At 59.4% G+C, this 47,733-nt stretch carries 44 protein-coding genes (1 of these 44 cut by a window edge); 13 read left to right on the top strand and 31 right to left on the bottom strand.

Features of this window, described 5'->3' with window-relative positions; all coding sequences use genetic code 11:
* The first annotated feature begins 189 nt into the window (after nt 1-189).
* Nucleotides 190-2,322, top strand: a complete 2,133-nt coding sequence (locus RGM2987_RS24465; protein ID WP_245145430.1) for an LTA synthase family protein — start codon at nt 190-192, stop codon at nt 2,320-2,322.
* Nucleotides 2,323-2,349: 27 nt separating this feature from the next.
* On the opposite strand, the gene nudK is transcribed toward RGM2987_RS24465, so the two are convergent.
* From nudK to RGM2987_RS24445, 4 genes are read right to left on the bottom strand one after another with little or no spacing between them, the layout of a single operon-like run.
* Nucleotides 2,350-2,946, bottom strand: a complete 597-nt coding sequence (nudK, locus tag RGM2987_RS24460; RefSeq protein WP_245145427.1) for a GDP-mannose pyrophosphatase NudK — start codon at nt 2,944-2,946, stop codon at nt 2,350-2,352.
* 28 nt (nt 2,947-2,974) lie between these two features.
* Nucleotides 2,975-3,805: an ammonia-dependent NAD(+) synthetase gene (gene nadE, locus RGM2987_RS24455; RefSeq protein WP_245145426.1), complete on the bottom strand. Its 831-nt coding sequence runs from the start codon at nt 3,803-3,805 to the stop codon at nt 2,975-2,977.
* Between the two features lies 1 nt (nt 3,806).
* On the bottom strand, nt 3,807-5,036 hold the full coding sequence (pncB, locus tag RGM2987_RS24450; protein ID WP_245145425.1) for a nicotinate phosphoribosyltransferase: 1,230 nt from the start codon (nt 5,034-5,036) through the stop codon (nt 3,807-3,809).
* Nucleotides 5,037-5,045: 9 nt separating this feature from the next.
* Nucleotides 5,046-5,693: a nicotinamidase gene (locus RGM2987_RS24445; protein ID WP_245145424.1), complete on the bottom strand. Its 648-nt coding sequence runs from the start codon at nt 5,691-5,693 to the stop codon at nt 5,046-5,048.
* A gap of 183 nt (nt 5,694-5,876) precedes the next feature.
* On the opposite strand from RGM2987_RS24445, the gene RGM2987_RS24440 reads away from it, so the two are divergent.
* Both RGM2987_RS24440 and RGM2987_RS24435 read left to right on the top strand, forming a co-directional pair.
* Nucleotides 5,877-6,422, top strand: coding sequence for an adenylyltransferase/cytidyltransferase family protein (locus RGM2987_RS24440; RefSeq protein WP_245145423.1), 546 nt, complete (start codon nt 5,877-5,879; stop codon nt 6,420-6,422).
* A gap of 1 nt (nt 6,423) precedes the next feature.
* Nucleotides 6,424-7,131: an NUDIX hydrolase gene (locus tag RGM2987_RS24435; RefSeq protein WP_245145422.1), complete on the top strand. Its 708-nt coding sequence runs from the start codon at nt 6,424-6,426 to the stop codon at nt 7,129-7,131.
* A gap of 60 nt (nt 7,132-7,191) precedes the next feature.
* Here the strand turns inward: RGM2987_RS24435 and RGM2987_RS24430 are convergent, their stop codons facing one another.
* The 22 genes from RGM2987_RS24430 to rpmH all read right to left on the bottom strand — a co-directional run bounded on the left by RGM2987_RS24430 (nt 7,192) and on the right by rpmH (nt 28,757).
* Nucleotides 7,192-8,349: an ATP-binding protein gene (locus RGM2987_RS24430; RefSeq protein WP_245145421.1), complete on the bottom strand. Its 1,158-nt coding sequence runs from the start codon at nt 8,347-8,349 to the stop codon at nt 7,192-7,194.
* 140 nt (nt 8,350-8,489) lie between these two features.
* A complete protein-coding gene (gene glmS, locus RGM2987_RS24425) occupies nt 8,490-10,322 on the bottom strand; it encodes a glutamine--fructose-6-phosphate transaminase (isomerizing) (RefSeq protein ID WP_245145420.1) in 1,833 nt (610 codons plus the stop codon).
* A 1-nt stretch (nt 10,323) separates the two neighbouring features.
* Nucleotides 10,324-11,100 (bottom strand): DeoR family transcriptional regulator, encoded by a 777-nt coding sequence (locus RGM2987_RS24420; protein ID WP_245145419.1) that lies wholly within the window; start codon nt 11,098-11,100, stop codon nt 10,324-10,326.
* A 210-nt stretch (nt 11,101-11,310) separates the two neighbouring features.
* Nucleotides 11,311-12,678 (bottom strand): bifunctional UDP-N-acetylglucosamine diphosphorylase/glucosamine-1-phosphate N-acetyltransferase GlmU, encoded by a 1,368-nt coding sequence (gene glmU, locus RGM2987_RS24415; RefSeq protein WP_245145418.1) that lies wholly within the window; start codon nt 12,676-12,678, stop codon nt 11,311-11,313.
* Between the two features lie 115 nt (nt 12,679-12,793).
* Nucleotides 12,794-13,219, bottom strand: coding sequence for a F0F1 ATP synthase subunit epsilon (locus RGM2987_RS24410; RefSeq protein ID WP_024777790.1), 426 nt, complete (start codon nt 13,217-13,219; stop codon nt 12,794-12,796).
* 45 nt (nt 13,220-13,264) lie between these two features.
* Complete coding sequence (gene atpD, locus RGM2987_RS24405) at nt 13,265-14,641, bottom strand: F0F1 ATP synthase subunit beta (protein ID WP_215000580.1); 1,377 nt, start codon at nt 14,639-14,641, stop codon at nt 13,265-13,267.
* 27 nt (nt 14,642-14,668) lie between these two features.
* The gene (gene atpG, locus RGM2987_RS24400) at nt 14,669-15,529 is read right to left on the bottom strand and encodes a F0F1 ATP synthase subunit gamma (RefSeq protein ID WP_030139034.1); all 861 of its coding nucleotides are present in this window, start codon (nt 15,527-15,529) and stop codon (nt 14,669-14,671) included.
* Nucleotides 15,530-15,579: 50 nt separating this feature from the next.
* Nucleotides 15,580-17,124: a F0F1 ATP synthase subunit alpha gene (gene atpA / locus RGM2987_RS24395; RefSeq protein ID WP_024777788.1), complete on the bottom strand. Its 1,545-nt coding sequence runs from the start codon at nt 17,122-17,124 to the stop codon at nt 15,580-15,582.
* Between the two features lie 21 nt (nt 17,125-17,145).
* Nucleotides 17,146-17,682 carry a F0F1 ATP synthase subunit delta gene (locus RGM2987_RS24390; protein WP_003187192.1) on the bottom strand — a complete coding sequence of 179 codons (537 nt, stop codon included), beginning with the start codon at nt 17,680-17,682 and terminating at the stop codon, nt 17,146-17,148.
* A gap of 12 nt (nt 17,683-17,694) precedes the next feature.
* Nucleotides 17,695-18,165, bottom strand: coding sequence for a F0F1 ATP synthase subunit B (locus tag RGM2987_RS24385; protein WP_030139033.1), 471 nt, complete (start codon nt 18,163-18,165; stop codon nt 17,695-17,697).
* A gap of 59 nt (nt 18,166-18,224) precedes the next feature.
* Nucleotides 18,225-18,482, bottom strand: coding sequence for a F0F1 ATP synthase subunit C (gene atpE, locus RGM2987_RS24380; protein WP_003097235.1), 258 nt, complete (start codon nt 18,480-18,482; stop codon nt 18,225-18,227).
* A gap of 132 nt (nt 18,483-18,614) precedes the next feature.
* Entirely contained in the window at nt 18,615-19,484 is an 870-nt protein-coding gene (gene atpB / locus RGM2987_RS24375) for a F0F1 ATP synthase subunit A (RefSeq protein ID WP_024777786.1), read from the bottom strand.
* 16 nt (nt 19,485-19,500) lie between these two features.
* Complete coding sequence (locus tag RGM2987_RS24370) at nt 19,501-19,908, bottom strand: F0F1 ATP synthase subunit I (RefSeq protein WP_245145417.1); 408 nt, start codon at nt 19,906-19,908, stop codon at nt 19,501-19,503.
* A gap of 148 nt (nt 19,909-20,056) precedes the next feature.
* Nucleotides 20,057-20,929 carry a ParB/RepB/Spo0J family partition protein gene (locus tag RGM2987_RS24365; RefSeq protein WP_245145416.1) on the bottom strand — a complete coding sequence of 291 codons (873 nt, stop codon included), beginning with the start codon at nt 20,927-20,929 and terminating at the stop codon, nt 20,057-20,059.
* A 9-nt stretch (nt 20,930-20,938) separates the two neighbouring features.
* A complete protein-coding gene (locus tag RGM2987_RS24360) occupies nt 20,939-21,736 on the bottom strand; it encodes a ParA family protein (RefSeq protein ID WP_245145415.1) in 798 nt (265 codons plus the stop codon).
* Between the two features lie 18 nt (nt 21,737-21,754).
* The gene (rsmG, locus tag RGM2987_RS24355; RefSeq protein WP_245145429.1) at nt 21,755-22,390 is read right to left on the bottom strand and encodes a 16S rRNA (guanine(527)-N(7))-methyltransferase RsmG; all 636 of its coding nucleotides are present in this window, start codon (nt 22,388-22,390) and stop codon (nt 21,755-21,757) included.
* A gap of 5 nt (nt 22,391-22,395) precedes the next feature.
* Complete coding sequence (gene mnmG, locus RGM2987_RS24350; RefSeq protein ID WP_245145414.1) at nt 22,396-24,288, bottom strand: tRNA uridine-5-carboxymethylaminomethyl(34) synthesis enzyme MnmG; 1,893 nt, start codon at nt 24,286-24,288, stop codon at nt 22,396-22,398.
* Nucleotides 24,289-24,831: 543 nt separating this feature from the next.
* Nucleotides 24,832-26,202, bottom strand: a complete 1,371-nt coding sequence (gene mnmE / locus RGM2987_RS24345; RefSeq protein ID WP_245145413.1) for a tRNA uridine-5-carboxymethylaminomethyl(34) synthesis GTPase MnmE — start codon at nt 26,200-26,202, stop codon at nt 24,832-24,834.
* A gap of 79 nt (nt 26,203-26,281) precedes the next feature.
* Nucleotides 26,282-27,964, bottom strand: a complete 1,683-nt coding sequence (gene yidC / locus RGM2987_RS24340) for a membrane protein insertase YidC (RefSeq protein ID WP_245145412.1) — start codon at nt 27,962-27,964, stop codon at nt 26,282-26,284.
* A gap of 2 nt (nt 27,965-27,966) precedes the next feature.
* Nucleotides 27,967-28,212: a membrane protein insertion efficiency factor YidD gene (yidD, locus tag RGM2987_RS24335; RefSeq protein ID WP_010465488.1), complete on the bottom strand. Its 246-nt coding sequence runs from the start codon at nt 28,210-28,212 to the stop codon at nt 27,967-27,969.
* Complete coding sequence (rnpA, locus tag RGM2987_RS24330) at nt 28,205-28,606, bottom strand: ribonuclease P protein component (protein WP_245145428.1); 402 nt, start codon at nt 28,604-28,606, stop codon at nt 28,205-28,207. Before rnpA ends, yidD begins: the two co-directional genes overlap by 8 nt.
* Before the next feature lie 16 nt (nt 28,607-28,622).
* Nucleotides 28,623-28,757, bottom strand: coding sequence for a 50S ribosomal protein L34 (rpmH, locus tag RGM2987_RS24325; protein WP_003213577.1), 135 nt, complete (start codon nt 28,755-28,757; stop codon nt 28,623-28,625).
* A 564-nt stretch (nt 28,758-29,321) separates the two neighbouring features.
* Here rpmH and dnaA point away from each other — a divergent pair.
* The 5 genes from dnaA to gabP all read left to right on the top strand — a co-directional run bounded on the left by dnaA (nt 29,322) and on the right by gabP (nt 37,233).
* Nucleotides 29,322-30,845 (top strand): chromosomal replication initiator protein DnaA, encoded by a 1,524-nt coding sequence (gene dnaA, locus RGM2987_RS24320; RefSeq protein ID WP_245145411.1) that lies wholly within the window; start codon nt 29,322-29,324, stop codon nt 30,843-30,845.
* A 39-nt stretch (nt 30,846-30,884) separates the two neighbouring features.
* A complete protein-coding gene (dnaN, locus tag RGM2987_RS24315; protein ID WP_245145410.1) occupies nt 30,885-31,988 on the top strand; it encodes a DNA polymerase III subunit beta in 1,104 nt (367 codons plus the stop codon).
* A 20-nt stretch (nt 31,989-32,008) separates the two neighbouring features.
* Nucleotides 32,009-33,112, top strand: coding sequence for a DNA replication/repair protein RecF (gene recF / locus RGM2987_RS24310; protein ID WP_245145409.1), 1,104 nt, complete (start codon nt 32,009-32,011; stop codon nt 33,110-33,112).
* Nucleotides 33,113-33,117: 5 nt separating this feature from the next.
* Nucleotides 33,118-35,535 (top strand): DNA topoisomerase (ATP-hydrolyzing) subunit B, encoded by a 2,418-nt coding sequence (gene gyrB / locus RGM2987_RS24305; RefSeq protein ID WP_245145408.1) that lies wholly within the window; start codon nt 33,118-33,120, stop codon nt 35,533-35,535.
* Between the two features lie 303 nt (nt 35,536-35,838).
* Nucleotides 35,839-37,233 (top strand): GABA permease, encoded by a 1,395-nt coding sequence (gene gabP, locus RGM2987_RS24300; RefSeq protein ID WP_245145407.1) that lies wholly within the window; start codon nt 35,839-35,841, stop codon nt 37,231-37,233.
* A gap of 132 nt (nt 37,234-37,365) precedes the next feature.
* Here gabP and RGM2987_RS24295 read toward each other — a convergent pair whose 3' ends face one another.
* A complete protein-coding gene (locus RGM2987_RS24295; RefSeq protein ID WP_245145406.1) occupies nt 37,366-38,100 on the bottom strand; it encodes a response regulator transcription factor in 735 nt (244 codons plus the stop codon).
* Nucleotides 38,101-38,297: 197 nt separating this feature from the next.
* On the opposite strand from RGM2987_RS24295, the gene RGM2987_RS24290 reads away from it, so the two are divergent.
* Nucleotides 38,298-39,812 carry a HAMP domain-containing sensor histidine kinase gene (locus RGM2987_RS24290; protein ID WP_245145405.1) on the top strand — a complete coding sequence of 505 codons (1,515 nt, stop codon included), beginning with the start codon at nt 38,298-38,300 and terminating at the stop codon, nt 39,810-39,812.
* Nucleotides 39,813-39,976: 164 nt separating this feature from the next.
* On the opposite strand, the gene RGM2987_RS24285 is transcribed toward RGM2987_RS24290, so the two are convergent.
* The 4 genes from RGM2987_RS24285 to glyQ form a co-directional block, all read right to left on the bottom strand.
* Nucleotides 39,977-40,756 (bottom strand): lysophospholipid acyltransferase family protein, encoded by a 780-nt coding sequence (locus tag RGM2987_RS24285; RefSeq protein WP_245145404.1) that lies wholly within the window; start codon nt 40,754-40,756, stop codon nt 39,977-39,979.
* An 81-nt stretch (nt 40,757-40,837) separates the two neighbouring features.
* Nucleotides 40,838-41,371, bottom strand: a complete 534-nt coding sequence (gmhB, locus tag RGM2987_RS24280; RefSeq protein WP_245145403.1) for a D-glycero-beta-D-manno-heptose 1,7-bisphosphate 7-phosphatase — start codon at nt 41,369-41,371, stop codon at nt 40,838-40,840.
* A gap of 3 nt (nt 41,372-41,374) precedes the next feature.
* On the bottom strand, nt 41,375-43,429 hold the full coding sequence (glyS, locus tag RGM2987_RS24275) for a glycine--tRNA ligase subunit beta (RefSeq protein ID WP_245145402.1): 2,055 nt from the start codon (nt 43,427-43,429) through the stop codon (nt 41,375-41,377).
* Nucleotides 43,426-44,379 carry a glycine--tRNA ligase subunit alpha gene (glyQ, locus tag RGM2987_RS24270; protein WP_022641565.1) on the bottom strand — a complete coding sequence of 318 codons (954 nt, stop codon included), beginning with the start codon at nt 44,377-44,379 and terminating at the stop codon, nt 43,426-43,428. The genes glyS and glyQ overlap by 4 nt, the downstream gene beginning before the upstream one ends.
* Nucleotides 44,380-44,460: 81 nt before the next feature.
* Between glyQ and RGM2987_RS24265 the strand changes: the two genes are divergently transcribed.
* The 4 genes from RGM2987_RS24265 to RGM2987_RS24250 form a co-directional block, all read left to right on the top strand.
* Nucleotides 44,461-45,018, top strand: a complete 558-nt coding sequence (locus RGM2987_RS24265; RefSeq protein ID WP_245145401.1) for a DNA-3-methyladenine glycosylase I — start codon at nt 44,461-44,463, stop codon at nt 45,016-45,018.
* A 42-nt stretch (nt 45,019-45,060) separates the two neighbouring features.
* Nucleotides 45,061-45,948 (top strand): lysophospholipid acyltransferase, encoded by an 888-nt coding sequence (locus RGM2987_RS24260; RefSeq protein WP_245145400.1) that lies wholly within the window; start codon nt 45,061-45,063, stop codon nt 45,946-45,948.
* Between the two features lie 529 nt (nt 45,949-46,477).
* On the top strand, nt 46,478-46,837 hold the full coding sequence (locus RGM2987_RS24255; protein WP_245145399.1) for a transposase: 360 nt from the start codon (nt 46,478-46,480) through the stop codon (nt 46,835-46,837).
* A gap of 262 nt (nt 46,838-47,099) precedes the next feature.
* Nucleotides 47,100-47,733, top strand: the 5' portion of a protein-coding gene (locus RGM2987_RS24250; RefSeq protein WP_245145398.1) for an SDR family oxidoreductase. The gene runs 155 nt beyond the window's last position; 634 of the gene's 789 nt are visible here — the first part of the coding sequence; it begins with the start codon at nt 47,100-47,102; its stop codon lies off the right edge, out of view.

Genomic DNA, 47,733 nt, shown 5'->3' with positions numbered 1-47,733 from the left:
GTGTATCAGCAAACGATGATGTTGACTGGCACACCGCTTTCGCGAGCAAGCCCGCTCCCACAGGTTCGTATGCTGTCCAATGGATTGGCTCCAATCGAAGGCCCGCTTTTTGTGAACGCTTTATACCGCCGTTTAGCCCACCGCCTCACGCCCCTCATCGCCCTGGCCGCCTGCGTACTGCTGGCCCCCATGACCCTACGCCTGGCCCTCGGTTGGTCCGACCCCTTGGGCTACCTCTCGGACCTGGGCATCGGTGGTTTGCTGGTCGTATTGCTCCACCGCCGTCCCTGGTGGCTGGCACTGCCAGTGTTGCTGGCCTGGAGTGCCTTGACGCTAGCGAGCATCGAGTTGGTCAGCGCCGTGGGGCGGATGCCCAATCCTTCGGACCTGCACTACCTGATCGACCCGCAGTTCGTCGAGAATTCCACCAGCGGCGGTTTCGCTCATCCCTGGCTGGCGGCGATCCAGTTGGCAGCGCTGGTGTTCTGGCTAGTGGTCCGATGGGCCAGTCAATCGCAGCAGCAACCCCGCTTGCCACGCCTCGCCTGGGCATTGCCGGCAGCGCTGTTGCTGGTCCACAGCGCCGTGCAATCCTGGCGGCCAAGCGAGGCGGACCAGTGGAACGTATTCAACCTGCCACACCAACTGGTCACTGCGGGCATCGTCGCCGGGCAGGAACGGGCCCAGCAATGGCTCGACGGCGATGCGGTGGATCCTGCCCCGCCTACGCAGGGGCTGACCCGATTGGACCTGGATGGGGAAAAACTGCTCGCCGCACCCGGGGGCGCCCGCAACGTGCTGATCATCGCCTTGGAAGGCATACCCGGCGCCTATGTGAAGGCCAACCGGCAGGCCTTGAACAGCAACTATCAGGAACACCTGATGCCGCACCTCAGTGCCTGGGCCGAGCGTGGTATGAACACCCCCGATTACGTCCTGCACAGCCATCAGACCATTCGCGGCCTGTACGCGATGCTGTGTGGCGACTACGACAAGCTCGACGACGGCACGCCCAAAGGCGTCGAAATGCTCAACCAGACCCAGCGCAACCAGGCCTGCCTGCCGGCCCAGTTGCGCCAGAACGGCTTCTCTACCCACTTCCTCCAAGGTGCGGGCCTGCGGTTCATGGCCAAGGACCGGATCATGCCCCACATCGGCTTCGACACGACCCTGGGCCTGGACTGGTTCACCCGACCGGCCTACCTGGAATTCCCGTGGGGCGTGGATGACAAGACGTTCTTCGAGGGCGCACTGGACTACGTCGGACAACTGCAACAGGCGGACAAACCCTGGATGCTCACCCTGCTGACCGTGGGCACCCACCAGCCGTACTCCGCGCCGGATGACTATCTGCAACGCTACGACACCGCCAAGCAGGCCGCCGTCGGTTACCTGGACGACGCGCTGGACAGCTTCCTGGCCGGCCTGGAACGCCAGGGCATCCTGGAAAACACCCTGGTGGTCGTCACCTCGGACGAATCCCATGGCATCGACGACGTGCGCCTGGCCTCGTCCTGGGGCTTCAACCTGACCCTGGCCCCCGAGCCATTGCCCAGGATCAAGGCCGGCGTCTACGGCCATGTCGACCTGAGCGCCTCGATCCTCGATTACTTTGGTTTTGCAGTGCCCCGCTCGTTGTCCGGTCGCTCGATGTTCCGGGACTACGGGACAGGTCGGGAAATCATGTCATTCACCAACGGCAAGCTGCGCTATCACGACGGCAAGGGCAGGTTCACCGAGTGCGATTTCCAGCAACATTGCCGTGACTACACCAGCGAAGGCTTTATCGCCGATCACGCCAGTTACGCCGGACAATACAGCGGCCAGCGCGCCAGGCTGATCGACGCCCGCGCCGCGGCGCTGGGCCAGACCCTGTCGCCTACCCCGCTGAAGCAGCATTACCAGTTTGGCAGCGCGGACAAGATCGCGCTGCCGGCCCAGGTCACCAACGACTGGACCGACAACCTGATCGGCGCTCAATACCTGGAAATGCCCAAGGGTTCGCAGACGCGTGTCAGCCTGACCATCCGCGCCCTGGACGCCGACCATGCCGCCTACATTTCCCTCAAGGCCAAGGAGTTCGAGCGCGATGTGCCGATGGACCTGCCGACCGACGTAGCGGTCACGCCCGAGCAACCGCTGGTGATGAACATCAGCTTCAACAACCCGCAGCCGCGCAAGGCGTTTTCCTTTCACCTGCTCGGCCACGGCGTAGGTGCGATCGAAATCAGCGATTTCAGCGTGGTGACCGAGCTGCTCGATCAGACGGACCAGCCGCAGTACCTGGACGACATGCAGGATGAGGGCGTCCAGTCCAGTTGAGCCGACGCCAGGACCCCCGCGCGAGGGTCAGCCCAGCAAGCGATGCAGCTTGGCGTACTGCAACAGCATGATGGTCTTGCCGTCGCAGATCTCGCCGGTTTCGATCATGCCCAGGGCTTGGTCGAGGGGCATTTCCAGCACCTCGATCTCTTCGCCTTCCTCTTCGAGGCCGCCGCCCTCGTGCTTGCGGTCCTCGTCGAAATATTCGCCGACGAAAAAGTGCACCCGTTCCGTCACCGAGCCCGGGCTCATGAAGGCTTCGAACACCTTGCGTACGTCCTGGATGATGTAGCCGGTCTCTTCCTGGGTTTCCTTGCGGATGCAGGTGTGTGGATCGTCGTTGTCCAGCAGCCCGGCGCAGGTTTCAATCAACAAGTCATCGTAGCCGTTGACGAAGGCCGGGAAGCGGAATTGCCGGGTCAGGACCACGGTCTGCTTGGCCTTGCTGTACAACAGGATTGTCGCGCCGTTGCCACGGTCGTAGGTCTCGCGGGTCAGCTCGCGCCATTGGCCGTTGCGGCCCAGGTAGTCATAGGTGGTCTTGCGCAGCACGTACCAGTTGTCCGAGAGGACTTCGACGTGCTTGATGCGTACGCGGTCTTTGGTGCTGATTGCCTGTGTCATCCAGCCACTCCATCCAAGGGTTATTCGTTCAAAATGCCGGTACCCGCGGCAACGCGCGTTTGTGGGCGGTCTTGAGGTAGGCGCGTTCGATGATCTGTTGCGCTTGGGGCGAAACCTGCTCGCCCATCAGGTACCCATCGATTTCCTCGTAACTGCAGCCGTATGCCGCCTCATCCAATTTACCCGGTGCCAAGTCTTCCAGATCAGCGGTCGGGGCCTTGCGCACCAGCTGCGCGGGGGCACCCAGAGCGTCAGCCAACAGCCGCACCTGGGTCTTCGTCAATCCGGACAGCGGGGCCAGGTCGCACGCGCCGTCGCCGTACTTGGTGAAGAAACCCATCACCGCCTCTGCCCCATGATCGGTGCCGACCACCAGGCCATTGCTGAAATTGGCGATGGCATATTGCGCCAGCATCCGCGCCCGGGCCTTGACGTTGCCTTTGGCAAAGTCGGTGAGTTCGGCCGAAGGCTGCAAGCCGTCAATGGCGATACTGCTCATCAGCCCGTCGACACAAGCGGCGATGTTGCTGGTGGTGATCAGATCCGGCCGAATGAAATCCAGCGAGGCCTGGGCGTCTTGCTCATCGGCCTGGGTCTTGTACGGCAGGCGGACGGCGATGAAACGCGCCTCATGCTCTTCCCCCCGCAATCGCTCTACGGCCAGTTGGCAAAGACGCCCAGCAGTGAGCGAGTCGACGCCACCGCTGATGCCCAATACCAGGGATTTGCATCCCGACTCGCGCAACACCTGTTTTATAAACCCGACGCGGCGGGTGATTGCAGCCTGTTCACCGCCCTGTTTGAGTTGACGATCGATGCCCAGTTCCCGGGCAATGCTTTCTTGCAGAGACGAAGTCATATCAGGCTCCCAGCTGTGGATTGACAAGGGCGACGTTGAACACCTGAGCGGCGTAGCGCAGGAACGAGGCGTCTTCGCAGACATTCTTGATTGGATCATCGGAGAACTTCACCACAGGTTCGCCGTGGACCCGCACCAGCTTCATGACGATGCTCAGCGGCTCGACGCCCTCGACATCGCAGGCCAGGCTGGTGCCCATGCCGAACCCGAACCGGGCCTTGCCACGAACATGACGCAGAATCGGCAGGCATTTTTCGAAATTCAGGCCGTCGGAGAACATCAGGTCCTTGGTGCGTGGATCGACGCCCAGTTCGTGGTAGCGCCGCAGCACTTTGTCAGCCCAGACGATGGGGTCACCGGAATCCTGGCGCAGGCCGTCATAGAGCTTGGCAAAGTACAGATCGAAGTCCTTGAGGAAGAAGTCGGTGCTGATGCAGTCCGTCAGCGCGATACCGAGCCGGCCACGGTACTCGCGCACCCAGTTTTCCAATGCTGCGTTCTGACTCTCGCGCAGCCTCCCCAGTTGCTGGTGCACCATCAGCCATTGGTGGGCCATGGTGCCGATCAGCGGGAGATCGAACTCATAGGCCAGGTGCGCGTTACTGGTGCCGACAAACACCCCGGGGAAATCGCTGCGCATCACATTCACCACTTCCCGCTGGGCCCTGAACGACAACCGCCGGCGGGTGGAGAAATCCGAAACACGAAACTCGGCGAGCTCTTCCCGACTGGCGTTTTTCTCCAGCCATTCAAACTTCTGGTACAGCTTGCGGGTCACGTCGGCCAGCTCGACTTCGGGGTACTTTTCACGGTTGCGCAGTTCGCTGACCATCGCCAACACCGGCTGCTCGAACATGATGCAGTGCAGCATCGGGCCACGGACGCGGATGTGCAGTTGGCCGTCGACTTGCGAAACGTGGATGTAGCGCAGATTGAAGCGAAACAGGCCGAGAAACTGTTCGAAATCCGGTGTCAGGTACTCACGGAAACGCTTGTTGAACAGAAACCGCTGTTCCCCCTCGCGCAGCTGCAAACCGGCAAGCTTTTCCAGTTCCACGCGAATGTCTGGAATCAGGTGACCGAGCCGTTCCTTGGAACGTACGATGAACTGATATTCCACCTCCACGTTCGGGTGCTGGTGCAAGACCGCCTGCATCATGGTGAAGGTGTAGTAATCGGTATCCAGGAGACTCTGGATGACGCCGCTGCTTGAATCGAATGCACTGTCCATGTTCGCTCCTTACTCGCTTGCCAGGCGGATAGTTACTTCGCGGGTCGCGGCAACCTGGACCCCTGCTTGCTGCAAGTCTTGAATGGCTTGGGTGGCGCCCTCCTCGCTGATGGCCCGGCAGGCCGGCAGGTGAATGATCACCTTGAAGCCGCCAGCGGCCAGTTGCAGGGCGGTGGTCTTGACGCAGAAATCCAGTGCCAGCCCGCCGACAATCACCTGCTCCACGGCCTGGCCTTTCAGGTACTCGATCACCCCTGTGGACAATTTGCCGTGCAGGTCGTGGTAGCAGGCGCCGTACGGATGCAGGTCCGGCTCGACACCTTTCCAGACGAAATAGTCGTAGTCGTAGGGGGTCGGCAATTCGTCCAGCAGGGTGAAACCCTCAGTGCCGGGGACACAGTGGCTGACCCAGGTGATGTCGGCGTGCTCAAGCCCGGTCGGCACGAGCATCTGTGAGTGTTCGGCAACCACCCACGGGGCCAGGGGCGTGTGGGCGTCCTTGCTGCCGATGCGCAGGCTGGCCAGCGACGCCATGAAATTCAGCTCGCCGCCGATCTGATCGCCACCGGGCACTGGCAGCTCATCAGGGCAAAGCGGCGTGAAGCTCTTTTGTGCGTCGACATCGAAGGAAGCGGTTATGCGGGTCAGGCTGTTCATGCTGGGTCTCTCCTCTTCATGGACACAAAAGTACATGATGTGTACTTTCATAACAAGCCACCTGAACAAAATATTTCCGCCGTTAACCTATTTGTCTATCTTATCCGTGTCAGCAGGCGAAAATTGTCGCAGGGGGATATTTTGCTGATAAAGTACACGTCATGTACCAAATGGAGATGAGCCATGTTTGAAATCGCTCTTTATGGCGGGGCCTTCAACCCCCCTCACGCCGGTCACGCCCAGGTGATGATCGAGGCGTCGCTCCAAGCCAGGCGGGTGGTGGTGGCCCCCAGCTTCAGGCATCCCTACGGCAAGCGGATGGTCGACTATGAGGTTCGCTTGAATTGGCTGGAATCGATCGTCGAGAGCGTCCAACCGCTGTGCCGCGCCGAAGTGCGTGCCAGCCGGGTGGAACAGGTCGTGGCGCGTGGTGTTGAAGGCGCGATCTACAGCTACACCCTGCTCGCCCACCTCGCCGACAGCCTGGCCCTGGACGGCAAACGGATAGCCTTGGTCGTGGGTGAGGATGTGGCGGATCTGCTGCCGACCTTCTATCGCGGCCAAGAGCTGCTGGAGCGCTTTTCCATCCTCTGCGTGGCGGAAAAGATCCCTGTGCACAGCACGGCGCTTCGTGAACGACTGGCCTTGGGCATGTCGCTGCCAATGCACTGGATGGCACCCGGCATGAACCCGTTAAACTACGACCTTTATGCTGCCCACGGAACCTGACATGCCCAATCCCACAGCCCCCACGCGCGATTACTTGCACACCATCGACCTGTGTGTGCTGCGCTTGTGCCGGGAAACCCAGGCGCTGAAAATCCTCCTGAACCGGCGCGAAGCCGAGCCGTTCGCCGGCCATTGGGCGCTGCCGGGGATCGTGGTCAATGGCGGAGTCGAAGATCTCACCCTGAACGACGCTGTAGAGCGCCTGCGTAACTCCAGCAAAGTAGGCATGCCGCTGGCCTGGATCGAACAGGTCGGCACCGTCGGCGACGCCTTCCGCGATCCGCGCTGCTGGTCATCGTCGACGTTCTACCTGGCGATTGTCAGCGATGCAGTCCAGCTGGGCGAACACCAGGAATTTTTCCCACTCATAGGCGTCGCTGACGGCTCGATAAAACTGCCTTTCGACCACAACAGCCTGGTGGCGGCTGTCCACGAGCGCCTGGTATCCAAAGCCCTCTACAGCAGCCTGCCGCTCATGTTCCTGGGCCCTGAATTCAGCGCGCCGCAAGCCGTGAGTATTTTCTCCCTGGTGCTCAACCGTCCGGTGCTCAAGACCAGCATCCGCCAGCGTTTGCTGAAAATGACCGAGGCGCGATACCTGCGGGAAACCGGCCGCAAGATAAGCGGCGACGGCGGCCGCCCGCAGAGCACTGTGGAAAACCTCAAGCCGGGCAGCGTTTATCTTTTTGATCGTTGTTTTATGGAGTGATGCTCAGCATAGAGCCTGGCTTTGAGGCTCCTCCAAACGGTTTCAGATTAAGGGAAGCGTTCAGGAAAGTCCTTCGAGCAGACCTGCGTCTCGTAGCAGCTCCACGATCACCTGCTCATCCACCGCATAGACGCCACGGGAAGCTTTCCAAACCAGCTTCTTCTCCTGAAGGGCAAGGAGCGCTTGCTGAACGCCGGGCACTTCAACTTTTATGTCGCTCTCGGCGATACCGGCTTGCGCCAGCGCTTTCGCGTACAGGTTCATCGTAGGGGCCTCGAACGGTGCATAGCTTTCGCCTTTGGCGCTCATGACCCGGATCACTGCAGATTGGATAGGAGTCAGGCTATGAATCACCTTCCGCAGATCCGCGTTGATTTCCTCAGCTTGCGCCCGAACCAGCAAAGCGAATCGGTGCGGGACCATTTCCGGGTCCAACGCAAAATCGAACCGAATTTCGTCTGCGGCAGCACCCAGCAATTCAGGCCGGTAACCACTCTCCTTGAACAACTCAAACACGTTGGAGGGATCGAGCGAATGGGGAAGGTCAACGTTGGCGCAGAACCAGTTGATGAAGTCTTGATCCAGGGTTGGAAACTGCACCATGGACGCCCCGAAAAACGCTTGATCCTTGCTGTTGCGCAACATGGCCAGCTTGTCCCGGTTCGATCCGGTACACACTATGCGCAAGCCATGATGCTTTGAACTGTTGAGCTCGTCCCTCGCCGCTTTCAATGCGAACAAGGCCGCTACCCCTTGATCGGTGGTGATCGCATGCTGGGCTTCGTCGATGATCAGGACAATGATCTTTTTCGACTCATCCGAAAGAGCTGCAAGCGCAGTGGTCAAATCAATGTCATTACCGAGTCCGATCCTGTCCAGACTGAAGCTCAGACCACCAACGGTCACTTTCTCCATGCCAGCACCCTTCGCCAGACGCGTCACGAATCCTTCGCTGCGCCCGACAGCCTCCCGGACCGCTTGCACGATGACCAGACCGGGATCTTTCGTCTGGTCTTTCCAGAGATCGGCGTACAAGACAATCGCCCCCGCATCCTCTAATGCAGGTCGCAGATCCTCTCGTGCGAAAGTTGACTTACCGGTACGTCGGGGGGCTGCCAGGAAGACACCTGAGCTGGCAGCGCTACCGATGGCGACCTGCAGGATCAGTTTGGAAAGACGGAAAGCCAAAGCGGGACGATGGTAAAAAATTTCAGCCATTGGAGGCCTCTCTATAGAGAACTATAGAGCGACTATAGACCAATTATTCTCTGCACACCTGTCCGTGGAAACAAATTTATAGGGAATTATTGAGCGACTATAGACCGATTATAGTCGCTCTCCGTCGACAGGTGCGAACCTCACTCCACCGTCACAGACTTCGCCAAGTTCCGCGGCTGGTCCACGTCAGTGCCCTTGAGCACCGCCACGTAGTACGACAGCAGTTGCAGCGGAATGGTGTAGAGGATCGGCGAAAGGATGTCGTGGATGTGCGGCATGTGCACCACGTGGGTGCCTTCGCCATTGGTCATGCCGGCTTTTTCGTCGGCGAAGACGATCAACTGGCCGCCACGGGCGCGTACTTCCTGCAGGTTGGACTTGAGCTTTTCCAGCAGCTCGTTGTTCGGCGCCACGGTGACCACCGGCATGTCATTGTCCACCAGGGCCAACGGGCCGTGCTTGAGTTCACCGGCCGGGTAGGCTTCGGCGTGGATGTAAGAGATTTCCTTGAGCTTCAAGGCCCCTTCCATCGCCACTGGGAACTGTGCGCCACGACCGAGGAACAGCGTGTGGTTCTTCTCGGCGAATAGTCCGGCGATTTTTTCCACAGTGCTGTCCATCGCCAGCGCCTCGCCCAGGCGGGTTGGCAGGCGACGCAGCTCTTCCACCAGTTTGGCTTCGACGCCTTCGCCCAGCGTACCGCGTACCTGGCCCAGGGACAGGGTCAGCAGCAGCAGGCCCACCAGTTGGGTGGTGAAAGCCTTGGTCGAGGCGACGCCAATCTCGCGACCGGCCTGGGTCAGCAGGGTCAGGTCGGACTCGCGCACCAGGGAGCTGATGCCGACGTTACAGATCGCCAGGCTGGCGAGGAAACCCAGCTCCTTGGCATTGCGCAGGGCTGCCAGGGTATCGGCGGTTTCGCCGGACTGGGAAATGGTGACAAATAACGAGTCGGGCTGCACCACCACCTTGCGGTAGCGGAACTCACTGGCGACTTCGACCTGGCACGGGATCCCTGCCAGTTCCTCCAGCCAGTAACGAGCGACCATGCCGGCATGATAGCTGGTGCCACAGGCGACAATCTGCACGTTGCGGACCTTGGCGAACAGCTCGGCCGCCTGTGGACCAAAGGCCTGGACCAGCACCTGATTCTGGCTCATGCGACCTTCCAGGGTGCGTTGTACCACGGCCGGTTGTTCGTGGATTTCCTTGAGCATGAAATGGCGGAACTCGCCCTTGTCGGCAGCTTCGGCCCCGTCGCGGTACTGCACGGTTTCGCGCTCCACGGCGTTGCCGTCGATGTCCCAGATCTGCACGCTGTCACGACGGATGTCGGCGATATCGCCTTCTTCCAGGTACATGAAGCGGTCGGTGACCTGACGCAGCGCCAACTGGTCGGAAGCCAGGAAGTTCTCACCCAGGCCCAGGCCAATTACCAACGGGCTGCCGCTGCGGGCCGCCACTACGCGATCCGGCTGTTTCGCGCTGATCACCGCCAGGCCATAGGCGCCGTGGAGTTCCTTGACCGTGGCCTTGAGCGCTACGGTCAGGTCCGCCAGGTCCTTGAGCTTGTGATTGAGCAGGTGGGCGATGACTTCGGTATCCGTGTCCGAGGTGAACACATAGCCGAGGGCCTTGAGTTGTTCGCGCAGGGCTTCGTGGTTCTCGATGATGCCGTTGTGCACCACCGCCAGGCCTTCGGAGAACATCGGGTGTGCGTTGCGCTCACACGGCGCGCCATGGGTGGCCCAGCGGGTGTGGGCGATACCCAGGCGACCGATCAACGGCTCGGCGTCCAGGGCTTGCTCCAGCTCGCTGACCTTGCCGGGACGACGCATGCGCTCAAGCGTCTGATCATTGGTGTATACCGCCACGCCGGCACTGTCGTAGCCGCGGTATTCCAGGCGCTTGAGGCCTTCTAGCAAGATTGCTGTGATGTTGCGTTCAGCAACGGCGCCGACAATTCCACACATGTTATTTCTCCTGGCTGACAGACGCGCAGATCACATTGATGCCGCGGGCCTGAATCTGATCGCGGGCCTCTACGGGCAGGCGATCATCGGTAATGAGGGTATGGACGCTGCTCCACGGCAGTTCCAGGTTGGGAATCTTGCGGCCGATCTTGTCGGCCTCCACCATCACGATCACTTCGCGGGCAACCTCAGCCATCACACGGCTCAGGCCCAGCAGTTCGTTGAAGGTGGTGGTACCACGGACCAGATCGATGCCGTCGGCGCCGATGAACAGCTGGTCGAAGTCATAGGAACGCAGGACCTGCTCGGCCACTTGGCCCTGGAACGATTCGGAATGAGGATCCCAAGTGCCACCGGTCATCAACAGCACCGGTTCGTGCTCCAGTTCGTTCAAGGCACTGGCGACGTGCAGAGAGTTGGTCATGACCACCAGCCCCGGTTGTTGACCGAGTTGCGGAATCATCGCCGCCGTGGTGCTACCGCTGTCGATGATGATGCGCGCATGTTCGCGGATCCGCTTCACGGCGGCCCGGGCAATGGCTTGCTTATAGCTGGAGACAGTCTGCTCGCTGTCGGCCACCAACTCCTGCGGCATCGGTATCGCGCCACCGTAACGGCGCAGCAGCAAGCCATTGCTTTCCAAAGCGGCGAGATCCTTGCGAATCGTAACTTCCGAGGTTTCGAAGCGCTTGGCCAGTTCATCCACACTGACTCCGCCCTGCTCTTGGAGCAAAGCCAGGATGTTATGGCGGCGTTGTGGAGTATTGCGCTTTGACATGGCAGCTTAAGTTTCGATTCGAAAGATAACGTAAGCAATCAAAACCTATTGCGGCGGGATCGTCAAGGCGGGGAGGGAAAAATTCAGAAAGGTTCAGTGATCAAATGTGGGAGCGGCCTTGCTCGCGAAAGCGCTAGATCAGTCAAATAACAATCGACTGAAATGACGCTTTCGCGAGCAAGCCCGCTCCCACAAAGAATTGTGGATAACTTACGGCTTCTTGATTTTCTCCGGGCGCTTCCAGTTATCGATATTGCGCTGGCGCGCGCGGGCCACCGCCAGCTGGGACTTATCCACATTCTGGTTGATTGTCGACCCAGCCGCCGTGGTGGCGCCATCAGAGATATCCACAGGCGCGACCAACGAGTTATTGGAGCCGATAAACACATCCTCGCCCAGCACGGTCTTCCACTTGTTCGCGCCGTCGTAATTGCAGGTGATGGTGCCGGCGCCAACGTTGGTGCGGGCACCCACTTCAGCATCACCCAGATACGTCAGGTGGCCGGCCTTGGCGTCTTCGCCCAGATGAGCATTCTTCAGCTCGACAAAGTTACCCACATGGGCGCGGGCTTCCAGCACCGAACCGGGACGCAGGCGGGCGAACGGGCCGGCATCGCTGCCTTCGCCCATGACCGCACCGTCGAGATGACTGTTGGCCTTGATGACCACGCCTTTGCGCAGGGTGCTGTCCTTGATCACACAGTTCGGGCCAATAACCACATCATCTTCAATAACGACCTTGCCTTCGAGGATGACGTTGATGTCGATGACCACATCGCGACCCACGCTGACTTCACCGCGCACGTCGAAACGGGCCGGGTCGCGCAGCGTCACGCCTTGGGCCATTAGGCGGCGGGCGGCGCGCAATTGATAGTGGCGCTCCAGTTCGGCCAATTGCCGGCGATCATTGGCGCCCTGCACTTCCATCGCGTCCAACGGCTGCTCGGTGGCAACCACCAGCCCGTCGGCGACCGCCATGGCAATCACATCGGTCAAGTAGTACTCGCCCTGAGCGTTGTTGTTCGACAGGCGGCTCATCCAGTCACCCAGGCGTGCGGCCGGTACGGCAAGAATCCCGGTGTTGCCCTCGGTGATGGCCCGTTGGGCTTCGCTGGCATCCTTCTGCTCGACAATGGCGGCTACCTCGCCCTGGGCGTTGCGCACGATGCGGCCGTAACCGGTGGGGTCGTCCAGCTCGACGGTCAACAGCCCCAACTGCTCGGGCGCGACATGCTTGAGCAGACGCTGCAAGGTATCGACCTCAATCAGCGGCACGTCGCCGTAGAGGATAAGCACCGTGTCGGCGGTGATGAACGGCACGGCCTGGGCGACCGCATGACCTGTACCGAGCTGCTTGTCCTGCAGGACGAAGTTCAGGTCATCGGCAGCCAGGCGCTCGCGTACCGCATCGGCACCATGCCCGATCACCACGTGAATGCGCTGTGGATCAAGTTGCCGGGCGCTGTGGATAACATGGCCGAGCATGGAATTACCGGCTACCGGGTGCAATACCTTGGGCAGCGCGGAGCGCATGCGGGTGCCTTGACCGGCCGCGAGAATAACGATTTCGAGAGACATGACTGGCTACCAATCCTGGGTGGTCAGCGGCTGTGACCAGATGATGAGTGTCGGGGAAAGAAAAAAGGGTAGCCGAGGCTACCCTTTTTAATCAATCGCACAGAAAGCAGACGGCTTAGCCGCCGAACTTCTTGCGGATCTGCTGGACGGTCCGCAGCTGGGCTGCGGCCTCGGCCAGACGTGCAGCAGCAGAACCGTAGTCGAAGTCTGCGCCTTTTTCGTGCAGTGCCTTCTCGGCAGCCTTGACGGCTTCCTGAGCGGAGGCTTCGTCCAGGTCGGCAGCACGTTGCACGGTGTCGGCAAGGACCTTGACCATGTTCGGCTGAACCTCGAGGAAACCACCAGAGATGTAGAACACCTCTTTTTCCCCGCCCTGCTTGGTCAGACTGATCGGACCTGGCTTCAAGCTGGTGATCAGCGGTGCGTGACCCAGGGCGATACCAAGATCACCCAGCTCACCGTGCGCAACCACAAACTCGACCAGACCGGAGAAGATTTCCCCTTCCGCACTGACGATATCGCAATGGACTGTCATAGCCATCTGATTGCCTCAACCTAAATTAGCGCCCGTTGCCGGGCGCCGGGATTACAGTTTCTTGGCTTTCTCGATCGCTTCTTCGATGCCGCCGACCATGTAGAACGCTTGTTCTGGCAGGTGGTCGTAGTCACCGTTGAGGATGCCTTTGAAGCCAGCAATGGTGTCTTTCAGGGAAACGTATTTACCCGAGGCACCGGTGAAGACTTCAGCCACGAAGAACGGCTGCGACAAGAAACGCTGGATCTTACGAGCACGGTTTACCAACTGCTTGTCGGCTTCCGACAGCTCGTCCATACCCAGGATCGCGATGATGTCCTTCAGTTCCTTGTAACGCTGCAACACGTACTGAACGCCGCGAGCGGTGTCGTAGTGCTCCTGGCCGATCACGTTCGGATCCAGCTGACGCGAAGTCGAGTCCAGTGGGTCTACCGCTGGGTAGATACCCAGGGAAGCGATGTCACGGGACAGTACGACGGTGGCGTCCAAGTGGGCGAAGGTGGTCGCTGGCGACGGGTCGGTCAAGTCGTCCGCCGGTACGTATACCGCCTGGATCGAGGTGATCGAGCCTTGCTTGGTCGAAGTGATGCGCTCTTGCAGCACGCCCATCTCTTCAGCCAGGGTCGGCTGGTAGCCTACTGCCGAAGGCATACGGCCCAACAGTGCGGATACTTCGGTACCGGCCAGGGTGTAACGGTAGATGTTGTCGACGAACAGCAGAACGTCGTTACCTTCGTCACGGAACTTCTCGGCCATGGTCAGGCCGGTCAGGGCTACGCGCAGACGGTTTCCCGGCGGCTCGTTCATCTGGCCGTAGACCAGTGCCACTTTGTCCAGAACGTTGGAATCCTTCATCTCGTGGTAGAAGTCGTTACCCTCACGAGTACGCTCACCCACACCGGCGAACACGGAATAACCGCTGTGCTCGATGGCGATGTTACGGATCAGTTCCATCATGTTTACGGTCTTGCCGACACCGGCACCACCGAACAGACCGACTTTACCGCCCTTGGCGAACGGGCAGACCAGGTCGATAACCTTGATGCCGGTTTCCAGCAGCTCGTTGCCACCAGCCTGTTCAGCGAAGGACGGCGCAGGACGGTGAATGCCCCAGCGTTCTTCGGTGTCGATCGGGCCAGCTTCGTCGATCGGGTTGCCCAGTACGTCCATGATCCGGCCCAGGGTCGCTTTACCGACCGGTACGGAGATGGCTGCGCCAGTGTTGTTGACGTCCAGACCGCGCTTCAAGCCTTCGGTGGAGCCCATCGCAATGGTACGAACCACGCCGTCGCCCAGCTGTTGCTGGACTTCCAGAGTGGTTTCGGCGCCTTGAACCTTCAAGGCGTCGTAGATGCTCGGTACGCTGTCGCGTGGGAATTCCACGTCGATAACGGCGCCGATGATTTGAACGATACGTCCGCTACTCATAGCTGGATCCTCTGAATATTTGAACCGTTAAACCGCGGCAGCGCCGCCGACGATTTCCGAGATCTCTTGGGTGATCGCAGCCTGACGCGCCTTGTTGTAGATCAGCTGCAAATCGCTGATCAAATCACCGGCGTTGTCGGTAGCGTTCTTCATCGCGATCATCCGCGCCGCTTGTTCAGCTGCGTTGTTCTCGACCACCGCCTGGTAGACCTGCGACTCCACGTAGCGGACCATCAAGCCGTCGAGCAGCTCCTTGGCATCCGGTTCGTAGAGATAGTCCCAGTGGTGCTTGAGTTCCTGTTCCGGGGTCGCCACCAGTGGAATCAACTGCTCCACGGTAGGTTGCTGCGTCATGGTGTTGATGAACTTGTTGGATACCACGGACAGGCGGTCGATCCGGCCTTCCAGATAAGCATCCAGCATCACCTTGACGCTGCCGATCAGGTCATTGATCGACGGCTCTTCACCCAGGTGGCTGATAGCGGCGACGACGTTACCGCCGAAGTTACGGAAGAAAGCCGCACCCTTGCTACCGACCACGCACAGATCGATCTCGACGCCTTGTTCGCGGTTTACCGCCATGTCCTTGACCAGGGCCTTGAACAGGTTGGTGTTCAAGCCACCGCACAGACCACGGTCACTGCTCACCACGACGTAACCGACGCGCTTGACGGCGCGGTCGATCATGAACGGGTGGCGGTATTCCGGGTTGGCGTTGGCCAGATGACCAATCACCTGGCGGATGCGCTCCGCATAAGGACGGCTAGCAGCCATGCGCATTTGTGCCTTGCGCATTTTGCTGACCGCCACTTTCTCCATGGCGCTGGTAATCTTTTGCGTGCTTTTGATGCTCGCAATCTTACTGCGAATCTCTTTTGCGCCTGCCATGTAACACCTATCAGGTTAGCAAGCGGGAGCCTTGCGGCTCCCGCTGCGGCTTACCAGGTTTGGGTGGCCTTGAACTTCTCGATACCAGCCTTGAGGCCAGCGTCGATTTCGTCATTGAAGTCACCCTTCACGTTGATCTTGGCCATCAAATCGGCGTGATCGCGGTTGAAGAAAGCAATCAGCGCTTGTTCGAAGCTGCCGATCTTGGCGATTTCAATGTCAGTCAGGAACCCACGCTCAGCGGCATACAGCGACAGCGCCATGTCAGCGATCGACATCGGTGCGTATTGCTTCTGCTTCATCAGCTCGGTAACGCGCTGACCATGCTCAAGTTGCTTGCGGGTCGCTTCGTCCAGGTCAGAAGCGAACTGGGCGAATGCCGCCAGCTCACGGTACTGGGCCAGGGCGGTACGGATACCACCGGACAGCTTCTTGATGATCTTGGTCTGAGCGGCACCACCTACACGGGATACCGAAACACCGGCGTTCACAGCAGGACGGATGCCCGAGTTGAACATGGCCGATTCCAGGAAGATCTGACCGTCGGTGATGGAAATCACGTTGGTCGGAACGAACGCGGAAACGTCGCCAGCCTGGGTTTCGATGATCGGCAGGGCAGTCAGGGAACCGGTCTTGCCAGTCACTGCGCCGTTGGTGAACTTCTCGACGTACTCTTCCGAAACGCGGGATGCGCGTTCCAGCAGACGGGAGTGGAGATAGAACACGTCGCCTGGGTAGGCTTCACGGCCTGGTGGACGGCGCAGCAGCAGGGAAATCTGGCGGTAGGCCACTGCTTGCTTGGACAGATCGTCATAGACGATCAGCGCGTCTTCACCGCGGTCGCGGAAGTATTCGCCCATGGTGCAACCGGAGTACGGTGCCAGGAACTGCAGTGCAGCCGATTCCGAAGCACTGGCCGCCACGATGATGGTGTTGGCCAGGGCGCCGTTCTCTTCCAGCTTGCGAACCACGTTGGCGATGGTCGATTGCTTCTGACCGATTGCCACGTAGACGCAGAAGATGCCGCTGTTTTTCTGGTTGATGATCGCGTCGATCGCCAGAGCAGTCTTACCGATCTGACGGTCACCGATGATCAGCTCGCGCTGGCCACGGCCGACCGGGATCATGGCATCGACAGCCTTGTAGCCAGTCTGTACAGGCTGGTCTACCGACTTACGCCAGATCACGCCTGGAGCAACTTTCTCGACCGCGTCGGTCTCGGTGTTGTTCAGCGGACCTTTGCCGTCAACAGGGTTACCCAGTGCGTCGACTACGCGACCCAGCAGTTCCTTGCCTACCGGAACTTCGAGGATGCGGCCGGTGCACTTGGCGCTCATGCCTTCAGCCAGTGTCGTGTACGCGCCCAATACAACGGCACCTACCGAGTCTTGCTCCAGGTTGAGGGCCATACCGTAGACGCCGCCCGGAAACTCGATCATCTCGCCGTACATGACGTCGGCCAGACCGTGAATCCGCACGATGCCGTCAGATACGCTGACGACAGTGCCTTCGTTACGGGCTTGGGAGGTCACATCGAGTTTTTCGATGCGGCCCTTGATAATTTCACTTATTTCGGAAGGATTGAGTTGCTGCATTGCTCTGCTGCCCCTTCAAACTCAAGATTTCAATGCTTCGGCAAGTTTCGCGATTTTGCCGCGAATCGAGCCATCGATAACCAGGTCGCCGGCGCGGATGACAACGCCCCCGATAAGGGATTTGTCTTCCTCGACTTGCAGGCGCACTTCCCGGTTGAGTCGTGCACTGAGAACCTTGGCGAGTTTGTCTTGCTGTTCTTGGTTCAATGCAAAAGCACTGGTCACTTCCACGTCTACCGACTTCTCTTGCTCGGCCTTGTACAGGTCGAAAAGAGCGGCGATCTCCGGCAGAAGCGGGAGACGGTCGTTTTCGGCAACGACGTGAATGAAATTCTGTGCCTTGGCATCGAACTTGTCGCCGCACACGTCAATGAACGTGGCGGCCTTTTCTGCGCTCGTCAGTCGCGGGGCCTTGAGCACGCGCTGCATGGTGTCGTCTTGCGACACCGCTGCAGCCAGGCCGAGCATGGCTGACCAATTGGCCAGTTGCTGGTGGGCCTGAGCGTGCTCGAAGGCCGCCTTAGCGTAAGGTCGGGCCAACGTGGTCAGTTCTGCCATGATCGCCCTCGCTTAGATTTCAGCAGCCAGTTGGTTTACCAGCTCTGCGTGCGCGTTTTGATCGATTGTGGCACCCAGGATCTTCGAAGCACCGCCAACGGCCAGGCTACCCACTTGGGCACGCAGCGCGTCTTTGACACTGTTGAGTTCCTGTTCGATCTCGGCTTGAGCCTGAGCCTTCACACGGTCAGCTTCGACGCGAGCCTGTTCACGGGCTTCGTCGACAATCTGGGTACCGCGTTTCTTGGCTTGCTCGATGATTTCAGCTGCCTGAGCTTTCGCTTCGCGCAGTTGCTGACCCACTTTCTCATGGGCCAACTCCAGGTCGCGAGCTGCACGGCTGGCAGCGTCCAGACCATCAGCGATCTTCTTTTGACGTTCGTGCAATGCCGCAATGACCGGAGGCCATACGAACTTCATGCAGAACAGTACAAAAATCAGGAACGCAACGGACTGGCCAATCAGGGTCGCATTAATGTTCACGCCAACACCTCGCAGTTACGTTGTCCATCACATCAAACTACTCGAAAGAATCCGAGTAATTAGCCAGCGATCTGACCAACGAACGGGTTCGCAAAGGTGAAGAACAGAGCGATACCAACACCGATCATGGTCACGGCGTCGAGCAGACCGGCGACGATGAACATTTTGACTTGCAGCATTGGAACCATTTCTGGCTGACGCGCAGCGCCTTCCAGGAATTTGCCGCCCAACAGGCCGAAACCAATTGCGGTACCCAGTGCGCCCAGGCCGATCAACAGTGCAACAGCGATAGCGGTTAGACCAACTACAGTTTCCATCTTTCCTCCCGACTTTTACGTCGTATGGTTTAGGTTTTTTAGATTAAAGCGGTAAAACAAATCGTTTCATCAGCCCGGTTCGGGCTCCTTCCCGTTTGACCGGGAAGGACATCAGACTAGTCGAGACTGGCCTTAATGGTTTTCTTCGTGCGCCATCGACAGGTAGACGATGGTCAGCATCATGAAGATGAACGCCTGCAGGGTGATGATCAGGATGTGGAACACCGCCCACGCCCATTGCAGGACTACGCCCAGGCCGCTGAGCCAGAGCAGGCCGCTGCCGAACATCACAGCGATCAGGATGAACACCAGCTCGCCGGCATACATGTTGCCGAACAGACGCAAGGCCAGAGAGATAGGCTTGGCGATCAGGGTCACGAACTCCAGCAGGAAGTTCACCGGGATCAGCAGCGCTTGAACCAGGATGTTCTTGCTGCCGAACGGGTGCAGGGTCAGTTCGCCGATGAAGCCGCCGATGCCCTTGACCTTGATGCTATAGAAAATGATCAGTGCGAAAACCGAGAACGCCATGCCCAGGGTCGCGTTCGGGTCGGTGGTCGACACGGCGCGGAATGGGATGTGGTGGTCGCCGGAGATCAGGATGGCCAGCTGAGGAATCCAGTCGACCGGTACCAGGTCGACGGCGTTCATCAGGAACACCCAGACGAAGATGGTCAGTGCCAGCGGTGCGATCACCGGGCTGCGACCGTGGAAGCTGTCCTTCACGCTGCCGTCGACGAACTCGACCAGGACTTCAACGAAGTTCTGCAGTGCGCCAGGCTGGCCCGAAGTCGCCTTCTTGGCCGCCATGCGGAAAAGGAAAACGAAGATCAGACCCAGCGCGACCGACCAGCCGAGGGTATCGACGTGGAAAGCCCAGAAGCCCATTTCCTTGGCTTCTGCTGCGGAGTGGGCAAAGCCCCAGCCGCCGTTGGGTAGCTGACCGAAGGTCAGGTTCTGCAAGTGGTGCTGGATATAGCCCGAAGCGGTTGTCTCTGCCATGGTTGCCTCAAACGCCCTAAGGTCTCGAAAGTCTTGTTCTCATAAGCAGGGGAGCGAACCAGCTGACCAGTTGGGTCAGCAGGAACACGCCGAATACAGCCAGCGGCGCCAATGGCTTCACACCTGCAAACGTCAGCGCAAACAGCACCGCCGTCAAAATCAGTTTCCCCGCCTCGCCGGCATAAAAAGACCGGACGATAGCCTGGGCTGCTCGGGCGCCGGAAAACCGAAAGGCCCTGTGAGCAAAGTAAATATTGGGAAGCAAGGCTATCAGGCCTCCGCAAAGACCTGAGTATCCGGCGACGACGCCTTTCCATTGCCAGAGCGCCAACGTGGCGATCAGTACAACGATGAGCTGAGTCATCAAAACCGGGAAAACTGCCAGACGATGGAACGGCAAGCGGTTTGGCGTGCGGGTTTCCATCGCTTTTGCTCTCCAAGGGTCGGCTGCCATATTTCAATAACTTGGCATAATTTGTGCCGACAAAATGCGCGCAGAGTATAGGGGCGGTTCTGCCCCTATTCAACTGTCAGGTAGTGATTTCCGACTGGGCGCTACAAGGGCAATTGTTTCAGCGAATGTGTGCAAGGACACCTTGCAGCTCATCGAGGGAGTTGTAACCGATCACCAGTTGCCCCTTGCCCTTCTTGCCGTGGCGGATCTGCACCGCAGAGCCCAGGCGCTCGGCCAGGCGCTGTTCCAGGCGGGCGATATCCGGGTCAGGTTTGGGGGCTTCGACAGGGGTCGGTTTGCCACTGAGCCACTGACGAACCAGTGCCTCAGTCTGGCGCACGGTCAGACCGCGTGCGACAACATGTCGCGCCCCCTCAACCTGTTGATTTTCCGGCAAACCGAGCAACGCACGGGCATGCCCCATCTCTAGGTCGCCATGGGACAACATGGTCTTGATGACCTCCGGCAGCGCAATCAACCGCAACAGGTTGGCCACGGTCACGCGGGACTTGCCCACCGCCTCGGCAACCTGTTGCTGGGTCAGCTGGAATTCCTGCTGCAAACGCTGCAGGGCCACCGCTTCCTCGATCGGGTTGAGGTCTTCGCGCTGGATGTTCTCGATCAGGGCCATGGCGATGGCGGTTTCATCCGGCACATCGCGCACCATGGCCGGGATGGTCTCCTGACCGGCCTGCTGGCTGGCGCGCCAGCGGCGTTCGCCGGCAATGATCTCGAAACGCCCACTGCCGATCGGACGCACCACGATCGGCTGCATGACGCCCTGGGCCTTGATCGACTGGGCCAGTTCTTCCAATGCCTGCGGATCCATGTCCCGACGCGGCTGGTATTTGCCACGTTGGATCAGGTCCAGCGGCAGGTGCTGCAATTCGCGCTCATCGGCCTGCACCGCCTGCTCTTCCAGGGAGCTGACAGTCGGACCGCTGAGCAGCGCATCCAGTCCACGTCCGAGACCTCGTTTCTTGACGGCCATGAGGTTTCCTTAAGTTGGCTGGGCTGCAGCGATGCGTGGATTGCGGCGCTGGCGGCGAACCATCTCGCCCGCCAGGGCCAGGTAGGCCAATGCACCACGCGATTGTTTGTCGTAGGCCAAGGCCGGCATGCCGTAGCTCGGCGCTTCGGCCAGGCGAATGTTACGCGGGATGACCGTGTCGTAGAGCTGCTCGCCGAAGTGTTCCTTGAGCTGGGCCGAGACATCGTTCATCAGGCTCAGGCGCGGGTCATACATGGTCCGCAGCAGGCCTTCGACCTTCAGGTCCGGGTTCAGCAGTTCGGCGATGCGCTTGATGTTATCCACAAGGTCGCTCAAGCCTTCCAACGCGAAGTATTCGCACTGCATGGGAATGATCACCCCATCGGCGGCCACCAGGGCATTGAGAGTGAGCATCGACAACGACGGCGGACAGTCGATCAGGATGTAGTCGTAGTTTTCCCGGATCGGCGCCAGGGCGCTGCGCAGACGGCTTTCTTTCATCTGCATTTCCAGCAGCACCACTTCGGCCGCCGTCAGGTCGCGGTTGGCCGGCAGTAGTTGATATCCGCCGTGTTCGGAAAAATGCATGGCCTGACCCAGATCGCATTCGCCGATCAGTACGTCGTAGATGGAGTTTTCCAGGCCATGTTTATCCACACCGCTACCCATGGTGGCGTTGCCCTGTGGATCGAGATCGATCAGCAGCACCCGACGCTTGGTCGCGACGAGGGATGCTGCGAGGTTGATGCAGGTGGTGGTCTTGCCCACGCCACCCTTCTGGTTCGCTATCGCGAATACCTTAGCCATTCTTGCTTGTGTTCCCAATCATGCCGTGCGGCGCAGTATCAGCAGATGGCGTTGGCCTTGGCAACCGGGTACGGCCAAGGCGTGTTCGCTATCGAGGTGGAAGTCTGCCGGCAATGCTACCAGCTCATCGGCCGGATGAACGCCCTTCATTGCCAGCCAGCGCGTATCGGCGTCACCCAGATGGCGAGTCCAGTTGCTGAAGTTCTCCATGCTGCTGAACGCACGGGAAATAATCCCGGTGAACGGTTGCGCCGGTTGGAACGCTTCAACGCGACTGTGGATAACTTGCAGGTTATCCAATTGCAGCTCGAGTTTGACCTGGGTCAGGAAGCGGGTTTTCTTGCCGTTGCTGTCCAGGCACGTCACTTGCGAGCCGGGAAACAGGATCGCCAACGGAATCCCCGGCATGCCGCCTCCACTGCCCACATCCAGCCAGCGACCGTCTTCGATGAAGGACATGACGCTGAGGCTGTCGAGCAGATGGCGCGAGACCATTTCGTCCGGATCGCGCACGGCGGTCAGGTTGTAGGCCTTGTTCCATTTGATCAACAGCGCCAGGTAACCCAGCAATTGCCCATGCTGGGCTTCGGTCAGGCTGACGCCAAGTTGCCGGGCACCTGTGGATAACTCTTCGGCGTGTTGCGAGGTGACCATCGAACTCAAGCGCTTTGCTCCAACTGGCGGCCCGCGCCGCGTTTTTTCAAATGAATCATCAACAGGGAAATGGCCGCCGGAGTCACACCGGGGATGCGCGAGGCCTGGCCCAGGGTTTCCGGACGCGTGGCGCCAAGCTTGCTCTGGATTTCCTTCGACAACCCGGAAATCCCCGTGTAGTCGATATCCACAGGCAGTTTCGTGTCTTCGCTGGCACGCAGGCGGGCGATCTCGTCCTGCTGACGGTCGATGTAGCCGGCGTACTTGGTCTTGATCTCGACCTGTTCAGCCACCTGTGGATCTTCTGCGCCTTGGCCAGTCACTTCCACCAGCCCGGCGTAGTCGATTTCCGGACGGCTCAGCAGGTTGAGCAAATTGTATTCATGGGTCAGCGGCGTGCCGAATTTCGCGGCAATGGCGTCGCCCTGTTCAGTACCGGGACGAACCCAGGTGCTTTTCAGGCGTTGCTCTTCCCGCTCGATGCTCTCGCGCTTCTTGCAGAACGTGGCCCAACGCACATCATCGACCAACCCCAGCTCACGACCTTTCTCGGTCAGGCGCAGGTCGGCGTTGTCTTCACGCAGGATCAACCGATATTCCGCCCGGGAGGTGAACATCCGATACGGTTCCTGGGTGCCCAGGGTAATCAAGTCATCCACAAGCACACCGATGTAGGCCTCATCGCGGCGCGGGCACCAGCTGTCCTTGCCCTGGGCGCGCAGCGCGGCGTTGGCGCCAGCGAGCAGGCCTTGGGCGCCGGCCTCTTCGTAACCGGTGGTGCCGTTGATCTGTCCGGCGAAGAACAGGCCGCCAATGACCTTGGTTTCGAGGCTGTATTTCAGGTCACGCGGGTCGAAGTAATCGTATTCGATGGCGTAGCCCGGGCGAACGATGTGGGCGTTTTCCATGCCGCAGATCGATTGCACGATCTGCAACTGCACATCGAACGGCAAGGAAGTGGAAATCCCGTTCGGGTACAGCTCGTGGGTGGTCAGGCCTTCCGGCTCGATAAAGACCTGGTGGCTTTCCTTGTCGGCAAACCGATGGATCTTGTCTTCGATCGACGGGCAATAGCGTGGGCCGATCCCTTCGATCACGCCGGAATACATCGGCGAGCGGTCAAGGTTGGCGGCAATGATCTCGTGGGTACGGGCATTGGTGTGGGTGATCCAGCAACTCACCTGCTGTGGGTGTTGCTCTTTCGATCCCAGGAACGACATCACAGGGATCGGCGTATCACCCGGTTGCTCAGTCATCACCGAGAAATCCACAGAGCGGCCATCGATGCGCGGTGGCGTACCGGTTTTCAGGCGACCGACACGCAGCGGCAATTCCCGCAGGCGCTGGGCCAATGCGATCGAGGGCGGATCGCCGGCGCGGCCACCAGAATAGTTCTGCATGCCGATGTGGATAAGTCCACCGAGGAAGGTCCCGGTGGTCAATACCACGGAATCTGCGAAGAAACGCAGGCCCATTTGGGTGACGACGCCGCGTACCTGGTCCTGCTCGACGATCAAGTCATCGGCCGCTTGTTGAAATATCCACAGGTTCGGCTGGTTTTCCAGGATTTCGCGTACAGCGGCCTTGTACAAGACCCGGTCGGCCTGGGCGCGAGTCGCACGCACGGCAGGGCCTTTGCGGCTGTTCAATACGCGGAACTGGATACCGCCCTTATCGGTAGCCATGGCCATCGCACCACCCAGGGCATCGATTTCCTTGACCAGATGGCTCTTGCCGATCCCACCAATGGCGGGGTTGCAGCTCATGGCGCCGAGGGTTTCCACGTTATGCGTCAGCAACAGGGTCTTGGCCCCCATGCGCGCTGACGCAAGTGCTGCCTCGGTACCGGCATGACCGCCGCCGATGACGATCACTTCAAAACGGGAAGGGAAATCCACCACGCACCTCGTGCCTGCTTAATTCAGGTAATTCGGAAAATAGGTTTTGACTCTGGCCTTGGGCGTTTTTTGAGCCAGGTCGGCAAGTATAGGGACTTCGCCCTTTCTAAAGAACCCTCTGCACAAAATTTAACCAGCTGTGGAGAACTGGCGGTTAAAAAAATAAAAAAGAAAGAAATTTATAAAACCTTTGTTTTTATGTTTATTCTTACTGAGCCACCTATCTGTGGATAAAGCTTTACAGGCCTTTATTTTCAATGTGTACAGAGATTCAAAAGGCTGTGGTCATCTGGTACTGAGGGGCTTGGATAACCGGTGTAAGCCTGTGGATGAATGGTGTTGTTATCCACAGAGGCGGTTATCTTCAGTTTTGGAGGGGGTTTATCAACCGAGCTCAATGGCGGTTATTCACAGGGCTTAGCTTCTGGATATTGTCGTCCACAAGACCACGGCCATGAAGGGCAATCAACATAAAAGGGTGAAGAAACCGGGTTCGCGTTGACTCGATGCGCTTTCGAGCGCTCCCCCGGTAAGGAGGCGGGGTTATTTACCGATGCAGAAACTGGAGAAGATCCGGCCCAAGAGGTCGTCCGAGCTAAACGCCCCCGTGATTTCCCCTAAAGAATGCTGCGCCTGGCGTAAATCTTCCGCCAGCAGCTCTCCGGCACCTGCCAAAGTCAGCTGTGCACGACCGTGTTCCAACGCGGCACTGGCATGGCGCAACGCCTCAAGGTGCCTGCGCCGGGCGCTGAAGCTGCTTTCCGAGGTTTGTTCGTAACCCATGCAAGCCTTGAGGTGTTCACGCAGCAGTTCCAGGCCTTCGCCTGCCGCCTTTGCGCTCAGGCTGATGGTCACGTGGCCATCGGTGCTGACTTCCAGGGCGATTGTTTCCCCGGTCAGGTCGGCTTTGTTGCGAATCAGCGTGACTTTCGCCGGATCCGGGCGAACCTCGAGAAATTCAGGCCACAAGGCGAACGGATCGTCCGCCTCCGGTGCGGTGGCATCGACCACCAGCAATACACGATCGGCCTCGCCAATGGCTTTCAGCGCCCGCTCAACGCCGATCTTTTCCACATGATCGTCGGTATCGCGCAAGCCGGCAGTGTCCACGACGTGCAAGGGCATGCCGTCGATGTGGATATGTTCGCGCAGAATGTCCCGCGTGGTGCCGGCAATCTCCGTGACAATGGCCGCCTCGCGGCCGGCCAGGGCATTGAGCAGGCTGGACTTGCCGGCGTTTGGCCGCCCGGCAATCACCACGGTCATGCCGTCGCGTAACAAGGCACCCTGCCCGGCCTCACGCAGTACTGTGGATAACTCATCGCGGACTTTGTCGAGCATGCTCAGTACATGGCCATCGGCGAGGAAATCGATTTCTTCCTCCGGAAAGTCGATCGCCGCTTCGACGTAGATCCGCAACCCGATCAACTGTTCGGTGAGGTTATGCACACGCTGGGAAAACGCGCCCTGCAACGAGCGCAAGGCATTGCGCGCAGCCTGTGCAGAACTGGCCTCGATCAAGTCAGCGATGGCTTCGGCCTGGGCCAGGTCAAGCTTGTCATTGAGAAAGGCCCGTTCACTGAACTCACCCGGCCGCGCCAGGCGACAGCCCAGTTCAAGACAGCGCTTGAGCAGCATGTCCAACACGATCGGGCCGCCATGTCCCTGGAGTTCCAGCACGTCTTCGCCGGTGAACGAATTCGGGCCCGGGAAATACAAGGCCAGGCCTTCATCCAGGACTTGCTGGTCATCGCTGAAAAACGGGCCGTAATGCGCATATCGCGGCTTGAGTTCACGACCGCTGATGGCCTTGGCCGCAACACTGGCCAACGGCCCGGAAATACGGACGATGCCGACACCACCGCGCCCCTGGGCGGTGGCTACGGCAGCGATGGTTTCACGCGGTGTGCTCATAAACCGGTATCCAGACAAAAGTGACAGATAGCAAAACGCCCCACTAGGGGGCGTTTTGTGTGGTTATCCACAGAGCAAGTTACGCCTCGGCTTTTTTCGTCGCCGCTTCGATCTTACGTGTGATGTACCACTGCTGAGTGATGGACAACACGTTGTTCACAACCCAGTACAGTACAAGACCGGCTGGGAACCATAGGAAGAAGAAGGTGAAGATGATTGGCATCATTTTCATGACCTTCGCCTGCATAGGGTCCGGAGGGGTCGGGTTAAGCTGCTGCTGGATGAACATGGTTGCGCCCATGATGATCGGCAGGATGAAGAACGGATCCTTGATCGACAGGTCGGTAATCCACAGCATGAATGGCGCCTGGCGCATCTCCACGCTTTCCAGCAGAACCCAGTACAGCGACAGGAACACCGGCATCTGCACGAGAATCGGCAAGCATCCACCCAGCGGGTTGATCTTCTCTTTCTTGTACAGCTCCATCATGGCCTGGGACATTTTCTGCCGGTCATCGCCATGCTGTTCTTTCAGGGCAGCCAGTTTCGGTGCCACTGCGCGCATGCGGGCCATGGATTTGTAGCTGGCAGCCGACAATGGGAAGAACAGGCCCTTGATGAGCATGGTCAGGAAGATGATCGACCAGCCCCAGTTACCGACGATGCTGTGGATATGTTGCAGCAACCAGAAGATCGGTTGGGCAATGAACCACAGGAAGCCGTAGTCCACGGTCAGCTCCAGACCTGGGGACAACGCTTTAAGGACGGCCTGGCTTTTCGGACCGGCATACAGAATGGCGCTGGTTTCGGCTTTGCCACCCGGTGCGGCGCTCAACGTCGGGCCGGTATAGCCGATGATGAAGTTGCCTTTGCTGTCTTTACGCGTCTGGACGATGTTGCTGTCGCCCTTCTGCGGAATCCAAGCGGTTACAAAGTAATGCTGCAACCAGGCAACCCAGCCACCCTGGACGGTTTCCTTGAGCTGCGCCTTGTCCATGTCCTTCATGGACACTTTCTTGTACGGCTCCGAACTTGTCCACAGGGCGGCGCCCAGGTAAGTCGCGGTGCCGGTGGCGGTGCTGGAGGAAGGATCATCACTGGCGTCGCGCTTGAGTTGCGCGAACATCGCGCCCGACCAAGGCTGGGCACTCTGGTTGTCGATCAGATAGGAAACCGTCACGTCATACAGGCCACGTTTCAGGGTGAAACGCTTGATGTAGTTGACGCCGTCCTTGCTGAACTTCAGGTCGACGACCAGTTGTTCCTGGCCATCAGCCAGTTGATAAGTCTTCTTCTCGGCGGAGTAAACCGGACGACCAGCCGGGTTTGCATCCGGACCGTTGGTGCCGATCAGGCCACTTTGGGCCAGATAGGTCCGCTCGTTCCCGTTATCGAACAACTGGAACGGGATTTCCGGATGATCCTGGCGACGTGGGTACAGCGGCAGCTTCAACTGTGCGACGTCACCACCTTGTGGATCGATTGCCAGCTCGAGCACGTCCGTCTTGACCTGGATGAGGTCTTTGCTTGCGGCCACGGGGGCTTCGGCAGGAGTGCTGGTTTCGCTTGCGGCGCGTGGAACGTCGTCATTGCTGGCGTTTGTGTTGCCAGTAGGTACGTCCGGCAGGCTCGGTGCGGTATTGCTGGCTGCAACATTCTGAGTCGGCAGGGCAGCCTGGCCATAGTCCTGGTTCCATTTAAGGACCATGACGTAGGACACGATTGCCAGGGCGACGATCAGGATCGTGCGTTTGATATCCATGATTACTCGGCCATCGAAGAAGAACGGGAGGTAGGGATAGGCGGAACCGGGTCATAACCGCCGGGATTCCACGGATGACAGCGACCTAAACGACGAAAGGTCAGCCAGCCACCGCGCAGGAGGCCATGATTTTCTATGGCTTCATACGCGTAGCAGGAACAACTGGGGTAGAAACGACAGTGACTGGCCATCAAAGGACTAATGGCGTAGCGGTAAAACTGGATCGGAACGAGTGCCAGTTTACGCATCGGGACTGTCTACCCCTACAGTTTCGGTGTTGGCTGCTGGTACCGGCTTGTTGCGCGCCAGACGTTTCCAGAGCTTGCCGAAATGCTGAATCAATTCGGGGTTTTCTACGTCACCCAAACCTTTGCGCGCGACGATAACAATGTCCCATCCGACCAGGTCTTGCTGGTTCAGGCGAAACGATTCGCGCATCAGACGTTTGAGGCGATTGCGCTGAACGGAGAGCTTGACGCTCTTTTTCCCGATAACCAGCCCGAGTCGGGGGTGATCGAGATCGTTGCTGCGCGCAAGGAGCAGGAGATTTTTCCCCGGAACCTTGCCGGTAGGGGAGTCAAAGACTGCCTTGAAATGCCGGGGAGTAAGCAGACGCTTTTCCCGACTGAAGTCCTGACTCACCTCCAGTGCCGGATTATCAAACTGCCAGACGCGCACGACCTTTGGCGCGACGACGCGACAGGACGGCACGACCGTTCTTGGTAGCCATGCGAGCACGGAAACCGTGGGTACGAGCGCGTTTGATAGTGCTTGGTTGGAAAGTACGTTTCATGTCGTGTTACCTGGTTCGTCCACAACGGGCCGGAATGGCCCCCGTTTTAAGAGACCGGGGATTCTAGAGAAAGCAAGCCTCTAGGTCAATTTCCAACCAGCGTTTCCTTTAAATAGATATCCAGCCTCTCGGATGTCATTCCCCTGCGGAGCCAAATATAGAAATAAAGAAGGGAATTATTTAAAGCTTTTCTGTAAAGCTTATAAAAGCTAGGCGGCCATTGGTCTGTGGATAACCACCTGTATCCCTTTATATTCAAGCTGTACAGAGAATGACAACTACAGTGGAAAGCAGTGACAAGCCTGTGCTGCGCTGTCGGATAAGCTGTGGGTGAAAGTGTAGGTTATCCACAGAGGGGTTATCCACTGGGTTTGACCCCTACTTGTGCAACGACCTCAAGCCTGGTTATCCACAGAGCTTATCCACTGACCGCCCGTCGCCTTTCCCTCTGTTAAGGCATTGATAAATCATGGGCGAACAGCAACCTGCATGTGGATAACTGGACGTCTGATCGCTACAATGGCCGCTTGTTTTTGCCTCACCGGCTTTCAACAGGGGATATCCGTGTCAGTGGAACTTTGGCAGCAGTGCGTGGAGCTTTTGCGCGATGAGCTGCCTGCCCAACAATTCAACACTTGGATCCGTCCACTACAGGTCGAAGCCGAAGGCGACCAGCTGCGTGTCTACGCACCGAACCGCTTCGTTCTCGACTGGGTCAACGAAAAGTACCTGGGCCGGGTCATGGAGCTGCTCGACGAGCACGGCAATGGCATGGCGCCGGCGTTGTCCTTATTAATAGGTAGCAAGCGCAGCTCGGCACCGCGGGCAGCGCCCAATGCGCCGCTGGCTGCGGCGGCCTCCCAGGCCCAGGCGGCTGCGGTACCGGTCAACAACCATGCCGCGCCTGCCCCGACGCCCACGCCGAACAAGCGCAACGCACAAAAAGTGGAAGAGGTCAGCGAGGAGCCGTCCCGGGATAGCTTCGACCCCATGGCCGGCGCCAGCAGCCAGCAGGCACCGGTACGGGCCGAACAGCGCACCGTCCAGGTCGAAGGCGCGCTCAAGCACACCAGCTACCTGAACCGGACCTTCACCTTCGAGAACTTCGTCGAAGGTAAGTCCAACCAACTGGCCCGGGCAGCCGCCTGGCAAGTCGCGGACAATCCCAAGCACGGCTATAACCCGCTCTTTCTTTATGGCGGCGTGGGCTTGGGTAAGACCCACTTGATGCATGCCGTGGGCAACCACCTGTTGAAGAAGAACCCGAATGCCAAGGTCGTGTACCTGCATTCTGAGCGCTTCGTAGCCGACATGGTCAAAGCGTTGCAACTGAACGCGATCAACGAATTCAAGCGCTTCTACCGTTCGGTGGACGCCCTGCTGATCGACGATATTCAGTTCTTCGCGCGCAAGGAACGCTCCCAAGAGGAGTTTTTCCACACCTTCAACGCCTTGCTTGAAGGTGGACAGCAGGTGATTCTCACCAGCGACCGTTACCCGAAGGAAATCGAAGGCCTTGAAGAACGCCTCAAGTCGCGGTTCGGTTGGGGTCTGACGGTTGCCGTCGAGCCTCCGGAACTGGAAACCCGGGTCGCGATCCTGATGAAGAAGGCCGATCAGGCCAAGGTCGAACTGCCCCATGATGCGGCGTTCTTCATTGCCCAGCGTATTCGCTCGAACGTGCGTGAACTCGAAGGTGCCCTCAAGCGGGTGATCGCCCATTCGCACTTCATGGGGCGCGACATTACCATCGAGCTGATTCGTGAGTCGTTGAAGGATCTGCTGGCCCTTCAGGACAAGCTGGTGTCTGTGGATAACATTCAGCGTACTGTTGCTGAATACTACAAGATCAAGATTTCCGACCTGTTATCCAAGCGCCGTTCGCGCTCGGTAGCACGACCGCGCCAGGTGGCCATGGCCTTGTCCAAGGAGTTGACCAACCACAGCCTGCCGGAAATCGGCGATGTGTTTGGCGGTCGCGACCATACCACCGTGCTGCACGCCTGCCGCAAGATCAACGAACTTAAGGAATCCGACGCGGACATCCGCGAGGACTACAAGAACCTGCTGCGTACACTGACCACTTGATGACCACCAGCGCAGCTTATTAAGGCAAGGGACTAGACCATGCATTTCACCATTCAACGCGAAGCCCTGTTGAAACCCCTGCAACTGGTCGCAGGCGTCGTCGAACGCCGCCAGACCTTGCCGGTACTTTCCAACGTGCTGCTGGTTGTCGAAGGCCAGCAACTGTCGCTGACCGGTACCGACCTGGAAGTCGAGCTGGTCGGTCGTGTGCAGCTTGAAGAGCCCGCCGATCCAGGTTCTATCACGGTGCCGGCGCGCAAGCTGATGGACATCTGCAAGAGCCTGCCCAACGATGCGCTGATCGACATCAAGGTCGATGAGCAGAAGCTCGTGGTCAAGGCTGGCCGCAGTCGTTTCACCCTGTCGACCCTGCCGGCCAATGATTTCCCGACTGTGGAAGAAGGCCCGGGCTCGCTGACCTGTAGCCTGGAACAGAACAAATTGCGTCGTCTGATCGAACGCACCAGCTTCGCCATGGCCCAGCAGGATGTGCGTTACTACCTCAACGGTATGCTGCTGGAAGTGTCCGCCGGTGTGATCCGCGCCGTCGCCACCGACGGGCACCGCCTGGCGATGTGCTCGATGCAGGCCGATATCGGCCAACCGGATCGCCACCAGGTGATCGTACCGCGCAAAGGTATTCTCGAACTGGCGCGCCTGCTGACCGAGCCGGATGGCAACGTCAGCATTGTGCTGGGCCAGCACCACATCCGCGCTACTACAGGTGAGTTCACCTTCACCTCGAAACTGGTGGACGGCAAATTCCCTGACTACGAGCGCGTGCTGCCAAAAGGTGGCGACAAGCTGGTGCTGGGCGACCGCCAGGCGTTGCGCGAAGCCTTCAGCCGTACCGCGATTCTGTCCAACGAAAAGTACCGTGGTATTCGTCTGCAACTGGCCAACGGTCAGCTGAAAATCCAGGCGAACAACCCGGAGCAGGAAGAAGCGGAAGAAGAAGTAGGCGTGGAGTACAACGGCGGCTCCCTGGAAATCGGCTTCAACGTCAGCTATCTGCTCGACGTACTGGGGGTGATGACCACCGAGCAAGTGCGTCTGATCCTGTCCGACTCCAACAGCAGTGCGCTGGTACAGGAGTCCGATAACGACGATTCGGCTTACGTTGTCATGCCGATGCGTCTGTAATCATGCCCAGCAGAAGCTAGATGTCTCTAAGTCGCGTCTCGGTCACCGCGGTGCGCAATCTGCACCCGGTGACCTTCTCCCCCTCCCCCCGAATCAATATCCTGTACGGCGCCAACGGCAGCGGCAAAACCAGTGTCCTGGAAGCCGTTCACTTGCTGGGGCTTGCCCGTTCGTTTCGCAGTACACGACTGTTGCCGGTCATTCAGTACGATCAGTTGGCGTGCACGGTGTTCGGTCAGGTGGAGCTTGCAGAAGGTGGGCATAGCGCCTTGGGGATTTCCCGGGATCGGCAAGGCGAGTTCCAAATCCGCATCGATGGCCAGAATGCCCGCAGCGCCGCGCAACTGGCGGAGATCCTACCGCTGCAGTTGATCAACCCCGACAGCTTCCGATTGCTTGAAGGCGCGCCGAAAATTCGTCGACAGTTCCTCGACTGGGGTGTGTTCCACGTGGAACCGCGATTCATGGGGACTTGGCAGCGCTTGCAGAAGGCGCTGCGCCAGCGAAACTCTTGGCTGCGGCATGGTACACTTGACGCCGTTTCGCAAGCGGTTTGGGACAGGGAACTGTGCCAGGCCAGCGCTGAAATCGATGAATACCGCCGTGCTTACATCAAAGCCTTGAAACCGGTCTTCGAGCAGACCTTGAGCGAACTGGTTGAGCTTGAGGGCCTGACGCTCAGCTATTACCGAGGCTGGGACAAGGATCGGGAACTGAGCGCCGTGCTGGCTGGTTCACTGCAGCGAGACCAGCAGATAGGCCATACCCAGGCCGGACCACAACGCGCTGACTTGCGCCTCAGATTGGGCGCACACAATGCCGCGGACATCTTGTCCCGGGGACAGCAGAAGTTGGTGGTGTGTGCCTTGCGGATTGCCCAAGGGCACCTGGTCAGCCAGGCTCGTCGCGGTCAGTGTATTTATCTGGTGGATGACTTGCCGTCCGAGCTGGACGAAGCCCACCGCCGCGCCTTGTGCCGCTTGCTGGAAGACTTACGCTGCCAGGTTTTTATCACCTGTGTAGATCACGAATTACTGAGGGAAGGCTGGCAGACGGAAACGCCAGTCGCTCTGTTCCACGTGGAACAGGGCCGTATCACCCAGACCCACGACCATCGGGAGTGAAGGCATTGAGCGAAGAAAATACGTACGACTCAACGAGCATTAAAGTGCTGAAAGGCCTGGATGCCGTACGCAAACGTCCCGGTATGTACATTGGCGACACCGATGATGGTAGCGGACTGCACCACATGGTGTTTGAGGTGGTCGACAACTCCATCGACGAAGCCCTCGCCGGTTACTGCGACGACATCAGCATTATCATCCACCCGGATGAGTCCATCACCGTTCGTGACAACGGCCGTGGCATCCCGGTAGACGTGCATAAAGAGGAAGGCGTTTCCGCCGCCGAGGTCATCATGACCGTCCTGCACGCCGGTGGTAAGTTCGACGATAACTCCTACAAGGTCTCCGGCGGTCTGCACGGCGTAGGTGTCTCGGTAGTGAACGCACTGTCCGAGGAACTGGTCCTCACGGTTCGCCGCAGCGGCAAGATCTGGGAACAGACTTACGTCCACGGCGTGCCTCAGGCACCCATGGCGATTGTTGGCGACAGCGAAACCACCGGGACCCAGATTCACTTCAAGGCTTCCAGCGAAACGTTCAAGAACATCCACTTCAGCTGGGACATCCTCGCCAAGCGGATCCGTGAACTGTCGTTCCTGAACTCCGGTGTCGGCATCGTCCTCAAGGATGAGCGCAGCGGCAAGGAAGAGCTGTTCAAGTACGAAGGCGGCCTGCGGGCGTTCGTCGAGTACCTGAACACCAACAAGACGGCGGTCAACCAGGTCTTCCACTTCAACGTCCAGCGTGAAGACGGCATCGGCGTGGAAATCGCCCTGCAATGGAACGACAGCTTCAACGAGAACCTGTTGTGCTTCACCAACAACATTCCGCAGCGTGACGGCGGTACCCACCTGGTGGGCTTCCGTTCGGCGCTGACGCGTAACCTGAACAACTACATCGAACAGGAAGGCCTGGCGAAGAAGCATAAAGTCGCCACCACCGGTGACGATGCCCGTGAAGGCCTGACGGCGATCATTTCGGTGAAGGTGCCGGATCCGAAATTCAGCTCCCAGACCAAGGACAAGCTGGTCTCTTCCGAAGTGAAGACCGCGGTCGAGCAGGAAATGGGCAAGTACTTCTCCGATTTCCTGCTAGAGAACCCCAACGAAGCCAAGCTGGTGGTCGGCAAGATGATCGACGCCGCCCGTGCCCGTGAAGCGGCGCGCAAGGCCCGTGAGATGACCCGCCGCAAAGGCGCGCTGGACATCGCCGGCCTGCCGGGCAAACTGGCTGACTGCCAGGAAAAGGACCCTGCCCTGTCCGAGCTGTACCTCGTGGAAGGTGACTCTGCTGGCGGCTCCGCCAAGCAGGGACGCAACCGTCGCACCCAGGCGATCCTGCCGCTCAAGGGCAAGATCCTGAACGTCGAGAAGGCGCGCTTCGACAAGATGATTTCCTCCCAGGAAGTCGGCACCTTGATCACCGCGCTGGGCTGTGGCATCGGCCGCGAAGAGTACAACATCGACAAGCTGCGCTATCACAACATCATCATCATGACCGACGCCGACGTCGACGGTTCGCACATCCGCACCCTGCTGCTGACGTTCTTTTTCCGTCAACTGCCGGAGCTGATCGAGCGCGGCTACATCTACATCGCCCAGCCGCCGCTGTACAAGGTCAAGAAAGGCAAGCAAGAGCAATACATCAAAGACGACGACGCCATGGAAGAGTACATGACGCAGTCGGCCCTGGAAGATGCGAGCCTGCACCTGAACGAAGACGCTCCGGGCATCTCCGGCGAGGCACTTGAGCGCCTGGTCAACGACTTCCGTCTGGTGATGAAGACCCTCAAGCGCCTGTCGCGTCTTTATCCACAGGAGCTGACCGAGCACTTCATCTACCTGCCGGCCGTCAGCCTGGAACAACTGTCCGATCACGCAGCGATGCAGGATTGGCTGGCCCAGTACGAAACCCGCTTGCGCACCGTCGAGAAGTCCGGCCTGGTCTATAAAGCCAGTCTGCGTGAAGACCGTGAACGTAACGTCTGGCTGCCAGAGGTCGAATTGATCTCCCACGGCTTGTCGAACTACGTTACCTTCAACCGCGACTTCTTCGGCAGCAACGATTACAAGACCGTTGTCTCCCTCGGCGCGCAATTGAGCACGCTGCTGGACGAAGGCGCCTACATTCAACGCGGCGAGCGCAAGAAAGCCGTGACCGAGTTCAAGGAAGCCCTTGAATGGCTGATGGCCGAAAGCACCAAGCGCCACACCATCCAGCGCTACAAAGGACTGGGCGAAATGAACCCGGACCAGCTGTGGGAAACCACCATGGACCCGGGCTCGCGCCGGATGCTGAAGGTCACCATCGAAGACGCCATTGGCGCGGACCAGATCTTCAACACCCTGATGGGTGATGCGGTCGAGCCACGTCGTGACTTTATCGAGAGCAACGCGTTGGCGGTGTCTAACCTGGATTTCTGATCAACCGGCAGCCATTGCTCTACAAGAAAAGCCAACGCCTAAAGCGTTGGCTTTTTTTTACGTCTTAATTAAATGCTTCCTTGCGAGACCCAACGGTCAAGAACCGGGTAACCCGGTAACACTTTGGAACAAAGGCTTTCTTCTCAATAGTTTGCAAACCGCAGCAACCCCCCGCAACTACGGGGTCTCGGATTTTCTGGCGTAAAACTTGCGTGCTGAATAAACAACACATCGTCTTTTTAAATTGACAGAAGACGATGGCAAGAGGCGGTACGAATAAATCCAATTCCAAGGGTAGTCTCAATGAGTGGTACGCAAACTTCCAACAACCTGGAGCAAGGGCTCAAGCCCCGTCATGTGACAATGCTCTCCATCGCCGGCGTGATTGGCGCTGGTCTTTTCGTGGGCTCCGGCCATGCAATCGCAGCGGCCGGGCCGGCTGTGCTGCTGGCCTATGCGGCGGCCGGTGCGCTGGTGGTGTTGGTGATGCGCATGCTCGGCGAAATGGCCGTGGCCTCGCCGGACACCGGTTCTTTCTCGACTTACGCGGATCGGGCGATCGGGCACTGGGCCGGTTTCACCATCGGCTGGCTTTACTGGTGGTTCTGGGTGTTGGTGATTCCATTGGAAGCCAACGCGGCCGCGACCATCCTGCATGCCTGGTTCCCGAACGTGGCGATCTGGGTCTTCACCCTGGTGATCACCTTGTTGCTGACGATTACCAACCTGTTCAGCGTAAAGAACTACGGCGAGTTTGAGTTCTGGTTCGCCCTGGTCAAGGTCATCGCGATCATTGGCTTCGTGGCCCTGGGCGCGCTGGCGATCTTCGGTTTGCTGCCTACCAGTCAGGTCAGTGGCGTTTCGCACCTGTTCGATACCCAAGGCTTCCTGCCCAACGGCATGGGCGCCGTACTGGGCGCGATCCTGACCACCATGTTCTCGTTCATGGGCACCGAGATCGTGACCATTGCGGCTGCCGAGTCGAAGAACCCGGGCCAGCAGATTTCCAAGGCGACCAACTCGGTGATCTGGCGGATCGGCCTGTTCTATCTCGTGTCGATCTTCATGGTGGTGTCGCTGGTGCCGTGGAACGACCCGATGCTCGCAAGCGTAGGTTCGTACCAGACCGTGCTGGAGCGCATGGGCATCCCTAACGCCAAGCTGATCGTCGATATCGTGGTGCTGGTCGCGGTGACCAGTTGCCTGAACTCGGCGCTGTACACCGCTTCGCGCATGATGTTCTCGTTGGGCAAGCGTGGTGATGCGCCGGCGGTTTCCCAGCGCACCAATAAGAGCGGTACGCCTCACTGGGCCGTAATGCTGTCGACCGCCGCCGCGTTCCTGGCGGTGTTTGCCAATTACGTGGCCCCGGCCGCTGTGTTTGATTTCCTGCTGGCGAGCTCGGGTGCCATCGCGCTGCTGGTGTACCTGGTGATCGCGGTTTCGCAATTGCGTATGCGTAAGCAGCGCATGGCACGCGGCGAAAAAATCGCCTTTAGCATGTGGTTGTTCCCTGCGCTGACCTACGCGGTCATCGTGTTCATCGTCGGGGCGTTGACTATCATGCTGTTCCAGGAAGCCCATCGCGTGGAGATCCTTGCAACGGGTCTGCTTAGCATTCTGGTGGTGGCGTGCGGATTGCTGTTGCAGCGTCGTCGGGTCGCGAAAACAGGAAGCCTGGCGCAAACGCTCGGTTGATATCCGGTGTGGCGAGGGAGCTTGCTCCCGCTGGGCTGCGCAGCAGCCCCTTTTTGTGAGCGCTTCGCACTGGAGCGTCAGCCCGGTCAAGCGGGAGCAAGCTCCCTCGCCACGGGATTCCATCCGCCCTCCCTAGCTTGCGACTGACGCTTCACTCCCCACCGCCACACTTTCCAACCGATACCCATACCCGTAAATCGTCAACAACTGCCAACCCCGCTCCGCAGTCAGTCCGAGCTTGTTGCGCAGGCGATAGATATGCGTGTCCAGTGGCCGGGACGAGGTCATTTCCTCGTGGGTCCAGAAACGTTCGTAGAAATACTCCCGGGACAGCGGCCGGCCCAGGTTGGCGAACAGGCAGCGGGCCAGGCGGTACTCTCGTTCGGTCAGGCTGATGGGCATGCCGGCGCGGGTGACGGTCAGTTCGGCGTCGTCGAACACCAGGTCATTGAACACCAGCGCCTCGCTGGCGGGCGCGCGTTCCAGATTGTGGCGACGCAGCACGGCGGTGACCCTGGCCTTGAGTTCGTTGGGCCTGAAGGGTTTGCTCACGTAATCGTCGGCGCCGGCGTTGAGGGCCTGGACGATGTCATGCTCGCCGTCACGGCTGGTGAGCATGATGGCGGCCGGCGGCGCGTCCATGTGCTCGCGGGTCCAGCGCAGCAGTGCCAAGCCGCTGATATCCGGCAACTGCCAGTCGAGGATCAACAGGTCGAAGGTTTCCCGGCGCAGCTGCCGCAGCAGGTCTTCGCCGCGTTCGAAACTGTGCAAGGTCCAGGCTGGCTCGCCCCTGCCGGGGATTTGTTGCACTGTCTGTTCCACCCGGCGCAACTCAGCCGGTTCGTCATCCAGTATGGCGACACGCATGGGACGCGATTTCCTTATCTGGGAAGTAACGGACAACTCAGGTGGCCCTGCACGGCAACGGCCCCTGTCGCTGGCAGCGACAATACCGACTCGCGGACCACAGGGAAAGGCAGCAGCGCACCGCCCATCGAGTCCGCTATAGTCATGGGCTTTTCAGTCTGCCGGTTGGACCCATCGTCCATGAAAAATATCCCTCTATGAACCACTCGCGCCGCCGTGAAAGCCGTGAGCCCACCCAGGTCCAGCGCCTGTTCCGCCAGTTGGTGCGCGAGTGGCTGTGGATAAGTCTTTTGCTGTTACCTCCGACCGGGTTGCTCTCCTACACTAACCAGGCTCGCAACGGCGCAGGCGCGGCCGTATTGTCGGTGCTGCTGGTAGCGTGTGTGTTGGGGTTGTTGTTATTGCGCCCACGCCTGGCGTTGTGGACGACGGTCGGCGGCATGAGCCTGGCCTTGTTGATCAGTGCCGCGCTGGAGGCAGAGGATTGGTGGTGGTCGCCCATGGCCAGTGTGCTGGGCATGCTGTTTGGCTACCTGATCTGGAATTGGCGGCGCCTGAGCGCGGTGCTGGCCTATTTCGGCTGGGAGCTGGCGCGCCTGGATGCCGAGCCCAAGGTCTTTCCCGAACGCCGCCGTGCGCCTTACACCGGCAGTGACCGTTTGCAGGGCCAGATCATGGCCCTGGAACAAGCCATGAGTCGAACGCGCGACACCCGGCGCTTCATCGCCGATGGTCTGGAATACCTTCCAGTAGCGACCATGATCTGTGACCCCCAAGGCAAACTGCTGCTGGGCAACCGCAAGGCTCGCGATCTCTTTGGTCATGGCCTGGCAGGTGGCGATGTGGTGGAGCATCTCGCGCAACTGGGTTATCCAGGCCTGGAGCATGGCGCGCTGCATCGCTTATCCACATTGCCATTGGTGGAATTTCGCGACATCCGCGAGCGCAGCCTGCGCCTGGAACGGGCCGCGCTGTTGCCGGTGGAAGGCGACGCGCCGGTGGGATGGTTGCTGAGCCTCACTGACCTGAGCGCGGAACGTGAGGCCGAAGGGCAGCGCAGCGTGATGTTGCGTTTCCTGTCCCACGACTTGCGTGCGCCGCATTCGGCCATCCTTGCGCTGCTGGATGTGCAACGGCACCAAGCGGGCGGCGATCATCCGTTATTCGACCAGATCGAGCGTCAGGTGCGGCGCGCCCTGGAGCTGACCGACGGTTTTGTACAGTTGGCCAAGGCCGAATCCGAGGCCTATCAATTCCAGCCGACGTTATTTGCCATGCTGGTGCTGGACGTGATCGACCAGGCGCTGCCCATCGCCCAGGCCAAGCGCATACGCTTGAGCCATCAACTGGACAATGAAGAGGTGATGGTCAGGGCGGATCAATCGTTGCTGACGCGCGCGCTGTTCAATCTGTTGGAAAACGCCATCAAGTACAGCGCGCCCGGGACCTGCATTTCACTGCAGGTCTATGGCCTGGAGGATTGGCTGGTCTGCGAAGTCATGGACCAGGGCAAGGGCATCGAACCGCAGGAATTGCCGGAACTGTTCTGCCAGTACCGACGGTTCTCGTCAGCCCACGGGGTGGACGGCGTTGGTTTGGGATTATCAATGGTCAAGGCTGTGATCGATCATCACGGCGGGCAAATCGAATGCCACAGCGTAGTGGGTGAAGGCACCACCTTCAGCTTGAGGCTTCCATTGTTGGAAGAGTGAAGGATCGCAGCGGTCGTGGCGGCACTGCGATCCAAAAACGCTATAAAAAACTTATGCACCTTCACCTGGGTTTTATGTGTTTAAGAAATATGTATAAAAAACATAGTGTTACATCATAAAAATCGAGATTTCAGGGAAAACGGTACACAGGTTATCCACAGATCTCAAACAGCAAGCTGATCGGTCGCCGCCGGTGCTGCTGGTGTCGGAGGCAACGAACCCATCTCGCGTTGGGTCTGCTCGTTCCAGGCCTGGACCCGGTCATTGAGATCGGCGATGGCGCGAGGCCCAGTGCCTTCGGCGTACATCGGCGCGCCGATGATCACGGTGATGGTTCCCGGCTTTCTGTTCCACCCAGCCTTGGGCCAGAATTTGCCGGCATTGTGTGCAATCGGCAATACAGGCAGGCCGGCGTTTACCGCCAATGCCGAACCGCTGCGGGAAAACTTGCCCACCGTTCCATAAGGCATGCGGGTGCCCTCGGGGAAGATCAGCACCCAGACGTTGTCTTTGAGCAATTCGTCGCCCTTCTTCGCCACTTGCTTGAGCGCAACCTTGGGGTTGTCGCGATCAATGGCAATCGGCCGCAGCATCGCCATGGCCCAGCCGAAGAACGGCACGAACAACAGTTCACGCTTGAGGACCTGGCTCAACGGCTCGAAATAAGCCGAGAGGAAAAACGTCTCCCAGGTGCTCTGGTGGTTGGATTGGATCACGCACGGGCGGTCCGGCACGTTCTCGGCGCCCTTCACTTCATAGTGAATGCCCAGGAACACCTTGCTCAGCCACAGTGCGCAGCGGCACCAGTACACGTTGATGAAACGGTAGCGCGCCTTGAACGGCAGGAAAGGCGCGACAAAAAAACTCAAGGAGCACCACAGCAACGAACTGGTGCCCAACAGCAGGTAAAAGAGAAAGGTTCTGATGGCCTGCAATATCGACATAGCGGCATTTACCGTTGCGGGCAATGCCCGCCTGTTCAAGCGCTTCCCGAACAATCCCTGATCAGGATGTCTTGGGGAGCCCTAATTGTGGATAAGTTCAGCGGCAATCGCCGCCAGGTCGTCAAAAATCAAGGTGCCCACCGGCAGGGTCTTGCCCAAGGTCTTCTGGCCTTTTCCGGTCTTTACCAAAACTGGCTGACAATCGACGGCCTTGGCCGCCTCCAGGTCACCGAGACTGTCGCCGACGAACCATACGCCCGCCAACGCCACGTCGTAATGCGCGGCAATGGTTTTCAACATGCCCGGCTTGGGCTTGCGGCAATCGCAGCCTTCATCCGGCCCGTGTGGGCAATAAACGATCAAGCCGACTTCGCCGCCCTGCTCCGCCACCAAGGCGCGCAAACGCTCGTGCATGGCCTCCAGCGCGGCCAGGTCGTAGTAACCGCGAGCAATGCCCGACTGGTTGGTGGCGACCGCCACCGTCCAGCCGGCCTTGCTCAACTGCGCGATGGCTTCGATCGAGCCTTCGATCGGCAACCACTCCTCCACCGATTTGATGTAAGCGTCGGAGTCGTGATTGATCACCCCGTCCCGATCGAGAATCAGCAGCTTCAAGGCTTACCCCAGCAACGAAATATCGGCGACGCCGAGGAACAGGCCACGCAGGCGCGCCAGTAGCGCGTAGCGATTGGCCCGTACATTGGCGTCTTCGGCATTGACCATCACCGCTTCGAAGAACGCATCCACCGGCTCACGCAAGGCCGCCAGGCGCGCCAGGGTTTCGCTGTACTGACGCGCTGCCGCCATTGGCTGGACCGCCTGGTCCGCCTGCTGGATTGCCGAGTAGAGGGAGAACTCGTTGGCGTTGTCGAAGTACTTGGCTTCGACGGTGGCCGCGATGTTGCCTTCGGCCTTGCCCAGCAGGTTCGACACACGCTTGTTCACTGCCGCCAGTGCCGCCGCTTCCGGCAGTTTGCGGAAGGCCTGTACCGCCTGCACGCGCTGGTCGAAGTCCAGGGCCGAGCCCGGCTTCAGGGCACGCACCGACAGGTAGGTCGCGACATCGACGCCTTCGTCTTCATAACGCGCACGCAGGCGGTCGAAGATGAATTCCAGTACCGCATCAGCCAGGCCAGGTGCCTTGACCTTGCTGCCGAACGCGTTGACGGCGAAGGCCACCGCGTCGTTCAGGTCCAGGTCCAGCTGCTTCTCGATCAGGATCCGGAGCACGCCCAACGCCGCACGACGCAGGGCGTACGGGTCTTTGCTGCCGGTGGGCAGCATGCCGATGCCGAAAATGCCGACCAGGGTATCGAGTTTGTCGGCGATCGCCACGGCCGCACCGGTCAGGGTGCTTGGCAGTTCAGCGCCGGCACCGCGGGGCATGTACTGCTCGTTCAGCGCCAGGGCCACGTCTTGCGGCTCGCCGTCGTTGAGGGCGTAGTAGTAACCGGCGACGCCTTGCATCTCCGGGAACTCACCGACCATCTCGGTGGACAGGTCGCACTTGGACAGCAGGCCGGCACGGGCCGCGCGCTGGGCGTCGCCGCCGATGCGTGGGGCGATGTACGCCGCCAGCTTGGAAACGCGCTCGGCCTTGTCGTAGACGCTGCCGAGTTTCTCCTGGAACACCACGTTTTGCAGACGCTCGTTGAAGCTTTCCAGTGGCTGCTTCTTGTCTTGCTTGAAGAAGAACTCGGCATCGGTCAGGCGCGGGCGAACGACTTTTTCGTTACCGGCGATGATCTGCTGCGGGTCTTTGCTTTCGATGTTGGCGACCGTGATGAAGCGCGGCAGCAACTTGCCTTCGGCGTCCAGCAGGCAGAAGTACTTCTGGTTGTCCTGCATGGTGGTGATCAGCGCTTCCTGCGGCACTTCAAGGAAGCGTTCCTCGAACGAGCACACCAGCGGCACTGGCCATTCCACCAGGGCGGTCACTTCGTCGAGCAAATCCTGCGGGACGATGGCGGTGCCTTCCTGGCGGGTTGCCAGCTCTTCGGTGCGCTTGCTGATCAGTTCGCGGCGTTCGTTGGCGTCGGCCAGCACGTAGGCGGCACGCAGGTCGGCCAGGTAGTTGGCCGGCGAGGTGATGCGCACGCTTTCTGGATGATGGAAGCGATGACCGCGGGAATCGCGACCGGCCTTCTGCGCGAGGATCGTGCAATCGATGACCTGGTCACCGAGCAGCATCACCAGCCATTGGGTCGGACGCACGAACTCTTCCTTGCGTGCGGCCCAGCGCATGCGCTTGGGAATCGGCAAGTCATTGAGGGAATCTTCGACGATGGTCGGTAGCAGGCTGGCGGTCGGTTTGCCCTTGATGCTCTGGCTGTAGCGCAGCTTCGGCCCGCTCTGGTCGATTTCGCTGAGGTCCACGCCGCACTTCTTGGCGAAACCCAGGGCGGCCTGGGTCGGATTGCCGTCGGCATCGAACGCGGCCTGGCGTGGCGGCCCGTCGAGATTGATGCTGCGGTCCGGCTGTTGGGTCGCCAGCGCGGTAATCAGCACGGCCAGGCGGCGCGGTGCGGCGTACACCTGCTTGGCTTCGTAGCTCAGGCCAGCGGCTTGCAGGCCTTTGTCGATACCGGCCAGGAACGCATCGGCCAGGGTGTTCAGGGCTTTGGGTGGCAGTTCTTCGGTGCCCAGTTCAACCAGAAAATCTTGAGCACTCATTGTGCAGCCTCCAGCTTAGCCAACACTTCATCACGCAGGTCCGGGGTCGCCATCGGGAAGCCCAGCTTGGCACGGGCCAGCAGGTAGGCTTGCGCAACGGAACGCGCCAGGGTGCGTACACGCAGGATGTATTGCTGGCGCGCGGTCACGGAAATCGCCCGGCGTGCGTCCAGCAGGTTGAAGGTGTGGGACGCCTTCAACACCATTTCATAGCTTGGCAACGGCAGCGGCTGATCCAACTCGATCAGGCGCTTGGCCTCGCTTTCGTAGAAATCGAACAGTTCGAACAGCTTGTCGACGTTGGCGTGTTCGAAGTTGTAGGTCGACTGTTCCACTTCGTTCTGGTGGAACACGTCGCCGTAGGTCACTTTGCCGAACGGGCCGTCGGCCCACACCAGGTCGTAGACCGAATCCACGCCTTGCAGGTACATCGCCAGGCGTTCCAGGCCGTAGGTGATCTCGCCGGTCACCGGGTAGCACTCGATGCCGCCCGCTTGCTGGAAGTAGGTGAACTGAGTCACTTCCATGCCGTTGAGCCAGACTTCCCAGCCCAGGCCCCAGGCGCCCAGGGTCGGCGATTCCCAGTTGTCTTCGACGAAGCGGATGTCATGCACCAGCGGGTCGAGGCCCACGTGCTTGAGGGAGCCCAGGTACAGTTCCTGGAAATTCTCCGGGTTCGGCTTCAGGACCACTTGGAACTGGTAGTAATGCTGCAGGCGGTTCGGGTTTTCGCCGTAGCGGCCGTCAGTCGGGCGACGGCTGGGCTGGACATAGGCGGCGTTCCAGGTTTCCGGGCCGATGGCACGCAGGAAAGTGGCAGTGTGGAAAGTGCCGGCGCCTACTTCCATATCGTAGGGCTGAAGTACCACGCAACCTTGCTCGGCCCAGTATTGCTGGAGGGCGAGGATCAAGTCTTGGAAGGTACGCACGGCTGGCGTAGGCTGGCTCACGAAATTCACCTGTTTCTTGGGCTGCGATTTAAAGAGCGGGAGTATACCCGATTCGTTCGTGCGCACGCCCCCTGGAGCCTTATGCCACGCTGCTTTTGGTGTTCTGACGATCCGCTGTACATGGCTTATCACGATCAGGAGTGGGGCACGCCGCTGCGCGATGCGCAGGGTTTGTTCGAGTTGCTTTTGCTCGAAGGGTTCCAGGCCGGCCTGTCCTGGATCACCGTGCTGCGCAAACGCGAGCATTACCGCAAGGTGCTCTACGGCTTCGACGTACAGCGCGTTGCGCAGATGAGCGACGCGGAAATCGAAGATCTGATGCTCGACCCTGGCATCATCCGCAACCGCCTCAAGCTCAAGGCCGCCCGCCGCAACGCCCAGGCCTGGCTGGCGCTGGAAGACCCGGTGGCATTCCTCTGGTCCTTCGTTGGTGACAAACCGCTGATCAACCATTTCAAGGACCGCAGCGAAGTGCCGGCCATCACTCCCGAAGCCCTGGCGATGAGCAAAGGCCTGAAAAAAGCCGGCTTCACCTTCGTCGGCCCGACCATTTGCTACGCCTTCATGCAGGCCTCGGGCATGGTCATGGACCACACCCAGGACTGCGACCGCTACGCCGAGCTGGTAAACGGCGGTTAGAATAGCCGGCTCGCGACACGCCCATACATTCAGGAGTGACCTGTGGATAAGTTGAAAGGCGCCTTGCTGGTCGGCGCTCTGCGGTTGTTTGCGCTGCTGCCCTGGCGCGCCGTGCAAGCGGTGGGCTCGGCCATCGGCTGGCTGATGTGGAAACTGCCCAACCGCTCCCGCGACGTGGTGCGGATCAACCTCGCCAAATGCTTTCCCGAAATGGACCCGGCCGAGCGCGAGCGCCTGGTGGGCCAAAGCCTCAAGGACATCGGCAAGTCACTGACCGAAAGCGCCTGCGCCTGGATCTGGCCGGCCCAGCGCTCCATCGAACTGGTGCGCGAAGTCGAAGGCCTCGACGTGCTGAAAGACGCGCTGGCCTCCGGCAAAGGCGTGGTTGGCATCACCAGCCACTTGGGCAACTGGGAAGTGCTCAACCACTTCTATTGCAGCCAGTGCAAACCGATCATTTTCTACCGCCCGCCCAAGCTCAAGGCGGTGGATGAATTGCTGCAAAAGCAACGCGTGCAGTTGGGCAACAAAGTCGCGGCGTCCACCAAGGAAGGCATCCTCAGCGTCATCAAGGAAGTGCGCAAGGGCGGCCAGGTCGGCATCCCCGCCGACCCCGAACCGGCCGAATCCGCCGGTATCTTCGTGCCCTTCTTCGCCACCCAGGCCCTGACCAGCAAATTCGTCCCGAACATGCTCGCTGGCGGCAAAGCGGTCGGCGTCTTCCTCCACGCCCTGCGCCTGCCGGACGGCTCCGGCTACAAAGTCATCCTCGAAGCCGCACCAGACGCCATGTACAGCACCGACACCGAAACCGCCTGCGCCGCCATGAGCCAAGTGGTCGAACGTTACGTCCGTGCCTACCCCAGCCAATACATGTGGAGCATGAAACGCTTCAAAAAACGCCCCCCGGGCGAAGCGCGCTGGTACTGACCCGCTGCATACCGCTCCCCTTGTGGGAGCGGGCTTGCTCGCGAAAGCGTCCTAACACGCACCACCAATCCAAATGAATCACCGTTCCCCCGTGGCGAGGGAGCTTGCTCCCGCTGGACTGCGCAGCAGTCCCAACCCAGCCCAAGCCACCCATTTCCTACAGACAATCCTCACCATAAACCGCAATTGTTTATCCCCCCACCCAAACCCGTCCACCCACCCACACATCCTTGCGCCTTTACCTACAACTACGCCAGAATCCGCCCGCTTGTGCGCCTTGCCCCCAGGCCCTATCGTTTTCCTGCCACTGCCCATCAGTGGTCGGGTTTAGTAGCCCGTGGTTTTCCCGCAAGATGCATGAGTTCTCCACTTAGGCAGGTATTCCAATTCCTGTCCTTGATGGTGGCTGTGCGCAGGGCGCTTCGGCGCGCCGGCAATGCTGGAATCCCCGGTCTACTAACCTGCGTACAGCCGCCACCCCTTCTTTTAGTAGGGAAGAGGTTGCGGCCTAACTGAAGGATTCCAGCACATGTTCAAACCGACGCCGAACCCGCCCAAGGCGGACCAAGCTCCCCCGCAAACCAAATCCAAAACCAGGAAACTCGACGAAACCGCCGAGCGCGTACTGGATCACTACCTCTCGCCAAAACCGGCAGAACCCAAAGACGTACCCAAACCCGGCCAGATATTCACCGTCGCCAAAGACGTCGACAACGAGTGCCTGCTCGCCAACCTCAGCGAAACATTGGCTTCGGCCGAGGCGATGATCGCCGATCTGGCGTTTGACCTGAATGGCTCACGACGTCATTCGGCGCTGGGGATTCAGCAGCTGATTGAGCTGAGTTCGATGATGGCGAATCGGGTGTTGGATAACGTCGAACAGCGATAACCGGGAAATAAAGCAAACCCGGCCTCTGGCGTCGGGTTTGCCCGCTATTTCCGCAAGCGGTGTGGTCGGCTTCCTGATAGCTGGTTGTTCCCGAAGAGGCGAAAACCCTCAGTCGTGTCCATGATTAGTGCCTGCGGTATCGGAGCTGTCGGGTGGTTGTGTATTCGAAATGCCTGAGAAGTCATTTTTGAATCCCTCGGATCATCATCCGTCCAAGAAATAGTCCACAGTCCCCTAGTCCATTCATCAAGGAGTCCCTCCCATGAAAATCGACTTCACCGGCCGTCACGTCCTAATCACCGGCTCCACCAGCGGTATCGGTTTCGCGACCGCCAAAGGCTTCCTCGAAGCCGGCGCCAACGTGGTCGTCAACGGCCGCAGCGAGAGCAGCGTCGAGGACGCCTTGCAGCGCCTGGGCGATCTCGCCTCCAAAGCCACGGGCTTCGTCGGCGATCTCAGCAACGAGGCTGGCTGCCAAGCGCTGGTTGCCAAACACCCGAGCTTCGACGTCGTCATCAACAACCTGGGCATTTTCAAGCTGGAAGACTTTTTCGAAACCCCGGATAGCGAATGGCAGCGCTTCTTCGAAACCAACGTGATGTCCGGCGTGCGGGTTTCCAGGGCTTACGCGCCGGGCATGGTCGAGCGCGGTTGGGGGCGGATTGTGTTTGTTTCGTCCGAATCGGGCGTGAATATTCCGGCCGACATGATCCACTACGGTTTCACCAAAACTGCCCAGCTTTCCATCGCTCGCGGCTTGGCCAAGCGCCTTGCCGGCACGGGTGTTACGGTGAACTCGGTGCTGCCAGGGCCGACGCTTTCCGAAGGGGTTGCGCAGATGCTCCAGGCGGATGTCGAGCGTACGGGGGAAAGTCTGGAGAAGGTGGGGGCGGATT

Source organism: Pseudomonas sp. RGM2987 (genome assembly GCF_022952855.1).
Taxonomy (GTDB): domain Bacteria; phylum Pseudomonadota; class Gammaproteobacteria; order Pseudomonadales; family Pseudomonadaceae; genus Aquipseudomonas.
Note: the sequence above shows the minus strand (reverse complement) of the source record. Positions and strands in the feature narration are given on the sequence as shown.

Coding starts and splice junctions, on each gene's coding strand:
- RGM2987_RS24360 (WP_245145415.1), bottom strand. CDS start 21,736: ATGGCTAAGGTATTCGCGATAGCGAACCAGAAGGGTGGCGTGGGCAAG.
- pncB (WP_245145425.1), bottom strand. CDS start 5,036: ATGGACAGTGCATTCGATTCAAGCAGCGGCGTCATCCAGAGTCTCCTG.
- RGM2987_RS24430 (WP_245145421.1), bottom strand. CDS start 8,349: ATGGCTGAAATTTTTTACCATCGTCCCGCTTTGGCTTTCCGTCTTTCC.
- atpD (WP_215000580.1), bottom strand. CDS start 14,641: ATGAGTAGCGGACGTATCGTTCAAATCATCGGCGCCGTTATCGACGTG.
- RGM2987_RS24390 (WP_003187192.1), bottom strand. CDS start 17,682: ATGGCAGAACTGACCACGTTGGCCCGACCTTACGCTAAGGCGGCCTTC.
- recF (WP_245145409.1), top strand. CDS start 32,009: ATGTCTCTAAGTCGCGTCTCGGTCACCGCGGTGCGCAATCTGCACCCG.
- RGM2987_RS24435 (WP_245145422.1), top strand. CDS start 6,424: ATGCCCAATCCCACAGCCCCCACGCGCGATTACTTGCACACCATCGAC.
- nadE (WP_245145426.1), bottom strand. CDS start 3,805: ATGACTTCGTCTCTGCAAGAAAGCATTGCCCGGGAACTGGGCATCGAT.
- dnaN (WP_245145410.1), top strand. CDS start 30,885: ATGCATTTCACCATTCAACGCGAAGCCCTGTTGAAACCCCTGCAACTG.
- mnmE (WP_245145413.1), bottom strand. CDS start 26,202: ATGAGCACACCGCGTGAAACCATCGCTGCCGTAGCCACCGCCCAGGGG.
- rpmH (WP_003213577.1), bottom strand. CDS start 28,757: ATGAAACGTACTTTCCAACCAAGCACTATCAAACGCGCTCGTACCCAC.
- RGM2987_RS24445 (WP_245145424.1), bottom strand. CDS start 5,693: ATGAACAGCCTGACCCGCATAACCGCTTCCTTCGATGTCGACGCACAA.
- gabP (WP_245145407.1), top strand. CDS start 35,839: ATGAGTGGTACGCAAACTTCCAACAACCTGGAGCAAGGGCTCAAGCCC.
- atpE (WP_003097235.1), bottom strand. CDS start 18,482: ATGGAAACTGTAGTTGGTCTAACCGCTATCGCTGTTGCACTGTTGATC.
- glmS (WP_245145420.1), bottom strand. CDS start 10,322: ATGTGTGGAATTGTCGGCGCCGTTGCTGAACGCAACATCACAGCAATC.
- RGM2987_RS24440 (WP_245145423.1), top strand. CDS start 5,877: ATGTTTGAAATCGCTCTTTATGGCGGGGCCTTCAACCCCCCTCACGCC.
- glyS (WP_245145402.1), bottom strand. CDS start 43,429: ATGAGTGCTCAAGATTTTCTGGTTGAACTGGGCACCGAAGAACTGCCA.
- nudK (WP_245145427.1), bottom strand. CDS start 2,946: ATGACACAGGCAATCAGCACCAAAGACCGCGTACGCATCAAGCACGTC.
- atpG (WP_030139034.1), bottom strand. CDS start 15,529: ATGGCAGGCGCAAAAGAGATTCGCAGTAAGATTGCGAGCATCAAAAGC.
- RGM2987_RS24465 (WP_245145430.1), top strand. CDS start 190: ATGACCCTACGCCTGGCCCTCGGTTGGTCCGACCCCTTGGGCTACCTC.
- RGM2987_RS24370 (WP_245145417.1), bottom strand. CDS start 19,908: ATGGAAACCCGCACGCCAAACCGCTTGCCGTTCCATCGTCTGGCAGTT.
- yidC (WP_245145412.1), bottom strand. CDS start 27,964: ATGGATATCAAACGCACGATCCTGATCGTCGCCCTGGCAATCGTGTCC.
- yidD (WP_010465488.1), bottom strand. CDS start 28,212: ATGCGTAAACTGGCACTCGTTCCGATCCAGTTTTACCGCTACGCCATT.
- RGM2987_RS24365 (WP_245145416.1), bottom strand. CDS start 20,929: ATGGCCGTCAAGAAACGAGGTCTCGGACGTGGACTGGATGCGCTGCTC.
- rsmG (WP_245145429.1), bottom strand. CDS start 22,390: ATGGTCACCTCGCAACACGCCGAAGAGTTATCCACAGGTGCCCGGCAA.
- RGM2987_RS24285 (WP_245145404.1), bottom strand. CDS start 40,756: ATGTCGATATTGCAGGCCATCAGAACCTTTCTCTTTTACCTGCTGTTG.
- RGM2987_RS24295 (WP_245145406.1), bottom strand. CDS start 38,100: ATGCGTGTCGCCATACTGGATGACGAACCGGCTGAGTTGCGCCGGGTG.
- RGM2987_RS24420 (WP_245145419.1), bottom strand. CDS start 11,100: ATGTCAAAGCGCAATACTCCACAACGCCGCCATAACATCCTGGCTTTG.
- atpA (WP_024777788.1), bottom strand. CDS start 17,124: ATGCAGCAACTCAATCCTTCCGAAATAAGTGAAATTATCAAGGGCCGC.
- RGM2987_RS24410 (WP_024777790.1), bottom strand. CDS start 13,219: ATGGCTATGACAGTCCATTGCGATATCGTCAGTGCGGAAGGGGAAATC.
- RGM2987_RS24290 (WP_245145405.1), top strand. CDS start 38,298: ATGAACCACTCGCGCCGCCGTGAAAGCCGTGAGCCCACCCAGGTCCAG.
- RGM2987_RS24265 (WP_245145401.1), top strand. CDS start 44,461: ATGCCACGCTGCTTTTGGTGTTCTGACGATCCGCTGTACATGGCTTAT.
- glmU (WP_245145418.1), bottom strand. CDS start 12,678: ATGTCTCTCGAAATCGTTATTCTCGCGGCCGGTCAAGGCACCCGCATG.
- atpB (WP_024777786.1), bottom strand. CDS start 19,484: ATGGCAGAGACAACCGCTTCGGGCTATATCCAGCACCACTTGCAGAAC.
- RGM2987_RS24255 (WP_245145399.1), top strand. CDS start 46,478: ATGTTCAAACCGACGCCGAACCCGCCCAAGGCGGACCAAGCTCCCCCG.